Here is a 43,845-nt window from a genome sequence, read left to right as displayed (position 1 = left end):
GCGTGCAGGCCCGGCACCGTGCCGGAGGATTCGATCACCACGTCGGCGTGCAGCGCCGCGATCGCAGCGGACTCGCGGGCGTCGAGAACCGTCGCGGCGCCCAGCGCCAGCGCGCGCTCCCGCGGCTCGGCCGCGATGTCGGTGGCCACCACCTCGGCGGCGCCGTGGTGCAGCGCGACGGCGACGGCGAGCAGCCCGATCGGGCCGGCGCCGATCACCGCGACCCGCTTGCCCGCGACGTCCCCGGCCCGCTCCACGCCGTGCCAGGCGACCGCGGCCGGCTCGATGAGCGCGGCGTCCCGCGGGTCGATCCCGGCGGGCAGGACGCGCAGCATCCGCGCCGGGAGCGCCACCCGGCGGGCGAAGGCCCCGTCGCAGTGCGGGACGTGCGCGGCCGAGCCGAGATACGTGGACGCGGGCGCGAGGTTCGGGCGCTCGGGCGGGTACGGCACCCCGTCGACCCCGTGCGGCGTACCTGGATGCACGGCGACGGGCGTCCCCGCCGCGGGCCCGGACCCGTCCGCCGCCGCCCGCTCGACGGTGCCGACCACCTCGTGCCCGAGCACCATCGGGGCGCGCAGGATCGAGGCCCCGGCGGCACCGTGCAGCCAGTAGTGCAGGTCGGAGCCGCAGACCCCGCCGTACGAGATCGCGATCACGGCCTCGTCGCCGGCGGGCACCGGCTCGGGGAGCGCCTCCACCCGCAGGTCCTCGGCCGCGTGCGCGACGACACCCAGGTTCACAGTGCTCTCCTTCATACGACGGCCGTCATGCCGCCGTCGACGTACAGGACCTGCCCGTTGACGAACGCGGACGCCTCGGAGGCGAGGAAGACCAACGGGCCCACGAGGTCCGCGACGTCGCCCCACCGCGCGGCCGGGGTGCGGCCGGCCACCCACGCGGAGAACTCCGCGTCGTCGACGAGGGCCTGCGTCAGCTCGGTGGCGAAGTACCCGGGGGCGATCGCGTTGGCGGTGACGCCGTGCGGCGCGAGCTCGGCGCACAGCCCCTTGGTCAGCATGACGATGCCGCCCTTGGTCGCCGCGTACGGCGTGATGTTCGGCCGCGCCAGCTGCGACTGCACCGAGCCGACGTTGACGATGCGGCCGCTGCCGCGCGCGATCATGCCCGGCGCGACCCGCTTGGCGAGGAGGAAGGCGCTGGTGAGGTTGGTCGACACCAGGGCGTTCCAGTCGGCGACGGGGAACTCGGTCAGCGGGTGCCGGATCTGCATGCCCGCGTTGTTGACCAGGACGTCCGGGGTGCCGTGCTCGGCCTCGATCGCGCCGATCGCCGCGTCGACCGCGGCCTCGTCGGTCACGTCGAAGGCGCTGGAGTACACGGGATTCCCCGTCGTGATCTCCCCGGCCGCCCGACGGGCCGCCTCCGGGTCACGGCCGTGCACGATCACGGTGGCGCCGGCCGCGGAGAGGCCCTCGGCGAGGCGGCGGCCGATGCCGCGGGTGCTGCCGGTGACGAGGGCGGTGCGGCCGGTCAGGGCGAAGGCGGAGGTGTCGCTGGGCATGGGGGCCTTTCAGTGCGCGGCCGGAGCGGCGGACGAAATCGGCGCCGACGGGGCGGAGACCGCGGCGGGGGAGGGGAAGTCGAGGGTGCTCAGCGCGGCGGTACCGGGCACCGCGTAGCCCGGGCCGGCCTCGGCGTCCGAGATCTTCACGGCGTCGTCGGTGCGGGTGAGGTCGCGGCCCACCGTCTCGGGCACCAGGAAGGTGCTCGCGGTGGTGATGGTGCACAGCGCCACCATGTAGAGGCCGAGGACGAGCCAGTTCCCGTCGGTGACCTTGATCAGGTAGGCGCCGAGCACGCCCGCCACGCCGCCGGCGAGGACCGCGGAGATCTCCCGCGCCATGGCGACGCCCAGGTAGCGGTGCCGCGCGCCGAACATCTCGGGGATGAGCGCGCACTGCGGGCCGAGCATGGAGTTCACGCCCACGCCGATGCCGATCGCGATGACCGCGACGGCGATCGCGTGGTTGTGCAGCGTCAGCGCCCACCAGGCGGGCAGCGCGTAGACGAGCAGGAACAGGGCCCCGGCCCGGTAGACGATGCGGCGGCCGAACCGGTCGGAGAGGTGCCCGGTGAACGGGACGGAGAAGACTCCGATGAGCGAGCCGATCGTGACGCCCCAGGTGAGCACGCCCTTGTCGGCGCCTGGTCCGGTGACGGTGACGAAGAAGGACAGGGCCAGCGCCTGGAACATGTACGAGCCGCCGTTCTCCGCCATGCGCAGGCCGATGCCCACGAGGACGCCGGGGAAGCCGTGCTTGAACAGCTCGCGGACGGGCTTGTCAGCCACCTGCTCGTGCTTCTCCAGCTCGACGAAGGTCGGCGTCTCCTGCAGCTTCATCCGGATGACCACGGCCAGCAGGATGAGCAGGAACGAGGAGAGGAAGGGCACGCGCCAGCCCCAGCTCAGCATCGCCTCCTCGGGCAACTGACTGATCAGCGTGAAGACCAGCGCGGCGAGCAGCGTGCCGGCCTGGATGCCGATGAACGGCAGCGCCGAGAAGAAGCCGCGGCGTTTCACCGGCGCGTACTCGGCCATGAGCACCGTCGACCCCGCCTGCTCGGCGCCGGCGCCGAAGCCCTGGAGGAGGCGCAGCGTGACCAGCATGATGGGCGCCCAGATGCCGATCGACTCGTAGGTGGGCAGCAGGCCGATCAGGGTGGAGGCGCCGCCCATCAGCATGATCGTGATGACCAGCACCGCCTTGCGGCCGACCTTGTCGCCGAGGCGGCCGAAGAACAGGCCGCCGAAGGGGCGGGCGGCGAAGCCGACGCCGAACGTCGCGAAGGCCGCCACCGTCGCCATCGCCGGATCGCCCTGCGGGAAGAACAGCACGTTGAAGATCAGGGCCGTGGAGAGGCCGTACAGCGCGAAGTCGAAGTACTCGAGGGCGCTGCCGATGCTGGAGGCCAGGGTCGCGCGCTTGAGGTTGGCGGCGTACTCGGGGTCCTGCTCGGGCGAGGTGGTGGTGGTCGACAACAGCGTCTCCTTCGAACCATCGGCTCGTGACCGGCGTCACATCCGATGCCTCGAAGCTAACACTAGATCGAACGGTGTACAACCAGCTGAACGAAATCGAGGTCGACGGTGCGCCGCGGGATCGGCCGGGGAGCCCCCGTCGCGCCTCCCGAGTGAACTGCGACTCACCGGGATCGATTAGTGTCCCGAAGCATGACCACCTCGCCCGCGGCACCGTCGGACCCGGAGGAGGGTGAGCAGCTCACCCGAGCCCTGAGTAACCGCCACATCCAGCTCATCGCGATCGGCGGCGCCATCGGCACCGGCCTGTTCATGGGCTCCGGCAAGACCATCTCGGTGGCCGGGCCGTCGGTGATCGTCGTGTACATGGTGATCGGCTTCATGCTGTACTTCGTCATGCGCGCGATGGGCGAGCTGCTGCTCAGCCGCACCGGGTACCGCAACTTCTCGGACTTCGCCGGCGACATCCTCGGCCCGTGGGCGGCGCACTTCACCGGCTGGACCTACTGGTTCTGCTGGGTGGTCACCGCCGTCGCCGACGTGGTCGTCATCGCGTCCGTCTACATCACGTTCTGGGCGAAGGACATTCCGCCGTGGATCCCGGCGGTCGTCGTGATCGTGCTGCTCATCGGCCTCAACCTGCCGACGGTCCGCGCCTTCGGCGAGACCGAGTTCTGGTTCGCCATGATCAAGATCGTCGCGATCGTGGCGCTCATCGTCGTCGGCGCAGTGCTCATCATCACCGGCTTCGAGCACGACGGCGCCCGCGCCTCGCTCGCCAACCTCTGGGAGCACGGCGGCGTCTTCCCGCAGGGCTTCATGGGCTTCGTGGCCGGCTTCCAGATCGCCGTCTTCGCCTTCGTCGGCATCGAGCTCGTGGGCACCGCGGCCGCCGAGACGAAGAACCCCGAGAAGAACCTGCCCCGCGCGATCAACGCCATCCCGATCCGCATCCTGCTCTTCTACGTCGGTTCGCTGGTGATCCTCATGTCGGTCGTGCCGTGGGACCGGTTCAGCAAGGACGAGTCCCCGTTCGTCATGCTCTTCACCCTCGCCGGGCTGGGCGCCGCCGCGCACCTGGTCAACGCCGTCGTGCTCACGTCGGCCATGTCGTCGGCGAACTCGGGCATCTACTCCACCTCGCGCATGGTCTACGGCCTCGCCACCGAGGGCGACGCCCCGAAGGTCTTCGCCAAGCTGTCCGGGCGCAAGGTGCCGCAGAACGCGCTCTTCCTCACGGGCGTGATGATGCTGTCCTCGGTCGTGCTGCTCGGCTTCGGCCTGGACAAGTCCGCAGGCTTCACCGTGGTCACCACGGTCTCGTCGCTGTGCTTCATGTTCGTCTGGACGATCATCCTGGTCAGCTACCTGGTGTACCGCTCGCGGCGCCCGCAGGCGCACGCGGAGAGCGCCTTCAAGATGCCGCTCGGCACCGTCATGCCGTGGGTGATCTTCGCCTTCTTCCTGTTCCTGCTGTGGGCCTTCACCCGCGAGACCGACACGCTGCAGGCCATGCTCGTGACGCCGATCTGGTTCCTCATCGTCGGCGCCGCGTACCTCGTGCTGCGCCGCAACCCCGAGCACCTCGCCGCGCGACGGGCCTTCGCCGCTCGCGTCGAGGAGGAGAAGAAGGCCGCCGCGCAGTGGCGGGCCGCGCGGGGCTGAGTCAGGCGCGGGTCGCCGTGCGGGACTCGGCCGTTGGTGCGGTGCGTACGGCGGGGGCGCCGACGGGGGTGACCCGGACCCAGGTGTCGTTGACCGCGGAGTTGCCCGAGAGCCGGTCCACGCGCGCGGGATCGTGCAGCAGGTTCACGTTCTGGCCCGCGAGCTCGTCCGCGACGCGCCAGCCGGTCCCGCCGTGGCCCCATCCGTGGGGGATGGCGATCGTGCCCTGACGGATCTCGTCGGAGATCTCCAGCGCCACGTCGATGGTCCCGGTCGTCGAGGCGACGGTGACGTCCTGTTCCGCCGCGATGCCCAGGCGTTCCGCATCCGCGGGGTGCATCAGCACCGTGCATCGGTTCGATCCGGTGACCATCGTGGGCACGTTGTGCAGCCACGAGTTGTTGCTGCGCTGGCGGCGGCGGCCGATCAGCTTGAGGTCGTATCCGTCGCTCGCCGTCGTGTGAGACCGGCCCGCGAGGGCGTCCGGAAGGATCCGGCGGGCCTCCTCGAGGAACGATGCCGGTGCCAACTCGATCCGGCGCCCGCGGGTGGCGATCACCTCGCGCAACCGGGGCTCGAGGGCGCCGAGGTCGATGCCGCCGACGCTCTCGCGCATCCGCTTGAGCGTGAGGCCGCGCCGCCCGCGGCGGAGCACCCCGTACGGGCCGAGGGCGATCGGCAGGACCAGCATCCGCTCGGGCGTGAACAGGTCCGTCAGGCGGCGCAGGGGGCGGCTCAGGAGGCGCCGGGCCGGTATCGGTAGCACCTCGAGGATCAGGCGGTTGAGGATCTGCCAGTCGTCGAAGCCGTCGGCGGGCTTGTCGAGGATCTGGTGGGTGTACCGCGCGTTGTTCCGCACGCTGAACGCCGAGACCAGGAGGTTGAAACCGCCCCGTTCCAGGTGCGAGATCGGGGGCAGGACGAAGTCGGCGTGCCGCGTGGTCTCGGTGAGGTAGATGTCGACGGAGACCATCAGGTCCAGGCCCGCGAGCGCGGCGTCCATGCGACCGCGGTTCGGTACCGACGAGACGGGGTTGCCGGCGTAGGTGACCATCGCGCGGATCCGGCCCCGGCCGGGTGTGGTGAGCTCGTCGGTGAGGGCGGCGATGGGGAGCTCGCTGCGGAACGAGGGATAGCGACCCGACCGGTCGGTCCACCGGCCGTAGGCCACGGGGATGAACCTGGCGAGCCGCGGGATGTCGACCGGCGGGGTCGGGAACATCATGCCGCCGGGCCGGTCCAGGTTCCCGGTGACGATGTTGATCGCGGAGATCAGCCACGTGACCAGCGTTCCGGTCTGCTGCTGGCAGATGCCGATCCGGCAGTAGATCGCCGCCGACCGCGCGGCCGCGTGCTCGCGCGCCAGCTCGGTGATCGTCTCCGCGGGGACCCCGGCGAGCGGCGCCATGGCGGCGGGGGTCGCGTCGGCGACGAGGTCGCGGAGTGCATCGAGACCGCGGGCCGAGCGGGCGAGGAAGGCGTCGTCGCACAGGTTCTCGGTGAACAGGACGTGCAGCATCCCCATCAGCAGGTAGACGTCGCCGCCCGGTTCCACCGCCACGTGCTGGTCGGCCAGCTTCGCGGTCTCGGTGCGGCGGGGGTCGATCACGACGACCTTCCCGCCCCGCTCGCGGATCGCCTTGATCCGCCGGGGCGCGCCGGGCATCGTCGACAGCGAGCCGTTGGAGACCGCGGGGTTCGCGCCGACGATCACCAGGCGATCGCTGTGGTCGATATCGACCACGGGCACCAGCGCATTGGAGCCGAACATGCGCCACGCGGTGAACTCGTGCGGATACTGATCGATCGACGAGGCGGTGTAGAAGTTCGGCGTCGCCAGCGCCACCCGGAGCGTCAGCCCGTTGGCGACGCTGGTGTTGTGGGCCGCCGGGTTGCCCAGGTACATCGACAGGGCGCGGAAGCCGTGCTCCTTGCGGATCGCGCGCAGTCGCCGGCCGATCTCGTCGAAGGCCTCGTCCCAGTCCACCGGCTCGAACGTCTCGCCCACGCGGCGCATCGGCGTGCGCAGCCGGTCGGGATCGTGGTGCAGCCCGCCCATCGCGGTCGCCTTCGGGCAGATGTACCCCTTCGACAGCACGTCGTCGGGGTCGCCGGTGACGCGTGTGACCTGCTGGTCCTCGTCGACGGTGACCAGGATCCCGCAGTGCGCCTCGCACAGGCAGCAGTGGGTGGGACGGGTGGTGGCGGGCATGGCTCCTCCTCGGTCTGCCCCGCCCACGGTAATCGCAAAGGCGCGCCTCCGGTGCCATTATGTGAATGAACGTTCTCAGTCCTGTTCGGTGAGCATCGGCGCGTCCGGGCCCAGCGGGCGGTGCAGGAGCGAGCCGCGGGTCACCGCCGCCCGGCCGAACCGGGTGCGCAGCGAATCCATGGCCAGGTCCAGGTCCGCATCGTGCTCGCCGCCGTCGAAGGGCAGCGCGAGCTGGACGGCGCCGTGGTTCTCCAGGTTCGCCAGGGAGAGCCCGATCAGGGTGCACCCGCGATCGCGCACCAGGGGCATCGCCTCGTCGAGCAGGGCGCGCGCGGTGGCGAGCACGACCTCGGTCGCGTCGGTGGGCTCGCGCAGGGATCGGGAGCGGGTGACGGAGGAGAAGTCGTCGAACCGCAGCCTCAGTTCGACGGTGCGCGTGACGCGCCCGGCGGCCCGGAGTCGCTCGCCGAGGCGATCCACGATCGCCAGGGCCGTGCCCTCGATCTCGGCCTCCGACTTCGTCCGGCGGCCGAGGGCGCGTTGCGCGCCGATGGATTTCCGGCGCCGGCCGGTGTCGACGCGGCGGGGGTCGTGCGCCATGGAGAGGGCGTACAGGTGTCGCGCGGTGCCGCGCCCGAGGAAGGCGGCGAGGCGGTGCTCGCCCAGCTCGGCGATCTGCCCGACGGTGGCGATCCCCACCTCGTGCAGCCGGGCCTCGGTCTTCGGGCCCACGCCCCACAACCGCCGAACCGGGAGCGGGTGCAGGAACTGCAGCTCCGTGCCGGGCGGGACCTCGAGCAGACCGTCGGGCTTGCCGACGGCGCTCGCCACCTTGGCGAGGAACTTGCTGCGTGCGACGCCGACGGTGATCGGCAGCCCGACCTCCTTCGCCACCCGATCCCGGAGGCGGGCGGCGATCTGCACCGGGGTGCCGCGGATGGCGCGGAGGCCGCCCACGTCCAGGAAGGCCTCGTCGACCGACAGACCCTCCACCACGGGCGTGGTGTCCCGGAAGATCTCGAAGACCCGGCGGCTGGCCTCCATGTACGCGTCGAACCGGGGCGGCTGGGTGATCGCGAACGGCGCGAGCGCGAGGGCCTCGCGGTGCGGCATGGGGGAGCGGACGCCCTTCGCCTTCGCCTCGTAGCTGGCGGCCAGCACGACGCCCGAGCCGACGAGCACGGGCCGGCCCCGCAGCCAGGGGTGATCGCGCTGCTCGACCGAGGCGTAGAACGAGTCGAGATCGGCATGCAGGATCGACGCCTCGGCCCGCGCGTCCATGCTCATGACCGCAGTATCGCGCCCGGGTCCGACAAGTGACCGTGGCGACATTGCGCAGAACTGACTTCTGAGTAAGGTTACTTCAAAGTCAGTTGCTGAGAGCCTCCCCGAGGAGTCGCACATGAGTACCTACCTGATCACGGGCGCCACCGGTTTCCTGGGCCGCCGGATCGTCCCCCTGCTGCTGGAGCGCGAGCCCGAGGCGGAGGTGCACCTGCTCGTGCGCCCGTCCTCCGCGTCCAAGCTGGACGAATGGCGCGCCCGATGGGGCGAGGACCGCGTCCGCCCGCTGCTCGGCGACCTCGGCGCGCCCGGCCTGGGCCTCGCCGCGGAGCCCGAGGGCGTCGACGCCGTCCTGCACCTGGGTGCGGTCTACGACATGGGCGCGAGCGCGGAGGCGAACGACCGGGTCAACGTCGAAGGCACCCGCGCCGTCATCGATCTGGCGCGCCGCGCCGGCGCCGAGCTGCATCACGTCTCCTCCGTCGCCGTCGCGGGGGACTACCGGGGAAGCTTCGGCGAGAACGACTTCGACCTCGGGCAGGGCTTCCCCTCGCCGTACCACCGCACCAAGTTCGAGTCCGAGAAGCTGGTGCGCGAGGCCGAGGACCTGCGCTGGCGCGTCTACCGGCCCGCCATCGTGGTCGGGGACTCGCGCACCGGCGAGATGGACAAGATCGACGGGCCGTACTACTTCTTCCCGACCTTCGACGCCCTGCGGCGCGTCCCGTCGATGATCCCGATGGTGTTGCCGGACACCGGTGATACGAACGTCGTCCCGGTCGACTACGTCGCCGCGGCGCTGGTCGAGCTCCTGCTCCGGCCGGACGGAACGGGTCGGACGTACCACCTGGTGAACCCGGAACCGCAGAGCGTGCTGGAGCTGTACCGGGCCATCGCCCGGCCCGCGGGCGCGCCCCGCGCGGTGGGCAGGGTGCCGCGCCGCGTGGTGGACCCCGCCCTGCGCGCGAGCGGTGCGGGCAAGGTGGGCGTCCTGCGCGACACCGCCCTCAAGCAGGCAGGCATCCCGCCGAAGGCCTTCGAGAACCTCGGCTTCACGGCGACCTACACCTCGCAGCCCACGCAGCGGGCGCTGCAGGGCACCGGGATCGAGGTCCCGCCGCTGAAGGACTACGGGCCCCGGCTCTTCCAGTACTGGCGCGAGCAGCTCGACCCCGCGCGGCTCCGCCGCCGCGACCCGATCGCCGGGCGCCATGTGGTCATCACCGGCGCCTCGTCGGGCATCGGCCGGCAGACGGCGATCGAGCTCGGCGAGCGGGGCGCGCGCGTGATCCTGCTGGCGCGCAACGCCGCCGAACTCGAGGCCACGGCGGAGCAGGTGCGGGCGAGCGGCGGAGAGGCCGCCACGTACGTGTGCGACGTGACCGACGGCGACGTCGTCGACGCGACCGTGGCCCGGGTCCTCGCGGACCACGGCCACGTCGACTACCTGATCAACAACGCGGGCCGGTCGATCCGGCGGTCCGTCAAGGCCTCCACCGGCCGGATGCACGACTTCGAGCGCACCATGGACGTGAACTACTTCGGCGCCGTGCGGATGATCCTCGCGCTGCTCCCGCACATGCGGGAGCGGGGCTTCGGCCACGTCGTGAACATCTCCAGCATCGGCGTTCTCGCGCGGGGGCCGCGGTTCTCGGCGTACGTCGCGAGCAAGGCGGCCCTCGACGCGTTCACCGACATCGCGGCCACCGAGACCCTGTCGGATCACGTCACCTTCACCAACGTCCACATGCCACTGGTCCGGACCGAGATGATCGCCCCTACCGAGGCCTACGACGATGCGCACGTCATCAGCCCGGAGAAGGCGGCCCGGATCATCATCCGCGCCATGCGCGAGCGGCCCACACGGGTGAACACGCCGCTCGGCGTGGTCGGCGCGCTGGGCCGCACCTTCACCCCGCGGATCACCCGGCGGATGCTCCACCAGGACTACCTCACGACGCGCGACTCGGCCGCGGCGAAGGGCGTGTCGGCGTAGGTGCGGAGCGGGCGTTTGCGCTCAGCTCGACTCGAACGCTCGCGCCCGACACGGCTCCGGTGTTCACTGGAGCGGTGGGATGGGTGGCGGTGGTGCGGCGTGTCGGTATCGCGGTACTGACCCTGCTGTTGGCGTCCATCGTCATCTTCTCGGTGCTGCACGCGGTTCCGGGTGATCCCGCGGTGGCACTCGCCGGTGCGGACGCGTCGCCGGCGACCCTGGAGGCGCTCCGCCACGAGCTGGGCCTCGACCGGCCGCTGGTCGTGCAGTACCTGCAGTGGCTCGGCGGGGCGCTCACGGGTGACCTCGGTCGGTCCTACGTCATCGGGGGCAGGATCGACGCGCTCCTCGCCGACGGCCTGCGCAACACCGCTGCCCTGGGGCTCACGGCCCTGGTGATCGCGGTCGTGGCCGCCGCGGCGCTGTCGTTCGTCGCCGTCGCCTCGCGCAGGACGTGGGTGCGGTCGGCGATCGCCGGGTTCGAGGTGATCGGGATCGCGGTACCGCCCTTCGTGACCGGCGTCCTCCTCGTCGAGTTCTTCGCCGTCGTATGGCCGGTGCTGCCCGCGGGCGGCACGCCGCCGCGCGGCTACACCGACGACGTGGGGATCACGCTCCAGTACCTGCTGCTGCCCGCCGTCTGCCTCGCGATCCCGGTGGCCTCGACCCTCACCCGGTTCTTCTCCGAGGCGCTCCGCACCGAGTGGGCACGGCCCTACGTGCTGACCGCGCGCGCCGCGGGCGTTCCGGCGGGCCGGATCCTGTTGCGGGGAGCGGCCCGCAACGCGCTGCCCTCGGTGGTCACGGTGTTCGGCATCCAGGCCGGCCAGCTGCTCGGTTCGGCGGTGTTGGTCGAGGCGATCTTCGCGTGGCCCGGTCTGGGGCAACTCCTCGGGCAGGGCATCGCGGCGCGCGACTATCCGGTGGTGCAGGCGGTGCTTCTGCTCGCGGTCACCGTGTTCGTCGTCATCGCGCTGCTCACCGACGCCGCGTACCGCCTCCTCGACCCCACCCGGAGGCCGGCATGACGCGCTCGCGCACCCTGCTCGCCGGGGCCGCACTGCTCCTTCTCCTCGGGCTTCTCGGCGTCGCCGCACCGCTGCTGGCGCCCGAGGATCCCCTCCGGCAGATCCCCGGAGCGAACCTGCTGCCTCCGGTAGCCGGCCACCCGCTGGGCACCGACGATCTGAACCGGGACGTCCTCAGTCGCGTGCTGTACGGGATCCGGACCAGTCTGCTCGTGATCTTCACCGCGGTTCCGATCGCCGCGCTGATCGGCGTCGGGCTGGGCGTCGCGAGCACCGCCCATCGGGCGATCGACACCGTCCTCGCCCGCGCCTCCGACGTCGTCCTGGCGTTCCCCGCGCTGATCCTCGCGATCCTGCTCACTGCGCTGCGGGGCCCGGGCATCGTCACCGTCGTGCTCGCGATCGCCGTCGCCGAGGCACCGGTCTTCCTCCGGCTGACCCGCGCCGAGATCCTGCGTCTGCGGGGAACCGCCTACGTCGAGGCGGCCCGGGTCGCCGGCGCGTCGCCGGGCACCGTCCTCGCCAAACACGTGCTGCCCAACGCGCTCGAGCCGCTCGCAGTCCAGGTGGCGCTCGCCCTCTCCCTCGGCGTCTTCGTCGAGTCCGGGCTGAGCTTCGTGGGGGTCGGGGTGCGCCCGCCGACGCCGTCCTTGGGCTCGGTGCTGGCGGGAGCGGTGAACAACTGGGACGCCAACGCCGCGTACGCCTGGGGGCCGCTGGTCGCGATCGTCGCCCTCTCGCTCGCCCTGTTGCTCATCGCCCGAGGATTCGCGGGGGCCCGCCGATGACCGCGCCGCTGACCATCTCCGGTCTCACGGTCACCGGCCCCGACGGTCGGGTACTCGTCGACGGCCTCGACCTGACCGTCTCGGCGGCCTCCGTCACGGCCCTGGTCGGCGAGTCCGGTTCAGGCAAGACGCTCACGGGCCTCGCGATCCTCGGCCTCCTGCCCGCGGGGCTCTCCGCCACGGGCAGCATCGAGCTCGGTGGGGAGCAGGTGATCGGGCGCAGCGAGCGCGAACTGCGACCACTGCGTGGGACGCGCGCGGCACTGGTCTTCCAGGAACCGCAGTCGGCACTCAATCCGTCGCAGCGGATCTGGCGGCAGATCCTCCAGGTCCTGCGCGCCCACAGGCGGGTGGGGCGCGCCGACGGTCGGCGCCGGGCGATCGAATTGCTTACCGACGTCGGCATCCCCGAACCCGACGTCCGCGCCGACTGGTACCCGCACCAGCTCTCCGGCGGGCAGAAGCAGCGCGTGGTCATCGCCCTCGCCCTCGCCGCCGAGCCCGCGCTCCTCATCGCCGACGAGCCGACGACCGCGCTCGACGTCACCGTCCAGGCGCAGATCCTCGCGCTGCTCCGCGACCTGCGCGACCGGAAGGGCCTTGCGGTCCTGCTCATCTCGCACAACCTGGGCGTCGTCGCCGACCTCGCCGACACCGTCACCGTCGTCCGCGCGGGCGAGACCGTCGAGGCCGCGCCGGTCGACGAGATCTTCGCGCACCCACGGGCCGCGTACACCCGGGAGCTGCTCGGCGCCGTTCCTCGTCTCCCCACCGGGGCCGGGCAGGCGGGGGACACCCCGGCGCCGGAACCGGTCGTGCGTGTCGAGGGACTTCGCGTGGTGTTCGACGGTGCGCCCGCGCTCGACGGCGTCGATCTCACGGTGGGTCGCGGTGAGGTGGTGGGGCTCGTCGGCGAATCGGGCTCGGGGAAGACGACGCTGGGGCGCGTCCTCGTCGGCCTTCAGGGCGCCGATGCGGGCCTCGTCGACGTGCGCGCGACGAAACTTGGGCTCGTCCACCAGGACCCGTACGCCGCGCTCGACCCGCGCTGGGACGTCGGCCGGATCGTGGTGGAGCCGCTGCACATCGCCGGTCAGCGCGACAACCGGATCCTGCGGGAACGCGCCGCCGACCTGATCGACGCCGTCCGGCTCCCGGCGGACGTGCTGCGTCGGCGGCCCGCCGAACTCAGCGGAGGTCAGCGGCAGCGCGTGGCCCTCGCGCGCGCCCTGGCGGGCTCGCCCGACCTCGTAGTGGCGGACGAGCCGACCAGTGCACTGGACGTGTCCGTGCAGGCGGGCGTCCTGGACCTGTTCCGGGAACTGCACGCGGAGTTCGGTTTCGCCGCGGTGTTCATCACCCATGATCTCGCCGTGGTGGGCGAGGTCGCGGATCGGGCGGTGGTGCTGCGGCACGGCCGCGTCGTCGAGGAGGGACCGGCGAGGTCCCTGCTGGCGGCGCCTCGATCGGAGTACGCGCAGGAGCTCGTGGCCGCGGTGCCGGTGCCCGACCCGGAGGTCCAACGGGCGCGGCGGGAGGAGCGGCGATGAACGGCGTCACGCGACGATCGGTTCTGCTGGGGGCGTTGGGAATCGGCGCGGCGGGCGCGCTGTCGGGGTGCACGTCCGCCGTCCAGCAGGCGCGGGACGCGAACGCCGCGCCCGGCGGCGCCGGCGGCACACTGGTGCTCGGCTCGTTGGCCGACATCGACCCGAAGTCGATCTACAGCCAGTCGGTCACGACGATGGCGATCGGCCTCCTGGTGTGGGACACCCTGATCCGGTACGACCGGAGCACGCGCACACCCCGCCCCGCGGTGGCCCGGTCATGGGACGCCGCACCCGACGGCCGGAGCCTGACCCTGCACCTGCGGGACGACGTCCGCTTCCACACCGGTCGCCCGCTCACGTCGAAGGACGTCGCGTACGCCGTGTCGGTCTACGCATCCGACGCCGCGGGTTCCCAATTGCAGTCGGCGGCGAAAGCGGTGACTGCGGTCGCCACCCCGGATCCGTACACCGCCGTCCTGCGGTTCGCCGCCCCCGTGCCGAACGTCTTCGACCTGCTGGAGTTCATGCTGCTCGTCGATTCCGAATCGGCCGCGGAGCTGCGTGCGGGGACGAGCTTCGTGGGCACCGGGCCGTTCCGGTTCGACGGCCGCGAGGTGGCGGCGAGCGCCCGCTTCCGCCGCTTCGACGGGTACTGGCGAGGGCCCGCTCGCCTCGACGGCGTGACGCTGCGCGTGGTCCGCGACGCCGGTGCGCTCCTCACGTCGATCCGGGCGGGACAGTCCGATCTCGTTCTCGACGCCGCGCCGCGGGCGCTGCGGCAGTTCCGGGACCAGTCGCTGTACCGGATCACGACCGGTGACGTCCACGACGCCGCGTACTACGTGGGCGCCAACGTCGCCGCGCCCGCCCTGGCGGACAAGCAGGTGCGGCAGGCGATCTCGTACGCCGTCGACCGGGACCGGATCGCCGCGGAGGTGTTCGCGGGCGCGGCCCTGCCGAGCTCGGCGCCGTGGGCCGCGAGCTCGCCCGGGTACGACGGTGCGGCCGCGTCCCACTACCGGAAGGATCATGAGCGGGCCCGCGCGCTGCTCGCTGCGGCCGGCGGTCCCCGACGCCTGGCCCTGAGCTACCCGACCGGATTGGCCGCGGCACCGGCGATCGCGGCGATCGTGCAGAACGACCTGGCGGAGGTCGGGGTCACCGTCGACCTGGATCCCCGGGAGCAGGCCGCCTTCTCGCCCTTCCTCAAGTCCGGGAAGCACGAATTGTGGGTGGGCCCGCACGGCTTCGGCCAGTCCGACCCGCTGACCCTGGCGAGCGGCGCCGCGCCCTTCAAGCCGAAGGGCAACCTGTCGGGGTTCTCCGCGCCCGAGTACACGGGCCTCGTCGCGCGTCTGGCGGAGGAGGGGCCGGGCCGGCCGGCGGTGCTGCGGGAGTACACGGACTACCTGCTCGATCAGCAGTTCGTCATCGACCTCGTGGTCTCGCCCGCCACCTACGTCTCACCCGCACGGGTCAAGGGCCTGGACTGGAACCTCTACAAGTACATCGACCTGCACGGCGTCACGATCCGCTGATCACAGCCAGCGGTAGCGCACCTCGGGGCGTCCGCGCCCGCCGTACTCGGTGACCCGCTCGCACAACCGGTCGTCCGCGAGGCGCTCGAGGTAGCGCCAGGCGGTCACGCGCGACATTCCCGTGCGGGCGGCCACGTCGGCGGCGCCGAGCGGTTCGTCGGCGTGGCGCAGCGCGCCCGTCACGGCCTCCAGAGTCGACGGTGCCAGCCCCTTCGGAGCCGTCGTCGCCGCGGGCGCCTCGCGCAGCGCGGCGAAGGCGGCGTCCACCTCCCGCTGGCCCACGTCGCCGCCGCCCAGCGCGTCCCGGAAGGAGAGGTAGCGGCGCAGCCGGTCCGCGAAGGCGGCGAAGGTGAACGGCTTGATCAGGTAGAGGATCGCGCCGCTCGCCATCGCGCCCCGGACGGTCTCCATGTCGCGGGCCGAGGTGATCACCATGACGTCGGGCCGCGGCCGGACGGAGGCGAGGTCCGCCGCGAGGTCGAGGCCGCTGCGATCCGGCAGCCCCACATCGGCGAGCACGAGGTCGACCGGCGGGCCGGCGACGGCGGACCGCCGGACCTCGCCGAGCGCGGCGGCGGCCGTGCCGGCGACCCCGGCAACCTCGAAACCGTCCATGCGCCGGACGTATTCGGCGTGCGCGCGGGCGATCTGAGGCTCGTCGTCGACCACCAGCACTCGGATCGTCATCGCTCTCCCTCCGGTAGGCGCACCGTCACCGTCGACGGCGCGCGCTCCGCCTCGATCGTGCCACCCGCCTGCCGCACCACCTGATCGACCAGGGCGAGGCCGAGCCCGCCGCCGTGCAGGCGGCCGCTGCGGTCCTTGGTCGAGTAGCCGCGTGTCCGGGCGAGGGCGAACTCGTCGGCGGACATGCCGGGGCCGCTGTCGGCGACCCGCAGCTCCCACGCACCGCCGGGGCTGGCCGCCGAGAGTTCCACCCAGCCACCCGGTCCGGCGGCGTCGACCGCGTTGTCCACGAGGTTGCCGAGGAGGGTGAGCAGCTGCGCGTCGGGGAGCGGCGCGCGGGCGAGGTCGGTGCCCTCCGCCACGGTGAGCTCGACGTCGAGCGCCGACGCCGCGGCCGTCTTCGCCACGAGCAGCGCGACCGCCGACGGGGCCGGATCGCCCGCGAGCCGGTCGATGAGCTCCTGGGAGGCGGACCGATCGGCCACGGCCAGATCCGCCGCCGCCTCGTCCTCGCCGAGCTCGATCATGGTCACCACGGAGTGCAGCCGGTTGGCGTGCTCGTGCGCCTGGGCGCTCAGCGCGTCGGCGAGGGAGCGGGCCGTGTCGAGTTCGCCGAGGACCGTTTGCAGTTCGGTGCGGTCGCGGACCGTCAGGACGGTGCCGATCGGGCCGGTCGGGCCGGTGACGGGTCGGCGATTCACCAGGAGCACGCGGTTGCCGGTCACGTGCAGCTCGTCGTCGAGGTCGGCGGCGCCCCGCAGTGACGCCGGCAGGTCGTCCTGTTCGACGTCGCCGTCCGGCAGCTCGAGGAGGCGGCGCGCCTCGTCGTTGACCACGCGCGCGGGGCCGTCGGGCGCGTCGGCGTCGAAGACGAGCAGGCCCTCGGAGAGCGTGTGCAGCACCGCGTCGTGGTGCTCGTAGAGCCCGCGCAGGTCGTGCGCGGAGAGGCCGAGGGTCTGGCGGCGCAGCCGCCGCTGCGCGACCGCGGAGAGCGCCACCAGCACGAGCAGCGCGCCAAGGACGACCGCGAGGATGCGGGGCAGCGCGTCGCGCACCTGGTCCCCGAGCCGGGCCCGGGTCACCCCGGCGGAGACCAGCCCCACCAGCGCGCCGGAGGCGTCGTGGACGGGCGTGACGGTGCGGATCGACGGGCCGAGGCTGCCCGCGTAGGTCTCCGTGAACGTCTCGCCCGCGAGCGCCCGGTCGATGGTGCCGGTGAACTTCCCGCCGATCAGCTCGGGGTCGGCGTGGCTCAGGCGCGTGCGGTCGGGCCGCATCACCACGACGAAATCGAGGCCGCCGAGCGCCCCGACGTTCTCCGCCACGGGTTGCATCATCGCCGCCCCATCGGGTGCGGCGAGCGCCGCCACCGTCGACGGGGAGGCCGCGAGCGCGACCGCGGCGGCCCGGGTCTGGGCCCGGGCGGTGCGGTCACCGTCGTCCCGCGCCTGGGTCACGACCAGCCACGACGCGCCCACGGCGATCGTCAGCAGGATCGCCACCTGCGCCAGGAAGGACTGGGCGGCGACGCTGCGGGTTCTGTTCCTCACGATGAAGACGTTTACACAATGAACACAAGCTGTGCTGCAAGTCACACTTCTCGCAGTATCGATTCAGGCCGATTCAGGCCCATCGATCAAGGAGGACGCCGTGGCGGCTCAAGGAAAACGCGACCGGACGCACTGGCTCTACATCGCGGTGATCATCGCCGTGGTGGCCGGCGTGATCGTGGGCCTGGTGGCCCCCGAGTTCGGCAAGGGGCTCAAACCCCTCGGCGACCTCTTCGTCAGCCTGATCAAGATGATGATCAGCCCGGTGATCTTCTGCACCATCGTGCTCGGCATCGGTTCCGTGCGGGCCGCGGCCAGCGTCGGCAAGATCGGCGGCCTCGCGCTCGGCTACTTCATCGGCATGTCGACCTTCGCGCTCGGCATCGGCATCGTCGTCGGCAATCTGCTCAAGCCGGGCACCGGCCTCGGCATCCACGCCGACCCGGCCGTCGGCGCGAAGTACGCGGACCAGGCGCACGCCGCCGGCGGCACCTGGGGCTTCATCCAGGGCATCGTGCCCGAGACGCTGTTCTCGGCGCTCACCGCCGGCAGCGTGCTGCAGGCGCTCTTCGTGGCGCTTCTGGTGGGCTTCGCGCTGCAGGCCATGGGCCCCGCGGGCGAGCCAGTGGTGCGCGCGATCGGCGTGCTGCAGAAGCTGGTCTTCCGCGTGCTCGTGATGGTGCTGTGGCTCGCTCCCGTGGGCGCCTTCGGGGCGATGGCGGCCGTGGTCGGGGCGACGGGCTTCGACGCCGTCATCCAGCTCGGCTGGCTGATGCTCGCCTTCTACATCACCTGCGCGCTGTTCGTCTTCGTGGTGCTCGGGACGCTGCTGCGCCTCGTGACGGGCCTCTCGGTGTTCAAGCTCGCCCGCTACCTGGGCCGCGAGTACCTGCTCATCGTCGCGACGTCGTCGAGCGAGTCGGCCCTGCCCCGGCTCATCGCCAAGATGGAGCACGCGGGCGTCGAGAAGACCACCGTCGGCATCGTGGTGCCCACCGGCTACTCGTTCAACCTCGACGGCACCGCGATCTACCTGACCATGGCCTCGCTGTTCATCGCCGACGCGATGGGCTCGCCGCTGAGCTACGCGGAGCAGTTCTCGCTGCTGCTGTTCATGATGATCGCCTCGAAGGGCGCCGCTGGCGTCACCGGCGCCGGCCTCGCGACCCTGGCCGGCGGCCTGCAGAGCCACCGCCCGGAGCTGCTCGGCGGCGTCAGCGTCATCGTCGGCATCGACCGGTTCATGTCGGAGGCCCGCGCGCTCACCAACTTCTCCGGCAATGCGATCGCCACGCTGCTGATCGGCAAGTGGACGTCCACCGTCGACCTGGCGCAGACCCAGCGCGTGCTCGACAAGCAGGACCCGTTCGACGAGGCGACGATGGTCGACGACCACGGCACCGAGGCCCCGCCCGCCCCGGACGCGAAGGTCGCCGCCGCGCACTGACACAACGCCTGAATTGAACGACGTTTTGGAGAGTCCGACCTGCGGGTTCGCTCTCCAAAACGTCGTTCAATTGCGTCAGCGGGCGAAGCGCGCGCGGACCGCATCCTCCGTGAGGCCGTAGTCCTCGAGCGAGTAGGTGTGGTTGGGGCGGCGGGCGCCGGAGCGGCTGGCGTCGTGCATCGCCGACATCGACTGCCGCGCATCATCGGTCAGCTCCAGCCCGAACCCCTCGTAGATGTTCCCGACGGTGCCGAGCGGGTCGGCGACCAGGTCGGGGTAGTCCACGTCCACGAACTGATCGCCGCGGCCGTCGGCGGTGTGCCGGGCGCGGGCCTCGTCGAAGGCGTCGAGCCCGCGCGCCCAGGTGTCGAGCTGATCGGCGCCGATGGTCGCGCCGGTGAAGGCCGTCGACCAGCCCTCGGTCGCGTGTTGCGCGAGCGAGCAGACGGAGGCGATGATCGTCTCGGCCGGCCGGTGGCACTGGACGATCAGGGCGTCCGGGTACACCTCGAGGACCGCGTCGAGCGCGAAGAGGTGGCTCGGGTTCTTGAGCACCCACCGCTTGCCGGGATCGTTCATGCCGATCAGCTGCAGGTTCCGCTTGTGCCGGCGGTACGCGGGCGTCCAGTCCTGCTCGGCCAGCCAGGCCGCGTACGACGGGACGTGGGCGAGGCACTCGTAGGAGACGGAGTGCACGGACTGGCGCAGCAGCTGCCAGCACTCCTCGACCTCCGACGCCGACATGTAGTGCAGCCCCATGAATTCGGGGTGCTCGGTGTGGTGCTGTGCGTACTGCTCGTCGAGGAGCTTGTAGACGGGGTTCTCCGCCCAGGTCGCGCGCGGGGGTCGCGGCTGCGGGACCTCCGCCAGCCACATCTGCAGGCCCTGATTGCCGGGGTCCGCGTCGAGCAGGCGGTGCAGGGCCGTCGTGCCGGAGCGGGGGAGGCCGGTGACGAACATCGGCCGCTCGACGGCGACGTCGGCGTGGCCGGGGTTCGCCGCGAACGCCGCCTCGCTGATGAGGCGCGCGGAGAGCGCGCCCCGGAGGAAGACGCGCGAGAGCTTCGAGCCGAGCTCGGTGAGCGCCGCTTCGTCGCGGTAGGAGTCCAGCAGGACCTGCAGGGCCTCGCGATAGCCGTCCGACGGGTCGCCGAAGTCGCTCAGCCCGGTGCGCCGCATCGCGGACTCGTGCAGATCGTCGACCGTGCCGACGGACGTGGTGATCTCAGACATGGAACTCTCCGCAGTTGACGTCGAGCGTCTGGCCGGTGATGCCGGACGCGCGGGGTGAGGCGAGGAACAGGACGGCCGAGGCCACCTCGTCCTCGGTGGGCAGGCGCCGCAGGTCGGAGTTCTTCGCCGCGTCGGCGTAGTCCTCCTCGACCGTGACGCCCTTGGTGCTGGCGCGGTACTCGAAGTAGGCCTTGAGCGTGTCGCCCCAGATCCAGCCCGGCACCACGGAATTGATCCGGATGCCCTCGGGGCCGAGCTCGGTGGCGAGCGACTGCGCGAGCGCGAGCTGCGCCGTCTTCCCGGCCTTGTAGCCGCCGTAGCGCAGGTCGGAGTGGCGGATCACCATCGAGTTCACGTTGACCACGGCGCCGCCGCCGTCCGCGGCGGCCAGGGCCTCGCGGAAGGCGAGCACGGTGCGCAGCGCGCCGAGCGCCATGAGGTCGACGCTCTGCAGGATGTGCGCGGGATCGGTCTTCACCAGGCGCTGCATCGACGGGTACGTGAACGCGTTGTTGACCACCGCGTCGACCCGGCCGAAGCGCTCCTGGACCTGCGTCGCCAGCGCGGCGAGCGAGTCCTCGTCGGTGATGTCCGCGGGGATCGCGACGGCACCGTCGATCTCAGCGGCCATCGCTTCGAGGCGTTCCGCTGTCCGCGCGACGAGCACGACCTGCGCGGCCTCGTCCGCGAACCGTCGGGCGAGCACGGCGCCGAGGGCCGGCCCCGCCCCCGCGATGACGACGACCCTGCCGTCCAGGCCCAGTCCGGCCATCAGCCGACCATCCTTTCGCCGATGAGCCGCGCGCGCTCCGCGATGCGGGCGCGCCACGCGGCGCCCTCGATGCGGTTGGCCGCGTGGTGGGGGAGGTGCTGCGCGACCTCCGCGAGCGGGACCACCTGCGCGGTGGGGCCGTCGGCGGCGGTGAGCGGGGAAGCGGTGCGCTGCCAGCGGAACTGGAGGTAGCCCCGGCGGTGCCCGAGCGTCTCGATCCAGTTGGCGACGCCGGGATCGTTGTTCGACACCACGATCCGGATCATGCCGTCCGGGTCCACCTGTGCCTGAGACCCGTTGAGCGAGGTCTGGTGGTGGATGTAGTCGAGGGAGATGTACCAGAGGCTGCCGAGCTGGAAGCCCAGGTACGGCGCGTCGCCGCGGGGGACCGTGATGATCAGCGCCTGGTCGTCGGCGAGGTCGTAGTGCCCGACCGACGAGAACTGGGTGGCGAGGCCGCCGGGCGTGAGCCGCGGCGCCGTCAGCGTGTTCACCGGGAGCGGGTCGTAGAACCACTTGGGGAACTGAAGCCAGGTCTTCACGCGGTTCACCAGCTGCTTGCCCGCGGCGGCGTAGCGCTTGGCCATGAGCTCGGGGGTGACCGGGGGCGGGGCGGTGCCCGCGGTATCGGCGCGCGCGATGGCGAAGGTGCTGCGCTCCGCCGACCAGTCGTCGAAGACCTCGCGGATCACCAACTGCGCCTTGCCGGGAGGTAGCCGGTAGTAGGAGCCGGGGACGGCCTCGCCCGGGCCGAAGCGGACCTCGAACCGGCCGTCGGCGTCGACGTTCAGCTCGCGGTCGTCGAAGGCGACGGTGCTGGCCGGCACGTTGTCGTCGGTGTACTCGCCGCCGCCCAGCACCTGGAAGCTGACGTCGCACGTGGTGCCGCGGCGGCCGGTGACCACGTACTCGTGCGCGCCGTCGACCCGCGCACCGAAGTACAGCGTGTCCGGGTTGTCGAGGCCCATCTTCGTGAACGGCCCCGTGCCGCTGAGCAGGAACGGGTGGTCCTTGTCGAAGTGGAAGGCGCCGTGCACGCAGGCCGCCACGCCCTGCGCGAGGTACTGCAGCCCCTCCAGCAGGTCGGCCTCGGTCTCGATGTGCGGTGCCGCGGCGACGAGGCCCTCGGCCTCGGTGATCGCCGCGACGAGCGGATCGCTGTACATCCCACCTCCGATAGTGGTACAAATGTGGACCAATGTGGTAGAACCTGTTCCAGACCGTAGGCGCAGGTGTCGGCGAGTGTCAAGGAGTGGCGATGACGGAGTCGGTGGAATCGGCGGAGCGGGCCGTGGCGGCGGGGCGGACCTCGCCGCCCACCGAGCGCGTGGTGGCGGTGCTCGACTTCCTCTCGCGGCACGAGCGGGAGCGGTTCGGCATCTCGGAGCTCGCGCGGCGGGTGGGCCTGAGCAAGCCGACCTGCCTCGGGATCGCCGCCACGCTGGTCGAATCGGGATATCTGATCCGGGACGACCGGGACAAGACCTACCGTCTCGGGCCGGCGCTGATCCCCCTCGGGCGGGCCGCTCGTACCTCGCTGCGGGCCGACCCCGCGGGCGGCGACGTGCTCGCCGGGCTGTGGGAGGCCTTCGGGCACCCGGTCTCGCTGTCGGGCGTCGTCGGCGACCGGGTGACGGTGCTCGACGTGGCCGTCGACCCGGGGCGCCCGGCGATGGTCACGGTCGGCGACAGCTACCCGTTCACCCCGCCGATCGGGCTCATGTACGTGCTCTGGGACCGCACCGGCCGGCTGGAGCGGTGGCTCGCGCGTGATCACGTCCGCGCCGACGGCGACCGGCTCGCCCGCGTCATCGAGACCTGCCGTGCCGACGGCTACCTCGTCGAGTTGCTCACCCCCGCGGGGCAGCAGCTGTACCGGCTCATGGCCGGCGTGCCCGGCGACATCCCCGCGGAGCTGCGGGCTCTGATCGGGGAGGTCGTCGCGGGCATCGGCGACCGTGTTCACCTGCGGGGCGAGGCGGAAGACGGTGGCGCGGCGCAGAACGTCAGCGTGATCTCGGCGCCGGTCTTCGACGGCGACGGCGCGCAGGCGATGGTCGCGAGCATCTACGTGAGCGCCGAGCTCGACGAACGGGGGATCGCGGAGCGGGCGGCCGCGCTCGTCGCCGCCGCCGACCGGATCACCGTCCGGATCGGGGGTAGCAAGCCGCGGCGCTGAGGTGTTGACAGTCGGCGAGAACAGGTTCTAATCTTCGGAACAAGAATGGACCGCAATGGTCCAAATATGAACCGGAGGTTGGAGTGGTGGAGACGACGGTCGCCGCGGATCATCTGCGGCTCCTCGAGGCGGAGGCGGTGTACGTCTTCCGTGAGGTGGCGGCCACCTTCGAGCGGCCCGTGCTGCTGTTCTCGGGTGGCAAGGATTCGGTGGTCATGGTGCACCTCGCCGCCAAGGCCTTCTGGCCCGCGGCGATCCCGTTCCCGGTGCTGCACATCGACACCGGGCACAACTTCGACGAGGTCCTCGCCTTCCGCGACGAACTCGCCGCCGACCGCGGGCTCCGGCTCGTCGTCGGCAGCGTCCAGGACGACATCGACTCCGGCGCCGTCGTCGAGCCCACCGGCCCGGGCGCCACCCGCAACCGGCTGCAGACCGCGACGCTGCTGCGCACCCTCGGCGAGCACCGCTTCGACGCCGCCTTCGGCGGGGCGCGCCGCGACGAGGACAAGGCCCGCGCCAAGGAGCGGATCTTCAGCTTCCGAGACCGCTTCGGGCAGTGGGACCCCCGCGCGCAGCGCCCCGAGCTGTGGAACATCTTCAACGGCCTGCACCAGAAGGGCGAGCACATCCGCGTGTTCCCGCTCTCGAACTGGACCGAGCTCGACATCTGGCAGTACATCGCCGCCGAGGCGATCGCCCTGCCGGCGCTGTACTACGCGCACGAGCGCGAGGTGATCGAGCGCGACGGGATGCTGCTGTCCACCGGGCCGCTCGTCGCGCCCCTGCCCGGCGAGACGCCCGAGCGCCGGACCGTGCGGTTCCGCACCGTCGGCGACGCGACCTGCACCGGCGCGGTGGAATCGGACGCCACCACCCCCGACGCCGTCGTGGCCGAGGTCGCCACCACCCGGATCACCGAGCGCGGCGCGACCCGCGCCGACGACCGGATCTCGGAGGCGGGCATGGAGGATAGGAAGAAAGAGGGGTACTTCTGATGGAGATCCTGCGCATCGCGACGGCCGGCAGCGTGGACGACGGCAAGTCGACGCTCATCGGACGGCTGCTCTTCGAATCCAAGTCCGTGCTGGAGGACCAGCTCAGCGCGGTCGCCGCCACCACCGCCGCCCGGGGAGAGGAGGGCGTCGACCTGGCGCTGCTCACCGACGGCCTGCGGGCCGAGCGGGAACAGGGCATCACGATCGACGTCGCCCACCGCTACTTCGCCACCGCCACGCGGAAGTTCATCCTCGCCGACACCCCCGGGCACGAGCAGTACACCCGCAACATGGTCACCGGGGCGTCGACGGCCGACGTCGCGCTGATCCTCGTCGACGCCCGGCACGGCCTCACCCGGCAGTCCCGCCGGCACACCTTCCTCACCTCGCTCCTCGGCGTCGAGCACATCGTGCTGTGCGTCAACAAGATGGACCTGGTCGACTTCGATCGCGCCCGGTTCGACGCCATCCGCGCCGAGTTCGCCGAATTCGCGGCCAAGCTCGAGGTGCACGACGTGGAGGCCATCCCGGTCTCCGCGCTGCTCGGCGACAACATCACCGAGCGCTCGGCGAACACCCCCTGGTACGACGGCCCGTCGCTGCTCTACCACCTGGAGAACGTGCACGTGGTGAGCGACCGCAACCTCATCGACGCGCGCCTGCCGGTCCAGTACGTGATCCGGCCCCGCGACAGCGACTTCCGGGGCGTCGCCGGCACCGTCGCCTCCGGGGCGTTCGCGGTCGGCGACGAGGTGGTCGCGCTCCCGTCGGGCTTCACCACGACGGTGGCCGAGCTCTACCGGCCCGGCGGCGCGAAGGCCGACCGGCTGGAGGCGGGGGAGGCCGCGTGCGTCCGGCTCGCGGACCACCTGGACGTGGGCCGCGGCGACGTGCTGTGCCGGCCCGCGAACCGCCCGCAGTCCGCCACGGACCTCGACACGACGCTCTGCTGGTTCTCCGACACCGCGAAGCTCACCGTCGGCGCCGAGTACCGGATGCTGCACGCCCACACCGCCGAGCCCGTGCGGGTGGAGGCGCTGGACTACCGGCTGGACACCAGCACCCTGCACCGCGATCAGGACGCCGCCGAGCTCGGGCTCAACGACATCGGCCGGGTGCAGCTCACCGCGCGCCGCCCCGTCCTGTTCGACCCGTACCGGCGCAACCGGACCACCGGCAGCTTCGTGCTGGTGCATCCGCAGACCAACGAGACCGTCGCCGCGGGGATGATCACCGGCCCCACCCTCAAGTCGACCGCTGTCGTCTGGCACGGCGCGGCCGTGCGGCGCGAGGACCGCGCGACGCGGGGCGGCACCGTCTGGCTGACGGGGCTCTCCGCGTCGGGCAAGTCGACGGTGGCGTGCGAGCTCGAGCGCCTGCTGGTTGCGCGCGGCGTGCCCGCGTACCGGCTCGACGGCGACAACCTGCGGCACGGCCTCAACGCCGACCTCGGCTTCTCCGCCGCCGACCGGGCCGAGAACGTGCGGCGCGTGGGTGCCGTCGCGCAGCTGCTCGCCGACGCCGGGACGGTGGCGATCGCCTCCCTGATCAGCCCGTACCGCGAGGATCGGGACCGGATCCGCGCGCAGCACGAGGAGGCGGGCCTGCCCTTCGTGGAGGTGTTCGTGGACACCCCCGTCGAGCTGTGCGAACAGCGCGACCCCAAGGGCATGTACGCCAAGGCGAGGGCCGGCGAGATCCCCGAGTTCACCGGGATCAGCGCGCCCTACGAGGCGCCGGAACGGCCCGAGCTGGTGCTGCGGCCCGAGGACGGGGAGCCCGCGGAACAGGCGCTGGTGGTGCTGGACCGCTGGCTGAAACTCCGGCCGTGAATCACCCGTCTAAACTGGGCTGGTGCACGTAGACACGGTCTCCCACGCCGCCTCCACGCCCGATGTCGACCAGCCGTACCGCGAGCTCGGACTCAAGGACGACGAGTACCAGCGGATCCGCGAGATCCTGGGCCGCCGACCCACCGACGCCGAGCTCGCCATGTACTCGGTGATGTGGTCCGAGCACTGCTCCTACAAGAGCTCCAAGGTGCACCTGCGGTACTTCGGCGAGACCACCACCGACGAGATGCGGTCGACGATGCTCGCGGGCATCGGCGAGAACGCGGGTGTCGTGGACATCGGCGACGGCTGGGCGGTGACCTTCAAGGTCGAGTCGCACAACCACCCGTCCTACGTGGAGCCCTACCAGGGCGCGGCCACCGGCGTGGGCGGCATCGTCCGCGACATCATGGCGATGGGCGCGCGCCCGATCGCCGTGATGGACCAGCTGCGCTTCGGCCCGGCCGACGCCCCCGACACCCGGCGCGTGCTCGACGGCGTCGTGCGCGGCGTCGGCGGCTACGGCAACTCCCTGGGCCTGCCGAACGTGGGCGGCGAGACCGTTTTCGACGCCTCCTACGCGGGTAACCCGCTGGTCAACGCGCTGTGTGCCGGCGTGCTGCGCACCGAGGACCTGCACCTGGCCTTCGCCTCCGGCAAGGGCAACAAGATCATCCTGTTCGGCGCCCGCACCGGCCTCGACGGCATCGGCGGCGTCTCCGTGCTCGCCTCCGAGAGCTTCGACGCCGACGAGAAGCCCAAGAAGCTGCCGTCGGTGCAGGTGGGCGACCCGTTCATGGAGAAGGTGCTCATCGAGTGCTGCCTGGACCTGTACCGCGAGAAGCTCGTGGTCGGGATCCAGGACCTCGGCGGGGCCGGCCTGTCCTGCGCCACCTCCGAGCTGGCGGCCGCCGGCGACGGCGGCATGTACGTCGACCTCGACCAGGTGGCCTGCCGCGCCCAGGGCATGAGCGCCGCGGAGATCCTCTCCTCCGAGTCGCAGGAGCGCATGTGCGCCGTGGTGACCCCGGAGAACGTCGACGCGTTCATGGCCGTCTGCGCCAAGTGGGACGTCCTGGCCACCGTCATCGGCGAGGTCACCGACGGCGAGCACCTCGTCATCGACTGGCACGGCGAGACCGTCGTCGACGCCCCCGCGCGCACGATCGCCCACGACGGCCCCGTCTACACCCGGCCCGTCGAGCGGCCCGCGTTCATGGACGCGCTCATCGCCGACACCACGTCGGGCCTGCGCCGCCCCGCCTCCGACGACGAGCTGCGCGCCACCGCGCTCAAGCTGCTGGCCTCGCCCGCGCTGTGCTCGCGCAAGTTCATCACCGAGCAGTACGACCGGTACGTCCGCGGCAACACCGTGCTCGCCGAGCACGCCGACGGCGGCGTCATCCGGATCGACGAGAGCACCCAGCGCGGCATCGCCCTGTCGACCGACGCCTCGGGCCGCTACACCTACCTCGACCCGTACGAGGGCGGCCGGCTCGCGCTCGCCGAGGCCTACCGCAACGTCGCGGTCACCGGCGCCACCCCGAAGGCCGTCACCGACTGTCTGAACTTCGGCTCGCCGGAGGACCCGGGCGTGATGTGGCAGTTCCAGCAGGCGGTGCACGGCATCGCCGACGGCTGCGTCGAGCTCGGCATCCCCGTGACCGGCGGCAACGTCAGCTTCTACAACCAGACCGGCAGCACCGCGATCCTCCCGACCCCGGTGATCGGCGTGCTGGGCGTGATCGACGACGTGCGGCGCCGCATCCCGACCGGCCTCGGCACCGAGCCCGGCGAGACCCTCTACCTCCTGGGCGACACCCACGACGAGTTCGACGGCTCCATCTGGGCGCAGGTCGAGCACGATCACCTCGGCGGCGTGCCGCCGCGCGTGGACCTGGGCCGCGAGAAGCTGCTCGCCGACGTGCTCACCGCCGCGTCCCGCGACGGCCTCGTGTCCGCCGCGCACGACCTGTCCGAGGGCGGCCTGTGGCAGGCCGTCGCCGAGGCCGCGCTGGCCGGCGAGACGGGCTGCCGCCTGCTGCTGCCCGAGGGCTCCGACGCGTTCGTGCAGCTGTTCTCGGAGTCGACGGGCCGCGTCCTCGTCGCCGTCCCGCGCACCGAGGAGACCCGGTTCGCCGCGATGTGCGCGGCCCGCGAGCTCCCGGCCGTCCGCATCGGCGTGGTCGACCAGGGCAGCGACTCCGTCGAGGTCCAGGGCCGGTTCAGCGTGACGCTGGCCGACCTGCGCGCCGCGCACGAGGGCACGCTGCCCGCGCTGTTCGCCTGATGGCGGCACCGTCGGACGAGAACACCGCCGCGCCCGCCGAGGAGGGGCTGCACGCAGGGCTCCGCGCCCGGCACCTGATCATGATGAGCCTCGGCTCCGCGATCGGCGCCGGGCTCTTCGTCGGCGCCGGCAAGGGGATCGCGCTGGCCGGACCGGCGGTGCTCATCGCCTACGCCGTGGCGGGGCTCGTCGTCATCGCCGTGATGCGGATGCTCGGCGAGATGGTCGCCGCCGACCCGAACCCCGGCGCCTTCTCCTACTACGCCGGGCGTGCCCTCGGGCCCGGCGCCGGCTTCGCCGTGGGCTGGCTGTGGTGGGTGCAGCTGTGCCTGGTGGTGGCCGCGGAGGCCGTCGCCGCGGCGGCCATCCTCAACGGACTGCTGCCCGGCGGGCCGCCGGTGTGGGTGTGGGCGCTGGTCTTCATGGTCGCGCTGACCGCGCTGAACCTGGCCGGGGTCCGCGGCTTCGGCGAGTTCGAGTTCTGGTTCTCGCTGATCAAGGTCGTCTTCGTCGCGCTCTTCCTGGTCATCGGCGTCGGCTACCTGCTCGGCTGGACGTCGGCGCCCTCGCCCGGGCTGGGCAACCTCACCGATTTCGCGCCGCACGGCATCAGCGGCGTCGTCGCCGCCCTGCTGGTGGTGGCCTTCGCCTTCGGCGGGATCGAGATCGTCGCCGTCGCCGCGGCCGAGACCCGGGACCCGGAGCGCACCGTCGGGCGGGCCATCCGCGCCACGGTCTGGCGGATCCTGGTCTTCTACGTCGGCAGCGTCGCCGTGATCCTGCTCGCGCTGCCCTGGGACGACCCGGCCGTCGCGAAGGAACCCTTCGTCGCCGTGCTCAAGGCCGCGGGGCTGCCCGCGGTGGGCACCACGCTCGGCGTGGTCATCGTGGTGGCGCTGCTCAGCTCGCTCAACGCGAACCTGTACGGCAGCTCGCGGATGCTCTACTCGCTCGCCGAGCGGAGGATGGCGCCCGCCGGCTTCGGGCGCGCGAACCCGTCGGGCGTGCCCGTCCTCGCGGTGCTCGCGAGCTCGGTCATCGGCTTCCTCGCCGTGCCCGCGACGTACATCTGGGGCTCCGAGGTGCTGGACCGGCTGCTCGCCGTCGTCGGGTCGACGCTCATCGTCACCTGGCTCGCCACCATCGCCTCGCAGATCGTGCTGCGCCGCCGCGCCGAGCGCGACGGGACCCGGCTGCCGCTGAAGATGTGGGGCTACCCGTACCTCTCGTGGGCCGTGCTCGTGGTGCTGCTGGGCATCGTGGTCCTCGCGATCGCCAACGACGACGTGCGGTACCAGGTGCTCTCGACCTCACTGGTCGTCGCGCTGCTGTGGATCGCCGGCACCGTGCACGCGCGAGCTCAGGCCCGCCGGGCGTCCTTGGAGCGGTAGAGACCCGCGTCCGCACCGACGATCAGCGACTCCACCGAGGAGCCGGCCTCCGCAGTCGTGGTGGTGCCGATGCTCGCGCCGATCCGTACCGCGTGCGCCTCGGCGCCGCCCGCCGCGGGCAACTCGATGGGCGTGGCCAGCGCGCGGTGCACCAGCTGCGCGGCGTCGTCGGGCCGGAAGGGCGGGGAGACGAGCACCGCGAACTCGTCGCCGCCGACGCGGTACAGGGTGCCGACGCCGGCGAGCGCGGTCCGGATCCGCGTGGCCGTCGCGACGAGGAGCCGATCGCCCACCGCGTGCCCCAATCGGTCGTTGATCGCCTTGAAGCCGTCGAGGTCGATGAGGCAGAAGCCGACCCTGCCGGCGGGCGCGTCGGAGAGGTCCTCGCGCAGCCTGCGCCGGTTCGGTAGCCCCGTCAGCGCATCGTGATGGGCGAGATGGCTGAGCTCCGCGTGGGTCGCCCGCAGCTCCGTCACGTCGTGCCCCACGCCCACGAGCAGCGCCGGCCGGTCGCCCTGCGCCGGAACGCGGCTCAGCGCCCAGCGCCCGACGCTGGTGTCGCCCAGGAAGCGCAGCCGCCGGTGCTCGAGGAAGCGGGTGACCCCCTCGTCGTTCGCGTCCGCCAGCTCCCGCAGGACCCGCTCGACGTCGGCCGGGTCGTCGGCGAGGAGCGGCCGCACGTCGTCGCCCGACGCCCCGAGGAGCTTCGGATTGGACTCCATCATGCGGGTCATCGCGGAGCTCGCCTCGAGGAGCCGGCCCCGCTCGTCGGCGACGAAGACGGGGGAGCGGGCGTGCTCGAACATCACCCGCAGCCGGGCCTGCGCCTGCCGCTCGCCCTCCTCGGCGGACCGTCGGGCCAACTGCGCCGCCCGGTGCACCACGGCCTGCCCGTCGATGATGCGGCGCGTCAGGGCCTCGGCGTAGCCGGCGGTGTACTCCGCGAGGATGAGGGCGGTCCGGCGCCGCACCTCCGCCGTCGGCTCCCGGACCAGCGCGTCGGGCAGCGTCGCGATCGCCCGTCCGCCGGCGGCGGCGCCCGCGGGCACCGTGATCTGCAGGGCGACGAGGAGGCGGCCCACGTCGCGACCCACCGCCGGGTCGAAGTCGTCGGCGCCGAGCGCGGCGATCACCGACTGGAACGCGGTGAGCAGCTCCGCCCGCACGACGGCGGCGGGCAGCGGGAGGTAGACGTCGTCCGCGATCGACATGAGGAACTCGTCCACCAGCAGCGCGACGACGGACTCACCGCGCGCGAGGAAGCCCAGCGGTGACGAGGATTCCCCCACTGCCCCTCCTCGATCCCGGTTCTGTCCGAGCACTCTACGCGGGGCGCCGAGTTCGGTTAGATTCGACGTTGCAATGACGAATCTCGAACCGCCGGACGCACCGTCGACGATCCCGCTGGACATGGACCGCCCCAACGGATCGCGGCTCTACGACTACTTCCTGGGCGGCACCAGCTACCTCCCGGTCGACCGGGACGCCGGCGAGGAGATCGCCCGGGAGGCCCCGCACTGGGCGCTCGGCGCTCGGCTCACCCGGACCTTCGCCCGCCGCGCGGTGCAGACGATGGCGAACGCGGGCATCGACCAGTTCCTCGACCTCGGCTCGGGCATCACGGCCGGCGGCACCGTCCACGAGCTGGCGCGGCTGGTCAACCCCGAGGCGCGGACCGTCTTCGTCCACCGCGAGCCGATCGCCTTCGAGCTCGGGCGCCAACTCGTCGGCGACGATCCGCACGCGGGGGTGCTCAAGGTCGACATCCGCGACCCCGACGCCGTTCTGAACCACCCCGTGACCCGTGGGCTCATCGACTTCGGCAGGCCCATCGGTCTGCTCGCCGTCGGCACCTTCGTCTTCGTCGGCGACGGGGACGACCCGGCCGGGCTGCTCCGCCGGTACCGGGAGCCCGCCGTCCCGGGCAGCATGATCGCCCTGTCGCACGTCTCCGACGATTCCGCCCACCCGGAGATCGCGGCCGAGCTGCGGTGGGTGCGGCGGCGCTACGAGCACACCAGTACGCCGCTGAACGTCCGTCCGCGCGCGGAGATCCTCTCCTGGCTCGAGGGCACGGAGATCCTCGAGCCGGGACTGGTGCGCTACGGCCGGTGGCGTCCCGAGTACCCCCTCACCGAGGCGCAGCTGCGCTGCGACTACGGCTACGTCGGCGTGGGCCGGATCGTGTGACGGGCGGCAGTGCCATCATGGGCCGATGAGGATCAAGCCCGGCCGTCCGAGGTTGTCGGACTACGCGGCCCTGGTCGACGACTCCACGGCGGCGCCTGCGGCGCCCGTCACCGTGACGTGGGCCGGCGTGACCACCCTGCTGATCAGCGACGGCGCGTCGGCCATCATGACGGACGGCTTCTTCTCGCGGCCGTCGCTCGTGTCGGTGGGGGTGCGCCGCCTGGAGCCGTCCGTTCCGCGGATCGACGCGGGGCTGGGGAGGCTGGGCGTCGAGCGCCTCGACGCGGTGGTGCCGGTGCACACGCACTTCGACCACGCGATGGATTCCGCCGTGATCGCGGAGCGGACCGGGGCGGTCCTGGTCGGTGGCGCATCCGTCGCGCACCTGGGTCACGCGCTGCCCGCCGCACAGGTGCAGGTGGTGCGCGACACCGCGCCGCGCGGCTTCGGCGGCTTCGACCTCACGTTGATCGAGGGCCACCACTGCCCGCCCGACCGGTACCCGGGGCAGATCACCCGCCCGGTCGTCCCGCCGGTGCGCGCGTCGGCCTACCGCTGCGGGGAGGCGTGGTCGATGCTGGTGCGCCACCGCGCGTCGGAGCGCACGGCCCTCGTCGTCGGGAGCGCGGGCTTCGTGCCCGGGGCGCTGACGGGGCGCAGCGCGGAGGTCGTGTACCTGGGCATCGGCCAGCTGGGCCTGCAGTCCGGCGCCTACATCGAGCAGTACTGGACCGAGACGGTCCGGACCGTCGGCGCCCGGCGGGTGGTCCTGACGCACTGGGACGACTTCTTCCGGCCGCTGGACCGCGGGCTGCGCGCCCTGCCCTACGCGGGCGACGACCTCGACGTATCGATGGCGGCGCTCAGTCGGCTGGCGGCCGAGGACGGTGTGTCCCTGTACCTTCCGACGCCGTGGCGACGTACCGACCCCTGGCGCGACTAGCCCGGGCCGCCCGCGCCGCACCGCCGCGGGCGCCCGGCCGGCGCCGATCAGCGCGGCGCGATCGGCAGGGTCGTCACGATCCGGTCCGACGGGGTGGCCGCGCCGCCCGGGCGCTCGATCGAGATGCCGAACGTCACCGCGCCGTCGATCGACGTGACCGCCGCCGTCGTCGTGGGGCGCACGTCGGCCTGCGTCATCGTGCCGCGGGAGCGGGCGCCGCCGCCCGGGTCCATCAGCCACATCTGGTAGACGGTGCCGTCCTGCGGCGGCGGGACGTCGTTCATCAGCACCACGCCGGCGTTGCGCTCGCGGGAGTAGATGAACGAGATGGTCGCGTCGCCGACCCGCGCCCGCGTGGTCCGGGCGTCGGGCGCCGCGAGCACGATCTCGGTCTCCGACGGTGCCCGCCCGTCCTGTCCGGCGAGGACGGAGCGGCCGAGGACGACGCCGGCCGCGACGGCGACCACCACGACGGCCGCCGCGGCGACCGCGCGCAGCGCCGTGCGCGACGGCCGGCGGTTCCGGCGGATCGGCGTGACCCCGGGATCGTCGACCACCTGGGCCAGGACGCGCTCGAAGACCTCCGCGGGCGGCTCGACCCCGTACTGGGCGGCCTGCGCCGCCATCGTCTCGCGCACCGCATCGACCCGGGCGTCGAACTCCTCGCGCACGTCGGCGGCCGCGGCCTCGCGCGCCGCCTCGACGCCCGACCGCTCGTCGGCGTCGAGGGCGTGCAGGGCGTAGACCTCCGCATCGTCGAGGAGCGCGTCCCCGCTCCCGGTCCCTGCCGGCACGTCGCTCATGACAGCACTCCGAGGGGCTCGAGGCAGCGGCGCAGGCGCGCGATGCCGTCGCGGATGCGGCTCTTCACCGTGGCGAGCGGGGCGTCCAGCCGCTCCGAGACCTCGCGGTAGGTGTGGCCGCCGTAGTAGGCCATGGTCAGGGCGTCGCGCTGCGGTTCGCTGAGCGTGTCGAGGCAGTCGACCACCGCACCGGAGTCCTCCCGCTGCTCGCTGGTCTCGGCCACCACGTCGTGCGGGCGCTGGTAACTCGCATGGGCGAAGCTGTTCTCGCGCTCCCCGCGGGAGCGTTCGGCGCGGACCCGGTCGACGGACCGACGGTGCGCGATCGTCACGAGCCAGGACTCGGCGGATCCGCGGGCGGCGTCGAAATCGGCGGCCTTGCGCCACGCCTCGAGGTAGACCTCCTGCGCGACCTCCTCGCCGTAGCCGCGGTCGCCGATCACCCGCAGCGCCGTGCCGAAGACGAGGCGACCGGTACGCTCGTACAGTTCGCGGAAGGCCCCGACGTCGCCGGCGGCGGTGCGTTCGAGCAGGTCGTCGGCCTCGGTTCGCGCACGGGTCATCCGGGTGCCTCCTTCGTCCCGCGGTACGTTACCGGTTCCCGGCACACCGGACCGGATTCCGCCCCCGACCGCGGGGCGCGACACCGTCAGGGGAGCGCACACAGCGGCGCTATCCGCTCGAGTCCCCCGGTGGTCGGCGTGCTGAGGATCGTGCACGCGTTGTAGCCGAGCCGCTCCGCGGTGGCGCGCACCTGCGCCCACCGGGCGGGCGGCACGGCCGCCGTCCGCGACAGGACGAAGGCGCTGCGTCGCGCCGGATCGCCGACGAACGCCCAGGAGTAGTCCGGAGCCAGCGCCGCGACCACGTAGTTGGGCGGACCGTCGAGGGCCTCCTGGGTCGGCACGCCGGGGAAGGAGACGTGGAGCTGCGCCGTGGTGCGGGGGTCGGTGACGCGGGCGTTGCCCCGGATCGAGGAGGTCGACCCGGTCCACGTGGTGCACGTGTTGTGGACCGAGACGTTCGTCGCGTCGACGATCCGGTAGGTCGCCGAGGTGTCGCGCGCGCACTGCGCGCTGAACGGCGCGGGGATCGTGGCCAGCTGGTGCCAGGTGCCGACGTAGCGGGCCACGTCGACCTTCGCGACGGGGCCGAGGGGCGCCGCGGCGGCGGGACCCGCGACGGCTGTCGCGACGGCGAGGGCGGCGGTGCAGGCGAGGGCGGCGGAGCGGGCGGTGCGGATCATCGGTTCTCTCCTCGGGGAGGTCGGGGGACGAAGAAGGACGTGCGGTCGGCGTACGCGGCCCAGCCGGGGCGCTCGCTCATGAAGCGCTCCAGGAGCCGGGCGCCCGTGGCGTACACCAGGAAGTAGGTCATGAGGACGGGGGAGATAACTGTCAGCACACCCGGCCACGCGCTGGCCGCGATGAGCCAGATCCCCCACCAGGTGCAGGCGTCGCCGAAGTAGTTGGGGTGCCGGGTCCAGGCCCACAGGCCGCGGTCCATGATCAGCCCGCGGTGCGCTGGATCGGCCTTGAAGGCGCGCAACTGGTGGTCGCCGACGGCCTCGAAGCCGATCCCCGTCAGGGCGAGGAGGAGTCCCGCCGCCAGGACGACGGTCCACGGGCCGGTGGTGGGCCCGGCGGTGGCCGAGACCTGGACGGGGAGCGAGACGAACCACTGGGCGGCGCCCTGGACGACGAAGACCTTGCGGATCACGGTCGCGGTGCCGCCACCCGCTCGATTCAGCATGTCGGTGTAGCGCGGGTCCTCGCCCTTGCCCGCGGATTTCACCCACATGTGCCAGGACAGGCGCACGCCCCAGACCGTGATGAGCGCGGCGAGGAGGAGGGCGCGCGTCGCGTCGCCGTCGCCCAGCGCGGCCGCGATCCACGCGACGGCCACGATGCCCGCGCCCCAGGCGACGTCCACCACGTTGTACCGGCCGATGCGGTGACCCACGAGGAAGGTGATCGCCTGGACCGCGGCGAGGGCCGCGAGCGAGGCGGCGGTGACCAGGAGGAAGTCGCTCATCGCGCCGCCTCCGGTGCGAGCACGATCTGCTGCACGTCGAGGTAGCCCGACCGGAAGCCGGCCTCGCTGTAGGCGAGGTAGAACTCCCACAGCCGCCGGAACTCGGGTGCGTCCGCCGGTGGCGGCAGGTCGTCGGGATCCGCGAGGAAGCGCTCGCGCCACAGGCGCAGCGTCTGCGCGTAGTGCGGGCCGAAGCGGTGCCGAGCGCGGACGGCGAGGCCGGCGGTTCCGGCGGCGGCCGCGACGGCCTCGGTGGAGGGCAGCATCCCGCCCGGGAAGACGTACTTCTGGATCCACGTGTACGTGCGCAGCGTGGCGAGCATCCGGTCGTGCGGCATCGTGATCGCCTGCAACGCGATCCGGCCGTGCGGTTCCACGAGCCGGGCCAGCGTCGCGAAGTACTCGTCCCAGTGCGCGGCGCCGACGGCCTCGATCATCTCCACGGAGACGACCGCGTCGTACGTCCCGTCGACGCGGCGGTAGTCGAGCAGGTCCACGCGCACCCGGTCGGACAGTCCGGCCGCGGCGATCCGCTCCAGCGCGAGCGCGCGCTGCTCCGTCGACAGCGTCACCGAGCGGACCGTCGCGCCCCGCGCCGCCGCGCGCAGGCAGAGCTCGCCCCAGCCGGTCCCGATCTCCAGCAGGCGCGTGCCGGGGCCGACGCCCGCGGCGTCGAGGAGGCGGTCGATCTTGGCGTGCTGCGCCTCCGTCAGTGCCGCCCAACGGGGTTCGCCCGCGTCCCCGGCGCGGGTCGTGCCGGGGTCGCCGTCGGGGATCTCCACCGCGGAGAACAGCGCGCTCGAGTAGGTGAGGGTCTCGTCGAGGAACGTCGCGAACAACTCGTTGGAGAGGTCGTAGTGGTGGGAGACGTTGTCCCGCACATGCTCGGGCGTGCCGATCTCCGTGCGGGGCCGAGCGGTGGCCGCGAGGCGGCGCAGCGACTGCAGCCACCGCGGCACCAGCTCGGGCATCCGCTCCGCCAGGGCCGTGAGCGCCGCGACCAGGTCCGGGGAGTCCCACTCCCCGGCTACGTAGGCCTCACCGAACCCGATGAGCCGGGAGGTCCCGATCCTGCGGTGCACGGCATCCGGCGCATGGAGGACGATCGTCGGGTCTCCGGGGGCGGGATCGCCCGCCGTCGTGACTGCGACGCCGCTGCGCGCGGCGGCGCGCGCGAGCAGGGTGCGGGCCGCGCGGCCGAGGACGCGGGCGCGGAGCCCGGTGGGGACGGGGGCGCCGCGGTGGCCGGCGCGGGAGCTGCGGGGTGCGAGTTCGACTGTCACGGATGCGCTTTCTGGTCGGTGGTGTCGGGACGGGGGACGAGCGGCAGGCCGGAGGCCCACAACCGGATGCCGTGCCGGCGGATCCGGACGGCGACGAGCAGCGGCACGAGTGGGGCGCGCAGCTGCGACAACAGGATCCGCCCCGGTGTCGCGGCTCGGCGGGTTCCCCGCCACTGGGCGGTGAACGGGGCCCGTCCGGGCCGTTCGAGCACCACGTCGATGGACAGCTCCCCGTCGGGTTCGGGCATCCGGAGGCGGTACACGCCGTCGACCGGCTGGAACGGGGAGACGTAGAACTCCTTGGCGACCGACGCGCCGTCCCGCGCCCCGGGGCCCAGCACGTAGGCGTGCCGTCCGCTGTAGGTGTTGTGCACCTCGGCGACGATCGCCCGGACCTCCCCGGCGGCGTCGTGGCACCAGAAGACCGTCAACGGGTCGAAGACGTAGCCCAGGCAGCGCGCGTTGAGGAGGGCGGTGATCGGGCCGCCGGGAACGTCGGCGCCGTTGGCGCGCAGTGTCTCCTCGACCCGGCGGCGGAGGGTGTCAGCCCCGTCGGCGACGGGGGACAGGTGGTCGGCGGCCCGGAAGGAGACCAGCGGGCGCAGCCACCGCGGCACGGTCGGCGGAGCGTCGACGTCGATGAACCAGCTCGCGCTCCGGTGCCGGAAGCCGTGCTCGACGGGGGAGCGCCGCAGGTGGCCGATCTCGGTGTCGTACATCGCGGGCGGGCGGGTCACGGCGCGACCCCGGCCACGCGGCGGGCGGCGCGCAGGCCCGACGCCGCGCCGTCCTCGTGGAAGCCCCAGCCGTGGTAGGCCCCCGCGAAAGCGAGCCCCGGGCCGGAGATCTCGTCCAGGCGCCGGGCCGCCGCCACCGACTCGGTGGTGAACGACGGATGCTCGTACGGCAGCTCGGCGAGCACCCGCGCGGGGTCGACGAGGTCCTCGCCCCCGAGCGTCACCAGCGCGGTCTCGCGGCCGCGGGGCAGGCCCATGAGGCGGGTCAGGTCGTAGGTCACCGAGACCGGCCGTCCGTCGCCGGTGGCGAGGTAGTTCCACGAACCGCGGGCGTTCTGGGTTCGCGGCAGCAGCGAGGTGTCCGTGTGCAGCAGAGCGGGATTCGGGGTGTACCGGATCGCGCCCAGCAGCTCGTGCTCGAGGGCGGTCGGCGGGTCGAGGAGCGCCAGTGCCTGGTGCGGGTGGACCGCGACCACGGCACCGTCGAACTCCTCCGCGGTCCCGGCATCGTCGACGATCCGCACGCCCCGGTCCGTGCGTGCCAGACTGCGGACCCCGGTGCCGGTCCGGACGTCGGCGACGCCCGCAGCGACCTTCTCGACGTACCGGGCGGACCCGCCGACGACGGTGCGCCACTGCAGGGACCGCCCGACGGTGAGCATGCCGTGGTTGTCGAGGAACCGGAACAGGTGGCGGGCCGGGTAGGCGTCGACGTCGTCGGGCGGGCACGACCACACGGCCGCGACCAGCGGGCGGAGGAAGCCCTCCACGAGACGCTGGCTGAAGCCCTCGCGCAGGACGAACGCGCCGAGGGGCAGGTCGGTCGCGTCGCCGTGGAGGTGGTCGCGGGCGCGGCGGTGGAACCGCGGCACCTCCGCGAGCAGCCGCAGGTGACCCGTGTCGATCAGGTGGCGCGGCGTGGGCAGGAGGCCGCGGATCCCCTTGCCGCCCGCGAACTCGACGCCGCGCGCGTCGTCGCGGATCGACATGCTCATCTCGGCGTCCCGCGTGGCGACGCCGAGTTCCTCGAACAGGCCGCACAGCACCGGATACGTGTGGTCGTTGTGCACGAGGAACCCAGAGTCCACCTGCACCGGATCGGCGAACCCGAGGTCGACCGCGTGGGTGTGGGCGTGCCCACCCAGACGGATGTCCCGCTCGTAGAGCGTGACGCGGGCCGACCGGCTCAGCTCGTGCGCCGCGACGAGTCCGCCGACCCCGCTGCCGATCACCGCGAAGCGCTTGTTCGCATCGTTCATGACCGTCATTCGGAGCCGTGGCGCCGCCGGATGGGGCCGGGCGCGGAGAGATTTTTCACCGTGTGCGTCCGGCGCGGCGCGGTTAGCGTGGAGCCATGGGAATTCACGGATCCGCAGTCGTCGACGCCCCCGTCGACGAGGTCTTCGACTGGTTCTCCCGCCCCGGGGCGTTCGCCCGCCTCCAGGCGCCCTGGCTGCCGATGCGGCTCCGATCGCAGGCGACGTCGCTCGCCGACGGGGTGACGGTGATCGACCTCCCCGGCGGCCTGCAGTGGCGCGCGGTGCACGTCCCGTCGGAGTACGTGGCCGGGCGGCGATTCGTCGACGAGGTCTCCGCGGGCGGCGCCCGGTCCCTGCCCGCGGGCCTGTTCCCGTGGCGGCACGTCCACGGCTTCGAGCCCGTCGACGCGACCCGCACCCTGGTGACCGATGAGGTGCACACCCCGGTCCCCGAACGCCTGCTGTCCGAGGTCATCGCCTTCCGCTACCGGCGCCTCGCCGGGGACCTCGCCGCACACCGTCGGGCGGCCGACGCGGGCCTGGGGCCGTCCACGATCGCCGTGACGGGCGCGTCCGGACTGGTCGGAACGGACCTGGTTGCCTTCCTCAGCACCGGCGGGCACCGGGTGCTGCGGCTGGTCCGCGGCGAACCGCGGTCCGACGACGAACGTCGCTGGGACCCCGCTGCGCCGGACCCCGCCGCCCTGGACGGGGTGGACGCCGTCGTGCACCTCGCGGGCGCGAGCATCGCCGGACGGTTCACGCCGGCGCACAAGGAGCGGATCGCGGCGAGCCGGATCGAGCCGACCCGGCTCCTGGCCCGCGCCGCAGCTCGGGCCGGCGTGCCCGTCTTCGTCAGTGCGTCCGCCGTCGGCTGGTACGGGCGCGACCGCGGCGACGAGATCCTCACCGAGGGGTCGGCGGCGCCCGCGGAGCCCGACTTCCTCGCCGATGTGGTGCGCCGCTGGGAGGCCGCGGCGCACGACGGGGCCGGCGACGGGACCCGCGTGGTCACCGTGCGCACCGGGATCGTCCAGGCGCCGCAGGGCGGCACGCTCAAGCTGCTGCTGCCGCTGTTCCGCGCGGGACTCGGCGGCCGGCTCGGCGACGGCCGCCAGTGGCAGCCGTGGGTCGGGATCGACGACCTCGTCGACGTCTACCACCGCGCGCTGTGGGACACCGGCCTGTCGGGGCCCGTCAACGCCGTCGCGCCCGGCGTCGTTCGCAATGCCGCGTACACCCGCGCCCTCGGCCGGGCCGTGCACCGGCCGACCCTGCTCCCGGTCCCGGCGTTCGGTCCGGCGCTCCTCCTCGGTCGCGAGGGCGCGGACGACCTCGCCTTCGCCTCCCAGCGGGTGCGTCCCGCCGTGCTGGAGGAACGCGGCCACTCCTTCCGGTACCCCGCGGTCGACGACGCACTCTCGCACCTGCTCGGCGGCTGAGCGCGTACCGTCGGGTCGACGGCGCCGACGAGGAGGACCGATGACCACGACACCCGGAGCACCGGCGGCGGAACTGGCCCGCCTGCAGGCCGCGGGCACCGCGACCGAGGCCTTCGCGCTCTACGACGCGCTGCCCGCGGTGCAGGTGGCGGACATCCTCGGCGACTGGCGGGGTGAGGGCTTCGACACCGGCCACCCCATGGACGGGCTGCTCGAGCTGTACGGCTGGCACGGCAAGCGTTTCGCCTCCGCGAACGACGTCCAGCCGCTCGTCTTCGACGGTCCGCGCGGCCCCTACCCGGTGAACCCCGCCGCGATGCCGCTGGGCGCGTCGATGCGGCTGCCGCGGGCGCTGCTCACCGCGACGGCGCCCCTGGCCCGCCGCGGACTGCGGCTCGTGCGCACGTCGAAACCCCGTGCGCGGCTGCGGATGATGGAGCACCGCGGCGTCGTCACCGCGACGATGAGCTACGACGCGCTGCCCATCAACGATCACTTCCGCCGCGTCGACGACGCCACCCTGCTGGGCGTCATGGACCTGCGCGACGTGCCGCCGTTCTTCTTCGTGCTGCGCCGCTGAGTCCTGATCACACCTCCCAGGTGTGCACCGGGTTCCCCTCGTGCATGAGCTGCACGTAGTCGGCGAGCATGCCGCGCAGCGCCCGCTCGCGGGACTCGCCCGCGGCCTCGCGGTTCGCGACGGCCTGCCGCTGCCACGACGAGCCGGTCTGGCGCTGGATGCAGCGACCCTCGAGCACCTGCATGTACCGCTCGCGCGACTTCGAACCGACGCCGTAGGACTTGAGGCCGGCGTCCATGAGCGGCAGCAGGCGGCGCAGCACCAGCTCATCGGGCCGGATCCAGCCGACGTTGGGCCAGTACAGGCCGGCGTCGAAGGCGTCGCGGGCGCCGGAGTGCAGGTTCTCGGTGGCGGCGTCGAAGCTCATCTGGGTCCAGATGGGGCGGTCGGCCTCCACCAGCGCGCGGACCACGCCGTAGTAGAAGGCGGCGTTCGCCATGGTGTCCACCACCGTCGGGCCCGCGGGGAGCACCCGGTTCTCCACCCGCAGGTGGGCGTGCCCGTCGACCACGTCGTAGACGGGGCGGTTCCAGCGGTAGACGGTGCCGTTGTGCATCCGCAGCTCGGGCAGCTCCGGCGACTCGCCGCGGGAGACCACCTCGAGCGGGTCCACGTCGCTGCACACCGGCAGCAACGCGGGGAAGTAGCGGGTGTTCTCCTCGAACAGGTCGAAGGTGGAGGTGATCCACCGCTCGCCGAACCAGACCCGCGGCCGCACACCCTGATTGCGCAGCTCGATGGGCCGGGTGTCGGTGGCCTGCTCGAACAGCGGGATGCGGGTCTCGTGCCACAGCGCCTTCCCCGCGAGGAAGGGGGAGTTCGCGGCGATCGCCACCTGCACGCCCGCGATGGCCTGCGCGGCGTTCCAGTGCGCCGCGAAGTCCTCGGGCGCCACCCGCAGGTGCAGCTGCAGCGACGTGCACGCCGCCTCGGGCAGGATGGTGTCCGAGGTGATGTCGAGCCGCTCGCCGACCACCGCGCCGGGCAGCGGGGCGCCCTCGATGTCGATCTCGATGTCCTCGCCGCGGGCGGCGAAGACCTGTTCGTTGAGCAGGTCGTACCGCGGGTTCGCGGAGAACCACTGCTTGCCGAAGTGCTCCTCCTCGAGGGTCGGGAGCATGCCGATCATGACGAGGTTGGAGCCCGCCGCCCGGGCCCGCTCGTCGGCCCGGTTCAGCGAGTCCCGCAGCGAGTCCTCCAGGTTCTCGGTGCTCTGGTCGACGAACGGCCTTGGCGCGACATTGATCTCGATGTTGAACTGACCGAGCTCGGTCTGGAAGTCCGGGTCGGCGATGGCGTCCAGCGCCTCGGCGTTCGCCATGGCCGGCTCCATCTCGTCGTCGACGAGGTTGAGCTCGACCTCCATGCCGAGCAGCGGCTCCGGCGGCGCACCGTCGTCCGTGAACAGGCCCTCGGCCAGCATGCGCGCGATGGCGTCCGTTCCGCGCTGGACCTGACGGCGGAACCGCATGCGGTCCTCGCGTGTGAACACCCTGGCATCGACATCGGCACCCATGGCTCGCAGCTTTGCAGAAGCGGCGCGGAGCGCGGGGGCGAATGGAGTCATCGGGCCCGCCCGCGGTGTCGGGTCTTCACCGGCGCGGATGGGGGATGAACTATTCTCGACATCGTTGACGTCGAACCGATAGGGGATCCTCATGCGCGCCGTCCGTCGTTCCGCCCTGGCCGTCACGGCCCTCGCCCTCGGCGCCCCCGCGGCTCTGGCCCCGTCGGGCATCGCGTCCGCCGCGCCCGCGAAGCCGACCACGCCCGCGGCGCAGCTCCTGCTGACCCAGGGCGAGTTCCCCGCCGGCTACCAGGTGCAGAAGGTGAGCCCGAAGGAGCTGTCCGAGATCACCGACTCCGTCGGCACCGGCATCTCCGGCGCCCGCGTGACCCCGGCGCACTGTGCGCCGACGATCGACCGGGCGGCCCTCGGCCGTGCCGCGGGCATGCCGATCGTCGTGGCGGTCAACGAGGCGAAGCGGACCGCTCTGTCGGAGACGCTCTCCTCCGCCGGCTCGCTGGACAACGCGCTCCGCATCCCCGCCGGCTGCGAGAACATCCGCATCGAGATGAACCCGAAGCCCGGCTCGGCCGACCGGGTCGTCATGAACGCCACGTCCGCGCCCGTCGCGCTGCCGGGCGCCCCGAAGGGCGCGCGTGCCGTGTTCACCCGGGCCACGGGCACCGTCACCGTCGACGGCAAGGACACCCGCTTCGCGCAGGAGCAGCTCATCGGCGGCGAGCAGGTCCGCGGCTACGCCGTGCTCCTGGTCTCGACCACGGTGAGCGACACCGGCCGCGCCGACCGCGCGGGCTTCACGCAGGCGCTCGCCGCGGCGACGAACAAGGTCCGCACCGCGAAGTAGACGGCCCTGCCGGGGCTCAGCGCCCGGCCACCGTCCGGCCGCCCACGACGGTCCGCGCGACCTTCGCCGTGAGCAGGGCGGCCTCGCCCGCGACGAACGGATCGGCGTCGAGCACGACGAAGTCCGCGGCCAGGCCGGCCCGGAGCGTCCCGGCGACGTCCTCCCACCGGCACGAGTACGCCGCGTCGCGGGTGCCGTGCCCGAGGGCTTCCGCGAGCGGCAGCGCCAGCTCAGGGAGGTTCGCCGGCAGCGCCGGGTCGATCGCCGACCGCCGGGTGGACGCGACGAACATGTTCGGTAGGGGCGGGTGCGGCGCCGTGGGGGCGTCGGAGCCGAAGGCCAGCACGGCGCCCGCGGCGGTGAACTCGGGCCACGGGTAGCCCCGCTCCACCCGGTGATCGCCCAGGTTGGCGCGCCAGGTCGCCTGGATCGCCGGATCGGCGTGCACGGGCTGCATCGACGCGACCGCGCCCAGCCGGGCGAGCCGCGCGACGTTCTCCTCCGCCACCGTCTCCAGGTGCTCGAGGCGGTGCCGCCGATCGAGCGGGCCGTTGGCCGCGATCGCCCGCTCGAGCGCGGTGAGCGCGATGTCGGAGGCCTCGTCGCCGATGGCGTGCATCGCCACCTGCAGGCCCGCGGCGTCGGCGAAGGGCGCCCGCATCGCAGCGGTGCAGCTGTCGATGACGCCGTCGACCATGATCTTGACGCCCGCGATCCGGATCGGCCCGTCGGCCAGCCGCTCGGCGTGCGCGCGGGCC

Annotated in this window: 37 protein-coding genes; 17 read left to right on the top strand and 20 right to left on the bottom strand. The window is 72.7% G+C overall.

Features of this window, described 5'->3' with window-relative positions; all coding sequences use genetic code 11:
* From LB823_RS17260 to LB823_RS17250, 3 genes are all read right to left on the bottom strand, one after another.
* Positions 1-758 (bottom strand): alcohol dehydrogenase catalytic domain-containing protein (locus LB823_RS17260; protein ID WP_374201345.1); only part of this gene is annotated, 758 nt, incomplete at its 3' end.
* Positions 755-1,525: an SDR family oxidoreductase gene (locus LB823_RS17255; RefSeq protein ID WP_224649242.1), complete on the bottom strand. Its 771-nt coding sequence runs from the start codon at positions 1,523-1,525 to the stop codon at positions 755-757. The genes LB823_RS17260 and LB823_RS17255, both read right to left, overlap by 4 nt.
* 9 nt (positions 1,526-1,534) lie before the next feature.
* The gene (locus LB823_RS17250) at positions 1,535-3,004 is read right to left on the bottom strand and encodes an MFS transporter (RefSeq protein ID WP_224649240.1); all 1,470 of its coding nucleotides are present in this window, start codon (positions 3,002-3,004) and stop codon (positions 1,535-1,537) included.
* 192 nt (positions 3,005-3,196) lie between these two features.
* Here LB823_RS17250 and LB823_RS17245 point away from each other — a divergent pair, with 192 nt between their 5' ends.
* Positions 3,197-4,669, top strand: a complete 1,473-nt coding sequence (locus tag LB823_RS17245; protein ID WP_224649238.1) for an amino acid permease — start codon at positions 3,197-3,199, stop codon at positions 4,667-4,669.
* 1 nt (position 4,670) lies between these two features.
* Here the strand turns inward: LB823_RS17245 and LB823_RS17240 are convergent, their stop codons facing one another.
* On the bottom strand, positions 4,671-6,881 hold the full coding sequence (locus LB823_RS17240) for a molybdopterin-dependent oxidoreductase (protein WP_224649235.1): 2,211 nt from the start codon (positions 6,879-6,881) through the stop codon (positions 4,671-4,673).
* 75 nt (positions 6,882-6,956) lie between these two features.
* The gene (gene dinB / locus LB823_RS17235; protein ID WP_224649233.1) at positions 6,957-8,168 is read right to left on the bottom strand and encodes a DNA polymerase IV; all 1,212 of its coding nucleotides are present in this window, start codon (positions 8,166-8,168) and stop codon (positions 6,957-6,959) included.
* A 115-nt stretch (positions 8,169-8,283) separates the two neighbouring features.
* On the opposite strand from dinB, the gene LB823_RS17230 reads away from it, so the two are divergent.
* From LB823_RS17230 to LB823_RS17210, 5 genes are all read left to right on the top strand, one after another.
* The gene (locus tag LB823_RS17230) at positions 8,284-10,161 is read left to right on the top strand and encodes an SDR family oxidoreductase (RefSeq protein ID WP_224649219.1); all 1,878 of its coding nucleotides are present in this window, start codon (positions 8,284-8,286) and stop codon (positions 10,159-10,161) included.
* A 74-nt stretch (positions 10,162-10,235) separates the two neighbouring features.
* Positions 10,236-11,189: an ABC transporter permease gene (locus LB823_RS17225; RefSeq protein WP_224649217.1), complete on the top strand. Its 954-nt coding sequence runs from the start codon at positions 10,236-10,238 to the stop codon at positions 11,187-11,189.
* Positions 11,186-11,977 carry an ABC transporter permease gene (locus LB823_RS17220; protein WP_224649215.1) on the top strand — a complete coding sequence of 264 codons (792 nt, stop codon included), beginning with the start codon at positions 11,186-11,188 and terminating at the stop codon, positions 11,975-11,977. Before LB823_RS17225 ends, LB823_RS17220 begins: the two co-directional genes overlap by 4 nt.
* On the top strand, positions 11,974-13,527 hold the full coding sequence (locus LB823_RS17215) for an ABC transporter ATP-binding protein (RefSeq protein ID WP_224649213.1): 1,554 nt from the start codon (positions 11,974-11,976) through the stop codon (positions 13,525-13,527). The genes LB823_RS17220 and LB823_RS17215 overlap by 4 nt, the downstream gene beginning before the upstream one ends.
* Complete coding sequence (locus LB823_RS17210; RefSeq protein ID WP_224649211.1) at positions 13,524-15,065, top strand: ABC transporter substrate-binding protein; 1,542 nt, start codon at positions 13,524-13,526, stop codon at positions 15,063-15,065. Before LB823_RS17215 ends, LB823_RS17210 begins: the two co-directional genes overlap by 4 nt.
* On the opposite strand, the gene LB823_RS17205 is transcribed toward LB823_RS17210, so the two are convergent.
* Together LB823_RS17205 and LB823_RS17200 are read right to left on the bottom strand one after the other, a co-directional pair.
* Positions 15,066-15,752, bottom strand: a complete 687-nt coding sequence (locus LB823_RS17205) for a response regulator (RefSeq protein ID WP_224649208.1) — start codon at positions 15,750-15,752, stop codon at positions 15,066-15,068.
* Positions 15,749-17,302, bottom strand: a complete 1,554-nt coding sequence (locus LB823_RS17200; protein WP_224649205.1) for an ATP-binding protein — start codon at positions 17,300-17,302, stop codon at positions 15,749-15,751. Before LB823_RS17200 ends, LB823_RS17205 begins: the two co-directional genes overlap by 4 nt.
* 100 nt (positions 17,303-17,402) lie before the next feature.
* On the opposite strand from LB823_RS17200, the gene LB823_RS17195 reads away from it, so the two are divergent.
* Positions 17,403-18,749, top strand: a complete 1,347-nt coding sequence (locus LB823_RS17195; protein ID WP_224649203.1) for a cation:dicarboxylate symporter family transporter — start codon at positions 17,403-17,405, stop codon at positions 18,747-18,749.
* A gap of 75 nt (positions 18,750-18,824) precedes the next feature.
* Here LB823_RS17195 and LB823_RS17190 read toward each other — a convergent pair whose 3' ends face one another.
* Genes LB823_RS17190 through LB823_RS17180 form a run of 3 tightly spaced genes read right to left on the bottom strand, consistent with a single transcriptional unit; the run spans position 18,825 to position 21,920 of the window.
* Positions 18,825-19,982 carry a sulfotransferase gene (locus tag LB823_RS17190; protein WP_224649201.1) on the bottom strand — a complete coding sequence of 386 codons (1,158 nt, stop codon included), beginning with the start codon at positions 19,980-19,982 and terminating at the stop codon, positions 18,825-18,827.
* On the bottom strand, positions 19,975-20,754 hold the full coding sequence (locus LB823_RS17185; RefSeq protein WP_224649199.1) for an SDR family oxidoreductase: 780 nt from the start codon (positions 20,752-20,754) through the stop codon (positions 19,975-19,977). Before LB823_RS17185 ends, LB823_RS17190 begins: the two co-directional genes overlap by 8 nt.
* Positions 20,754-21,920, bottom strand: a complete 1,167-nt coding sequence (locus LB823_RS17180) for a hypothetical protein (RefSeq protein ID WP_224649197.1) — start codon at positions 21,918-21,920, stop codon at positions 20,754-20,756. Before LB823_RS17180 ends, LB823_RS17185 begins: the two co-directional genes overlap by 1 nt.
* 92 nt (positions 21,921-22,012) lie before the next feature.
* Here LB823_RS17180 and LB823_RS17175 point away from each other — a divergent pair, with 92 nt between their 5' ends.
* The 5 genes from LB823_RS17175 to LB823_RS17155 all read left to right on the top strand — a co-directional run bounded on the left by LB823_RS17175 (position 22,013) and on the right by LB823_RS17155 (position 29,444).
* Positions 22,013-22,933 carry an IclR family transcriptional regulator gene (locus LB823_RS17175; RefSeq protein ID WP_224649195.1) on the top strand — a complete coding sequence of 307 codons (921 nt, stop codon included), beginning with the start codon at positions 22,013-22,015 and terminating at the stop codon, positions 22,931-22,933.
* 83 nt (positions 22,934-23,016) lie between these two features.
* A complete protein-coding gene (gene cysD, locus LB823_RS17170; protein ID WP_374201344.1) occupies positions 23,017-23,931 on the top strand; it encodes a sulfate adenylyltransferase subunit CysD in 915 nt (304 codons plus the stop codon).
* Positions 23,931-25,763 (top strand): adenylyl-sulfate kinase, encoded by a 1,833-nt coding sequence (cysC, locus tag LB823_RS17165; RefSeq protein ID WP_224649191.1) that lies wholly within the window; start codon positions 23,931-23,933, stop codon positions 25,761-25,763. Before cysD ends, cysC begins: the two co-directional genes overlap by 1 nt.
* A 22-nt stretch (positions 25,764-25,785) precedes the next feature.
* On the top strand, positions 25,786-28,053 hold the full coding sequence (gene purL / locus LB823_RS17160) for a phosphoribosylformylglycinamidine synthase subunit PurL (RefSeq protein WP_224649189.1): 2,268 nt from the start codon (positions 25,786-25,788) through the stop codon (positions 28,051-28,053).
* Complete coding sequence (locus LB823_RS17155; RefSeq protein WP_224649177.1) at positions 28,053-29,444, top strand: amino acid permease; 1,392 nt, start codon at positions 28,053-28,055, stop codon at positions 29,442-29,444. The genes purL and LB823_RS17155 overlap by 1 nt, the downstream gene beginning before the upstream one ends.
* Here LB823_RS17155 and LB823_RS17150 read toward each other — a convergent pair.
* The gene (locus LB823_RS17150; protein ID WP_224649175.1) at positions 29,414-30,733 is read right to left on the bottom strand and encodes a sensor domain-containing diguanylate cyclase; all 1,320 of its coding nucleotides are present in this window, start codon (positions 30,731-30,733) and stop codon (positions 29,414-29,416) included. The two genes, LB823_RS17155 and LB823_RS17150, sit on opposite strands and share 31 nt — an antisense overlap.
* A 73-nt stretch (positions 30,734-30,806) precedes the next feature.
* On the opposite strand from LB823_RS17150, the gene LB823_RS17145 reads away from it, so the two are divergent.
* Both LB823_RS17145 and LB823_RS17140 read left to right on the top strand, forming a co-directional pair.
* Positions 30,807-31,634 (top strand): SAM-dependent methyltransferase, encoded by an 828-nt coding sequence (locus LB823_RS17145; protein ID WP_224649173.1) that lies wholly within the window; start codon positions 30,807-30,809, stop codon positions 31,632-31,634.
* Positions 31,635-31,659: 25 nt separating this feature from the next.
* Positions 31,660-32,577, top strand: coding sequence for an MBL fold metallo-hydrolase (locus tag LB823_RS17140; RefSeq protein WP_224649171.1), 918 nt, complete (start codon positions 31,660-31,662; stop codon positions 32,575-32,577).
* A gap of 47 nt (positions 32,578-32,624) precedes the next feature.
* Here the strand turns inward: LB823_RS17140 and LB823_RS17135 are convergent, their stop codons facing one another.
* The 7 genes from LB823_RS17135 to LB823_RS17105 form a co-directional block, all read right to left on the bottom strand.
* The gene (locus LB823_RS17135) at positions 32,625-33,380 is read right to left on the bottom strand and encodes an anti-sigma factor (RefSeq protein ID WP_224649168.1); all 756 of its coding nucleotides are present in this window, start codon (positions 33,378-33,380) and stop codon (positions 32,625-32,627) included.
* Positions 33,377-33,943 carry an ECF RNA polymerase sigma factor SigK gene (gene sigK / locus LB823_RS17130; protein WP_224649166.1) on the bottom strand — a complete coding sequence of 189 codons (567 nt, stop codon included), beginning with the start codon at positions 33,941-33,943 and terminating at the stop codon, positions 33,377-33,379. The genes LB823_RS17135 and sigK overlap by 4 nt, the downstream gene beginning before the upstream one ends.
* An 86-nt stretch (positions 33,944-34,029) precedes the next feature.
* On the bottom strand, positions 34,030-34,626 hold the full coding sequence (locus LB823_RS17125) for a lipocalin family protein (protein ID WP_224649164.1): 597 nt from the start codon (positions 34,624-34,626) through the stop codon (positions 34,030-34,032).
* On the bottom strand, positions 34,623-35,414 hold the full coding sequence (locus LB823_RS17120; protein WP_224649162.1) for a DUF1295 domain-containing protein: 792 nt from the start codon (positions 35,412-35,414) through the stop codon (positions 34,623-34,625). The genes LB823_RS17125 and LB823_RS17120 overlap by 4 nt, the downstream gene beginning before the upstream one ends.
* A complete protein-coding gene (locus LB823_RS17115) occupies positions 35,411-36,697 on the bottom strand; it encodes a class I SAM-dependent methyltransferase (protein WP_224649159.1) in 1,287 nt (428 codons plus the stop codon). The genes LB823_RS17120 and LB823_RS17115 overlap by 4 nt, the downstream gene beginning before the upstream one ends.
* The gene (locus LB823_RS17110; RefSeq protein ID WP_224649247.1) at positions 36,694-37,416 is read right to left on the bottom strand and encodes a DUF1365 domain-containing protein; all 723 of its coding nucleotides are present in this window, start codon (positions 37,414-37,416) and stop codon (positions 36,694-36,696) included. Before LB823_RS17110 ends, LB823_RS17115 begins: the two co-directional genes overlap by 4 nt.
* 14 nt (positions 37,417-37,430) lie before the next feature.
* Positions 37,431-38,693, bottom strand: a complete 1,263-nt coding sequence (locus tag LB823_RS17105) for an NAD(P)/FAD-dependent oxidoreductase (RefSeq protein WP_224649157.1) — start codon at positions 38,691-38,693, stop codon at positions 37,431-37,433.
* Between the two features lie 95 nt (positions 38,694-38,788).
* Between LB823_RS17105 and LB823_RS17100 the strand changes: the two genes are divergently transcribed.
* Both LB823_RS17100 and LB823_RS17095 read left to right on the top strand, forming a co-directional pair.
* A complete protein-coding gene (locus LB823_RS17100) occupies positions 38,789-40,135 on the top strand; it encodes a TIGR01777 family oxidoreductase (RefSeq protein ID WP_224649154.1) in 1,347 nt (448 codons plus the stop codon).
* A 40-nt stretch (positions 40,136-40,175) separates the two neighbouring features.
* Positions 40,176-40,715 (top strand): DUF4334 domain-containing protein, encoded by a 540-nt coding sequence (locus LB823_RS17095; protein WP_224649152.1) that lies wholly within the window; start codon positions 40,176-40,178, stop codon positions 40,713-40,715.
* Between the two features lie 7 nt (positions 40,716-40,722).
* Here LB823_RS17095 and LB823_RS17090 read toward each other — a convergent pair whose 3' ends face one another.
* A complete protein-coding gene (locus LB823_RS17090; RefSeq protein ID WP_224649150.1) occupies positions 40,723-42,231 on the bottom strand; it encodes a glutamate-cysteine ligase family protein in 1,509 nt (502 codons plus the stop codon).
* 142 nt (positions 42,232-42,373) lie between these two features.
* On the opposite strand from LB823_RS17090, the gene LB823_RS17085 reads away from it, so the two are divergent.
* Positions 42,374-43,087, top strand: coding sequence for a hypothetical protein (locus LB823_RS17085; RefSeq protein WP_224649148.1), 714 nt, complete (start codon positions 42,374-42,376; stop codon positions 43,085-43,087).
* Positions 43,088-43,103: 16 nt separating this feature from the next.
* Here LB823_RS17085 and LB823_RS17080 read toward each other — a convergent pair.
* A partial coding sequence (locus tag LB823_RS17080) for an amidohydrolase family protein (RefSeq protein ID WP_224649146.1) occupies positions 43,104-43,845 on the bottom strand: 742 nt, incomplete at its 5' end.

It is taken from the genome of Tsukamurella sp. M9C, assembly GCF_020169415.1.
Lineage (GTDB): Bacteria > Actinomycetota > Actinomycetes > Mycobacteriales > Mycobacteriaceae > Tsukamurella.
This window is presented reverse-complemented; position numbering and strand designations above follow the sequence as displayed.

What these genes read in the sequence shown, in the direction of transcription:
- LB823_RS17255 (WP_224649242.1), bottom strand. Translation starts at nt 1,525, where the DNA reads ATGCCCAGCGACACCTCCGCCTTCGCCCTGACCGGCCGCACCGCCCTC.
- LB823_RS17245 (WP_224649238.1), top strand. Translation starts at nt 3,197, where the DNA reads ATGACCACCTCGCCCGCGGCACCGTCGGACCCGGAGGAGGGTGAGCAG.
- LB823_RS17240 (WP_224649235.1), bottom strand. Translation starts at nt 6,881, where the DNA reads ATGCCCGCCACCACCCGTCCCACCCACTGCTGCCTGTGCGAGGCGCAC.
- dinB (WP_224649233.1), bottom strand. Translation starts at nt 8,168, where the DNA reads ATGAGCATGGACGCGCGGGCCGAGGCGTCGATCCTGCATGCCGATCTC.
- LB823_RS17230 (WP_224649219.1), top strand. Translation starts at nt 8,284, where the DNA reads ATGAGTACCTACCTGATCACGGGCGCCACCGGTTTCCTGGGCCGCCGG.
- LB823_RS17220 (WP_224649215.1), top strand. Translation starts at nt 11,186, where the DNA reads ATGACGCGCTCGCGCACCCTGCTCGCCGGGGCCGCACTGCTCCTTCTC.
- LB823_RS17215 (WP_224649213.1), top strand. Translation starts at nt 11,974, where the DNA reads ATGACCGCGCCGCTGACCATCTCCGGTCTCACGGTCACCGGCCCCGAC.
- LB823_RS17210 (WP_224649211.1), top strand. Translation starts at nt 13,524, where the DNA reads ATGAACGGCGTCACGCGACGATCGGTTCTGCTGGGGGCGTTGGGAATC.
- LB823_RS17205 (WP_224649208.1), bottom strand. Translation starts at nt 15,752, where the DNA reads ATGACGATCCGAGTGCTGGTGGTCGACGACGAGCCTCAGATCGCCCGC.
- LB823_RS17190 (WP_224649201.1), bottom strand. Translation starts at nt 19,982, where the DNA reads ATGTCTGAGATCACCACGTCCGTCGGCACGGTCGACGATCTGCACGAG.
- LB823_RS17185 (WP_224649199.1), bottom strand. Translation starts at nt 20,754, where the DNA reads ATGGCCGGACTGGGCCTGGACGGCAGGGTCGTCGTCATCGCGGGGGCG.
- LB823_RS17180 (WP_224649197.1), bottom strand. Translation starts at nt 21,920, where the DNA reads ATGTACAGCGATCCGCTCGTCGCGGCGATCACCGAGGCCGAGGGCCTC.
- LB823_RS17175 (WP_224649195.1), top strand. Translation starts at nt 22,013, where the DNA reads ATGACGGAGTCGGTGGAATCGGCGGAGCGGGCCGTGGCGGCGGGGCGG.
- cysC (WP_224649191.1), top strand. Translation starts at nt 23,931, where the DNA reads ATGGAGATCCTGCGCATCGCGACGGCCGGCAGCGTGGACGACGGCAAG.
- LB823_RS17155 (WP_224649177.1), top strand. Translation starts at nt 28,053, where the DNA reads ATGGCGGCACCGTCGGACGAGAACACCGCCGCGCCCGCCGAGGAGGGG.
- LB823_RS17145 (WP_224649173.1), top strand. Translation starts at nt 30,807, where the DNA reads ATGACGAATCTCGAACCGCCGGACGCACCGTCGACGATCCCGCTGGAC.
- LB823_RS17140 (WP_224649171.1), top strand. Translation starts at nt 31,660, where the DNA reads ATGAGGATCAAGCCCGGCCGTCCGAGGTTGTCGGACTACGCGGCCCTG.
- LB823_RS17135 (WP_224649168.1), bottom strand. Translation starts at nt 33,380, where the DNA reads ATGAGCGACGTGCCGGCAGGGACCGGGAGCGGGGACGCGCTCCTCGAC.
- sigK (WP_224649166.1), bottom strand. Translation starts at nt 33,943, where the DNA reads ATGACCCGTGCGCGAACCGAGGCCGACGACCTGCTCGAACGCACCGCC.
- LB823_RS17125 (WP_224649164.1), bottom strand. Translation starts at nt 34,626, where the DNA reads ATGATCCGCACCGCCCGCTCCGCCGCCCTCGCCTGCACCGCCGCCCTC.
- LB823_RS17120 (WP_224649162.1), bottom strand. Translation starts at nt 35,414, where the DNA reads ATGAGCGACTTCCTCCTGGTCACCGCCGCCTCGCTCGCGGCCCTCGCC.
- LB823_RS17110 (WP_224649247.1), bottom strand. Translation starts at nt 37,416, where the DNA reads ATGTACGACACCGAGATCGGCCACCTGCGGCGCTCCCCCGTCGAGCAC.
- LB823_RS17105 (WP_224649157.1), bottom strand. Translation starts at nt 38,693, where the DNA reads ATGAACGATGCGAACAAGCGCTTCGCGGTGATCGGCAGCGGGGTCGGC.
- LB823_RS17100 (WP_224649154.1), top strand. Translation starts at nt 38,789, where the DNA reads ATGGGAATTCACGGATCCGCAGTCGTCGACGCCCCCGTCGACGAGGTC.
- LB823_RS17095 (WP_224649152.1), top strand. Translation starts at nt 40,176, where the DNA reads ATGACCACGACACCCGGAGCACCGGCGGCGGAACTGGCCCGCCTGCAG.
- LB823_RS17090 (WP_224649150.1), bottom strand. Translation starts at nt 42,231, where the DNA reads ATGGGTGCCGATGTCGATGCCAGGGTGTTCACACGCGAGGACCGCATG.
- LB823_RS17085 (WP_224649148.1), top strand. Translation starts at nt 42,374, where the DNA reads ATGCGCGCCGTCCGTCGTTCCGCCCTGGCCGTCACGGCCCTCGCCCTC.